A 56,944-nucleotide genomic window follows, 5' to 3' on the forward strand; every position below is an offset into this window, starting at 1 on the left:
CAGCTGCCCGCGAACGTGGCGGGGTTCACCGGTCGCGACAAGGCCCTCGCCCGGCTCGGCGACGACGCGGACGTCTGGGTGGTCACCGGTCCCCCTGGCGTCGGCAAGACCGCGCTCGCCGTGCGCTGGGGCCACCACAACGCCGACCGGTTCCCCGACGGCCAGCTGTACGTGGACCTGGGCGGCTTCTCCACCGGAGCGCCCCTGACGACCCGCGACGCGATGGGCAGGCTGCTGCGCTCGCTCGACACGCCCCCCGACCGGATACCGCACGACGTCGCCGAGCAGACCGCGCTGTACCGCTCGCTGATGACGGGCAGGCGCGTGCTCGTGGTGCTGGACAACGCCCGCGGCTCGGAGGACGTCCGGCCGCTGCTCCCCGGCCGCCCCGGCTGCGTCGTGATCGTGACGAGCCGCAACGACCTGCACGGCCTGGTCGGGCTGGACGACGCGCGGGCGCTGTCGCTGGGCGCCCTCGGCGACGACGACACGATCGGCCTGTTCCGGCACGTCCTGGGCGCCCACCGGGTCGAGGCCGAACTCGACGACGTGCGACGGCTGTCCGGGCTGTGCGGCAACCTCCCCCTGGCCGTCCGCCTCGCCGCCGCCACCCTCGCCGCCCAGCCCGACCGGCGGATCGGCGACCTGGCGGACCGGATGGAGAACGGCAACCGGCTCACCGCGCTGGCGGTCGGCACGGAGAGCGAGACCACCGTGCGCGCGGCGTTCGACCTGTCCTACGCCGCGCTGCCGCCGCGGGCGCGCGTCCTGTTCCGCAGGCTGGCGCTGGCGCCGGGCCCGGACTTCACCGCCCACGTCGCCAGGGCGCTGGCGGGCGACACCGCCGACGGGCTGCTCGCCGACCTGTGCGGCGCGCACCTGGTCGACCACTACGCGCCCGGCCGCTACCGGTTCCACGACCTGCTGCGCGCCTACGCCGTGGAACGCGCCGACGACGAGGGCGACCGGCACGACGCGCTCGACGCGGTCCTCCCCCACTACCTGCGGTGGACGCGGGCCGCGGTGAACACGGTGTTCCTGGTGGGCGGTCCCACCGCGACGGTCGACGGCACCGGGGCGGCACCCGAGTTCGAGGACGAGGCGTCGGCACTGGCCTGGCTGGACGCCGAGCACGCCAACCTGGTCGCCGCCGTGGACCTCGCGGCCGAGCACGGGCCCGCGCACGTCACGTGGCAGCTCGTCGACGCGCTGCACAACTACTTCTGGTCCCGGCGCAACGAACTGGACTGGACGGCGACCGCCGAGACCGCGCTCCGCGCCGCCGAGTCCGCGGAGGACGGACGCGCGCAGGCCACCGTGCACCGGACGCTGGGGCTCGCGCACTGGGCCCGCGGCGACGGCGAGTCCTCGATCCGCCACAGCAAGCGGGCGCTGGAGCTGTCACGGGCGACGGGCTACCTCCTCGGGGAGGCGAGGGCGCTGACGAGCCTCGGACTCGCGCACGGGGACCGGGGCGGTCCCGCCGAGGCGGCCGACTTCCAGGCCGCGGCACTGGCCATCGACCTGGCCAACGGCAACGACTACCGGGCCGCGGTGTCGCGGTGCAACCTCGGGTTCGCGCTGACCCACCTCGGCTACCCGGGGGACGCGGTCGAGCGGTTCGAAGCGTCCCTGGTGACCATGCGCGCGCTGGGCAAGCGGTACGCCGAGGCCAGCGTCCTCAACGGCCTCGGCGTCGCCCGGCTCGAACTCGGCGACGTCGACCTCGCGGCGGACCTGCTGGAGGAGTCGCTGCTGGCGGCCCGCGAGACCAGCCACCACCACTGCGAGGTCGGCTCGTTGACGGCCCTGGTGGACGTGCGCCGCGAGCAGTCCGACCACGAGGCCGCCGCGCGCTGCGCCGAGCAGGCGCTGGAACTGGCCCGCGACCGCGAGATGGCCGCGGAGGAGGGCACGGTGCTGACCGCCATGGCGGAACTCGCGCTGGCCGGGGGCGACCACGACGCCGCTCGACGGCACGCGACCGAGGCCCTGCGGATCCAGCAGGAGGCCGGGTACCCGTACGGCCGCGCGCGAGCGTTGCGCGCGCTCGGGTGGGCGCTCGGCGACGGGGCGGGCGGCCCCTACCTCGTGGAGGCTCAGGCCGTGTTCGACACGTTCGGCACCCCGCGGGCGGAGGAGCTGCGCGGGCTGGGACCGCGCAAGCCGTTCACCGGGACCTGAGGACCCGGCCGTCGGCGGGACCGCGGACGGGGGCGCACAGGGGATCGCCCACACCGTGCGGGTGTGTCCCCACGTCCGTACGGCGGTACGGCCGGGCACCGACCTGGCACCACCATGGTCGGCATGGACCCACCGCGCCGGAGCACCGGCCTGCTGCTCGCCGCGATCCTGCTCGCCGCGGGAGTGGCGGTCCCCGCCCTGGCCGCCACCGCGTTCAAGGTGTTGCAGATGAACCTCTGCAACAGCGGCGTCGCGGGCTGCTACCAGAACGGGCTCGCGGTCGGCGAGGCCGTGACGGTGATCCGCGACCGGCAGCCGGACGTGGTCTCGGTGAACGAGGTGTGCCTGTCCGACCTGCCCGGCCTCACCGCCGCGGTCGGCGCGGGCGCCCAGTACCGGTTCGCCTTCGTGCGCGACAGGTCCACCGGTTCCGACTACCAGTGCACGGCGGGCCGCGGCGCGTACGGCAGCGGGATCATCGTCAAGGAGGGCATCACCTCGGGCGGGACCGGCGTGTACTCGGCGCAGGACGGCGGCAACGAGATGCGGGCCTGGGCGTGCGCGCTGAGCGCGGTGCGCGGGTTCACCGCGTGCACCACCCACCTGAGCACCACCGCCACCACGGCGCTCGCGCAGTGCCGCGAACTCCTTCCCGCCACGGTCCTGTCCTTCGACCCCACCGGCTCGCCCACCACCGGGCACGTGGCGGTGGGCGACCTGAACCTGAGGTACCGCCCCGGTTCTCCCACCAACGCGCAGAACTGCGTCCCGGCGGGCTGGTTCCGCAAGGGCGACGGCGACGTGCAGCACGTCACCGCCCGCACCCTCACGTTCGTGTCGACCCAGACCTACGCGATGTCCCGCACCGACCACCCGGCGTTCGTCGTCAACTACACGTTCTGAGGCGCGACGGGGGGAACGGGCTCGCTCCGGCCGTCGTGGCTCAGCGGGTGCGGTGCGGGGTGGGCGAGGACGATCGGCGGCATGTCCCCGGCGAAGACCCCGACGTCGCGTCGGGGTCGAGGACGATCCCGTTCAACGCCCGCGCCGCGCCGCGGCCCGACGTCAGCCGGCGCGGCAGACCTCACCCGCGGGCGGGAGGACGCCGGTCGTCAGGAAGGTGTTCACCGCACCGCGGACGCACCGGCTCAGCAGGTAGGCGCCGTGGCCCGAGCCGTCCAGGGTGAGCAGGCGGGCGTTGTCGAGCTGGGCGGTCAGTTCCGTGCTCCAGCGGTAGGGGCCCGCGGTGTCCCCGGTGATGCCGATGACGAGCACCGGGGCGACGCCGGGTGCCCTCAGCCGGTGCGGCGGGACCGGTGCAGGCGCGGGCCAGTGCCGGCAGGGCGCGCCGGAGGTCAGTTCCAGCCCGTACACCGGTGCCGTCCGCGCCACCCCGGTGGCGTCGCCCCGCACCTGTGCCGCGGTGCGCGGGTCGGGTAGGTCCTGGCAGGTCGTGGCCGTGTTGCCGATGTCGATCGTCGGTCCCCGCGTCGTGGCCGCGAGGGTGCTCGCGTCTCCGGCCAGCACCCCGGCCAGCTCCTCGTCCAGCCTCTCCCTGCCGTTCTGGTCCGAGACGTCCCGCGTCAGCGCGGTCATCAGCCGCGCCTGGTTCACGACCTGGTCGCCGCCGCGGATCGGCCTGCTGTCGGTGTCCCGCACGAGCTGCTGGATCCACGCTCGGGCCGCGTCGGGCGGGATCGTCGCGAAAGGACACGCGGGGCGGTCGGCGCAGCCGGTGAGGTAGGCGGTCAGGGCCTGCTCCTTGGCCTCCGCCACCCCGGCCATCCAGGACCCGTAGGTCTGGTCCGGGTGGCCCGCGCTGTCCAGGACCACGCGGCCGACCCGCTTCGGGAACGTCTCGGCGTACCGGCCGCCCATGACGGTGCCGTAGGAGATGCCCAGGTAGTCCAGCCTCGGTTGCCCCAGCACCGCGCGCAGCACGTCCATGTCCCGCACGGTGCTGCCCGTGTCCACGTGGTCGAAGATCGGTCCGGACGCCTGCCTGCACGCGTGGGCCCACCGCCCGACGGCCGCCTCGTAGGCCTCCACCTCCGCCGGGGTGTCCGGCGAGCCGTCCACCTCCTCGACGGCCTCGGACGCCTCCGCCGGGCAGGTCAGCGGCGCCGAACCCCCGACTCCGCGCGGGTCCCAGCTGACCAGGTCGTACCCGGGGGGCGCGTGGCCGCGCACCTGCCCGCCGAACAGGAAGTCGATCCCGGACCGACCCGGCCCACCGGGGTTGACCAGCAGCGAGCCACGGCCCTCGCCCCGCAGCCGGGCCACGGCGAGTTCGACCGCGGCCCCGGCGGGCCGCGCCCAGTCGACCGGCACCGTGACGTTCGTGCACTCCGCGCCCGCGGGCCCGCACGGCTGCCAGTCGGGTTGTTGCCGGTAGAACCGCGCGTACGCGGGCGTGGTAGCCGGGTCCCGCGCCTCCTCGGGCGCCGATGGACGGCTCTGCGCCGCGGTCGCCACCCAGACGGTCGATGCCGCCGCGACCAGGACCGCGGCCAGCAGGTGGTGCTTCTTCGTCATCATCATCCGCTCCCTCGTTCCGCTCGCCCGGAAGCCTCTCGGGTGGCGGTGGAGCGCCACAGCCGGCTACCCGGCCGACCGGTGGTGGGGGTGCCCCTACCCGACCAATTGAGGAACGTTCGTTCTTGACTGATCGTTCCTCAAAACGCTACGGTCGTGCCATGGGCAGGACGAGGACGTTCGACGAGGACGAGGTGGTGCGCGCCGCCGCGACGCTGTTCGGCGGTCGCGCGTACGACGGGGTGTCGGTGGACGACCTCGTCACCCACCTCGGCGTGCACCGCAACAGCCTCTACAAGACGTTCGGCAGCAAGCGCGGCCTCTACCTGGTCGCCCTGCGCCGCCACCTCGCCCACGACGTCCGTCCCCTGGTCGACGCGCTCGGCTCGGCACCGGACGCCGCGAGCGCGCTGCGGCTCATCACGTCGGCAGACCTCGGACTTCTGCTGCTCGCGGCGGTCGAACGGGCACCGGCCGACACCGAGGTCGCCGCCGAGGTGGCCGCCGCGCTGGACGCCGTCGACCAGGCCGTCGCCGACGCGCTCGGCGTTCCCGCCGACCTGGCGGCCGCTCTCACGTCCGCCGCGCTGGGCATCCTCCTGCGCGGCAACCCCCACGGGGTCGGCACCGCGCTGGCCCACCGCCTCGATCCTCTCGGCTGACAAGGAGAACCACATGGCACTGGTCCACATCGAAGGCGACGACCTCGTCGTCGTGATCGAGGGTCTCGACAAGCTCTGGGCCCTCAAGAGCAGTCTGACGATCCCCCTGGGCAACGTCCGCGGCGCGACCGCCGACCCCGGCATCGCCGCCGAACCCAAGGGGATCCGCGCGCCGGGCGCCCACGTGCCCGGCGTCCTCACGGTGGGCACGTTCCACCTCGACGGCGAGAAGGTCTTCTGGGACGTCAAGGACCCGTCGAAGGCCGTCGTGGTCGAACTCGCCGACGAGCACTACGCCCGCCTGGTCATCCAGGTCGACGATCCCCGCGCGACCGTCGCGCTGGTCGAGAACGCCCTCATCGGGAAGGGGTGATCCGGTGTTCCCCCGCTCCGCCGCGGTCGTGGTGGCCCTGGCCGTCGCGACCGCCACCCCCGCCGGGGCGACGCCCGGCTTCGTGCCCGCGGCCGACCGCGAGGTGGTCTTCACCGTCGACGGGACCACGACGTACGGCACCCTGCACGTTCCCGCGCACCGCGCCGGGCAGCGGTTGCGCGCCGCACTGCTGCTGCCCGGCAGCGGACCCACCGACCGCGACGGCAACCAGCCTCCCGCGGCGTCCCCGAACACCCTGGCGCAGGTGGCCGACGCGCTCGCCGTCGACCGGGTGGCCACGCTGCGGTTCGACAAGTACGGCACCGGCCGCACCGGGCTCGGTGCCTACCGCGACCACCCGGACACCCTCGACCACCCGGCGTTCGTCCGCCAGGCGGCGGCTGCGTACGAGTCGTTGCGCGACCAACCGGAGACCAACCCGCACGCGCTGTCGGTCGTCGGGCACAGCGAGGGCGCGATGACCGCGCTGCTGCTCGGCGGCACCGTCCACCCGCGCCCGACCGGCCTGGCCCTGCTGCAACCGCAGGCGATCCGCTTCCTGGACCTGGTCGCGCTGCAACTGCACGCCCAGGTCGCCGAGGCGACCCGGCACGGCCTGCTCACGCCGGACCAGCAGCGCACGATCGACGCGGCGGTCGACGCCGCCGTCACGGCCCTGCGCGAACACCGACCGGTCGACACGACCGACCTGCCACCCGCGGTCGGCCGGCTCTTCCAGGCGTTCCAGGGGCCGAGCGCCCGGTTCGTGGACAGCGACGACGCCGTCTACCCGCCGGAGCACGCCGCGGCCCTGCGGCCGGGGAGCAGGGTGCTGCTCACCTGCGGCACGAACGACGTCCAGGTCCCCTGCTCGACGACGGACGCGCTGACCACCGCCCTGCGCCGCGCGCACGTCGGAGGACCGGGCCGGGTACCGCTGTCCGGGGTGGACCACCTGCTGCACGACACCGACCACCCGGACGCCCTCGCCCCAGCCGTGCTCGACGCCCTGCACCGGTTCGCCGGGCGCTGAGGGCACCCGGCGGGCCGCCTCCACCGGCGCGACACCGGTTCGTCGACGGTCGTCAGCTCCGCGCGGGCCAGTGGCCGTGCACGCGTTCCCGCTCGGGCACCGGCTGGTGCACGTTGCCCGCCGCGGGCTCCGCGGGCTTGCGGGTGAGGGCGGCCAGCCGGAACAGCGGACCGACCAGCCTGTCGTAGAGCAGCGGCAGGAGCCGGAAACCGGCGATGACGAGCGGATTCCCCGGCCCGACCGCCACCGAGACGTGCCTGCGGGGGCGGTCGGCCAACCGCACGATCGCCGCACCCACCCGCTCCGGCGACAGGACCGGCCACGGCGGCCGAGCGCTCCGGCCGGTGTAGTTGGCGGCCTGGTAGTAGATGGGGGTGTTGATGCTTCCGGGGCTCACGATGCAGACGTGCACGCCGGGTTCGTCCCGCGTCTCCTGCTGGAGGGTGCGGAGCACGGCGCGCTGCCCCCACTTCGACGCCGCGTAGGCCCCCATCTGCGGGACGGTGACCGAGCCCAGCAGGGAGTTGACCCCGATGAACGTGCCCGCGCGCTGGCGGCGCATGACCGGGAGGACCGCGCGGCTCAGGTGGACCGTGCCGTGCACCGCGGTGTCGACGACGGTGGTGAACACCTCCGCGGGCATCGTCTCGACGGTGCCGTAGCCCATGACCGTCGCGGTGTGCACGACGACGTCGACGCGCCCGTGCCGGTCCAGGGTCCGCGCCACGATCCGGTCGGCCGCCGCCGGATCGCGCACGTCCTCGACGAGGACGTCCACGGCACCGCTCCCCGCGTCCCGGCACGCCGCCTCCGCGGCGTCGAGCGCGCCCGCGCTGCGCGACACCAGCACCAGGTCGTCGTCACGAGCGGCGAACGCGACCGCGGCGGCCAGACCGATCCCGCTGCTGGCGCCGACGACGACCACGACCCGTCCGGTCACGGGTTGAGCACCACCTTGACGCAGCCGTCCCGCTTCTCCCGGAACATCTCGTAGCCGTTCGCGGCCTCGGCCAGGGGCAGGTGGTGCGTGACGAGGTCCAGCGCGCCGAGCGGGTCGGCCGGGTCGAGCAGCAGCGGCAGGATCTGATCGGTCCACCGGCGCACGTGGGCCTGCCCCATGCGGAGCTGGATCCCCCGGTCGAACATCTCCATCATCGGCATCGCGTCGACCTCGCCCCCGTACACGCCGGACACCGAGACCGTCCCACCCCGCCGCACGCCCTTCAGCGCGGCGTGCAGGGCGTCGAGCCGGTCGACGGCCATCTTGTCGGTCACCTTCTGCGCCAGGGCGTCCGGGAGGAGCCCCACTGCCTTCTGGGCCGCGGCGACGAGCCGACCACCGTGGGCCTCCATCCCGACGGCGTCGATGGTGGCTTCCGGACCGCGACCGTCGACCATCTCGATCAGCGTCGCGGCCACGTCGTCGACGTCGTCGAGGTTGACGGTTTCGGCGCCGTACCTCGCGGCCAGGGCGAGCCGCTCGGGCACCCGGTCGACCCCGATGACCCGGCCCGCGCCCAGGTGCGCGGCGATGCGCACGGCGAACTGCCCGACCGGGCCGAGGCCGAGCACCGCCACCGAGCCACCGGGCGGCACGTCGGCGTAGCGGACCGCCTGCCAGGCGGTCGGGAGGATGTCGGACAGGAACAGGAACCGCTCGTCCGGCGTGTCCGCGGGCACGATGACCGGTCCGAACTGGGCCTGCGGCACGCGGAGGTACTCGGCCTGCCCTCCGGGCACGGAGCCGTAGAGCGAGGTGTAGCCGAACAGGCTCGCGCCCTTGCCCTCACCGCGGACCTGGGTCGTCTCGCACTGCGCGAACAGTCCGCGACCGCACATCCAGCAGTGGCCGCACGAGATGTTGAACGGCACCACGACCCGGTCCCCCACCGACAGGTGGCCCGCGGCGTCGGGGCCCACCTCCTCGACGACGCCCATCGCCTCGTGGCCGAGCACGTCACCCGGTGCGAGGTACGGGCCCAGCACGCCGTAGAGGTGCAGGTCGGAACCGCAGATCGCGGTCGAGGTCACCCTGATGATCGCGTCGGTGGGCTCCTCGATGCGCGGATCGGGCACCTCGGTGACCTGAACGTTCTGATTTCCCTGCCATGTGAGTGCTTTGATGTCGACTCCTCGATCGGTGGTTCGACTGGGGCGTCGCAGAATTTTTCACGTTCGCGTACGACGATTCGTTCCAGGAGTCGAGTCAAGCACCACCTCGCGGAATCCGCATGACGGCTCGGCCGCGGAACGCGCTGGTGGGAATCGTCAAAAAAGCTCCCCCAGCGCGTTTGAACATCTGGTGGGCGACCGAAACACCCTTTCGCGGGAATTTCGAGCGGTGCCGGTGCCCGAACCGCACCCACGGGTCCGCACGGCCGTCGCCGTGGTCACCGGACCCGTGGGTCGACCGGGGGGCCGGAGGTCACGTGGCGTACTCGGTGGACGGTTCGGTGGCGTAGTTCTCCCAGATCGGCGCCATGGTCTCGCGCGTCATCGGCTGCCCGGACTCGACCATGGCCTTGAGGTCGCGGAAGTACTGCACGTACAGGTCCGGCGTGAAGGTGCTCAGCATGACCAGCGGGTCGTCGCCGATGTTGGCGAACGTGTGCGGCGCCCCCGGCGGGACCAGGACCCACGTGCCCGCGCCGACGTCGTGGTCGTCCTGCCCCACGGTGAACCGCGCGGTGCCCGAGAGCACGTAGAAGCCCTCGTCGTGCTGGGCGTGGCGGTGCTGCGGAGGGCCGGGGGTGTGCGGGGGGATCGTGATCTCGCCGATCCCCAGGCGGTGCTCGGTGTTGCCGCCGTCTTCGAGGATCCGGATCCGCGCGGGCCCGTTGGCGATGACTTCGCCGTCACCGGGGCCGACGACCGATACAGCGACCATGGAGGAGCCTCCCGAGTGAAGTGATTGCAGCTTGTGCAATCACTGTAGCACCGATGACTGCACATCGTGCAGTCGCTAGGCTCGGACCATGCCGCGATGGAAACCGGACGCAGCCGAACGCCTGCAAGCCGCCGCACTGGAACTGTTCGACGAGCAGGGGTTCGAGAGCACGACGGTCGCCGAGATCGCCCAGCGGGCGGGGCTCACCCAGCGGACGTTCTTCAACCACTTCACCGACAAGCGCGAGGTGCTGTTCATCCTCAGCTCGGAGATCCAGCGGGCGGTCGTCGGCGAGATCGCGGCCTGCGACGACGCCGTGCCGCCGCTCGACGCGGTCGTGCGCGCGCTGGAGGTCGTCGCCGACGGGCTGTTCGAGGAACGCCGCGCCGTGGCGACCCGCAGGCACGCCGTGATCGCCGCCAACCCGGAGTTGCAGGAGCGCGAACTCGGCAAGAACGCCGCGCTCACCGACGCCATCGCGGCCGAACTCCACGCACGGGGGTGCGACCCCGACACCGCGTTCCTCGCCGCGGGCACCGCCGTGCTCGCGCAGCAGGCGGCGTTCCAGCGGTGGACGCGGCCGGGCGAGACCCGGACGCTGCGCCACCTCCTGTCCGAGGCGGTGCGCTCCCTCGGCACGATCGTCAGCGAGGACCCGGTGACCTCCTAGCGCGATCGCGGGTGCCGCCCGATCAGCCGCCACCCGGACGGCGCCCGTCGACGTCCTTCCGCGTGGCGTCGCGACCGGCGACCAGTTCGGGGTGCGGCACGGTCGGGTCGGCGTAGACGTTGCCCGCCCGGTCCCGCCCCCGCGCCAGGAAGATCTGGTGGCGCTCGCCCACCTCCTCGTGGTTGAACCGCACCGCGGTGCTGATGTAGCGCATGGTGAACCCGGCCCGTCGGCGGTCGCCGCGGTTGGCCCCGCTGCCGTGCACGAGCGCCGCGCTGTGGACGCTGCACTCGTTGCGCCGCAACAGGATCGGCACGGCGCGGGACTCGTCCACGCACTCCGGGTCCAGTTCCTCGTCGAACACCCCGTCCGCGCCGCGCGTGGGCCGGTACCGCCGCTCGCCGGGTGCGTGGCTGCCCGGCACCACCCTCATGCAGCCGTTGCCCTCGTCCACCTCGTCGAGCGCGAGCCAGATCGTGACGGCCCCGGCGGACGGGGTGATCATGTTCCGCCAGTAGTAGGCGTCGTCGTGCCACGGCACGCTCCTGCCGTCACCGGCGGGCTTGCAGAGGAAGTGCGACGAGAACACCGCGATGTCCGGCCCGACGAGCTGCTGGACCAGGTCCAGCACACCGGGGTCCATGAGCCACTCGAACAGGCGCGGATCGGTGAAGTGCGGGACGTCCATGTCCTCCGGGCGCGTCCCGTCCGGCAGCTCGGCGAGCGTGCGCTCGAAGTGCTCCCGCAACGCCTCGTACTTCTTCGGCGGCAACAGCTCCGGCAGCGTCAGGTACCCGTTGTCGCGGTAGAACGACAGGTCCCGCTCGGACAGGTGCCTGCTGGTGGCGATGGTCATGTCCGCTCCTCCTGGAGCATCGGCTCGGCGGTGGCCGACACGTCACCGCCGGGCTGGCGTCGACGGCGCAACGCGTTCGTGCGCCTGGACTCCGAGCGTGCCACCGGTCGGCCCGATGACAAGGCCCTCAGCAGCTCCGGGGACTGGGAAATGGTGGATCCCTTGTGCCCTTACGGGATTCGTCCGCCCGGCAGTACCCTGCGATCACCGGCGCCTCGCCGCCGACACGCACGACGTGAACGGTGCCGACAACCAACCTCCATTCGCAGGACCGAGGTGGACCCGATGCCGCATCAGATCACCGATCGCAAGTTCGACATCCTCTTCGACTGGTTCGACCACACCAACGACAACTGGCTCACGCACGAGGACTTCGAGCAGATGGCGGAGTTGTTCACCGCCGTGGCCCGTCCGGACGACCACGAGAACCGCGGCGCCATGCGCGAGGCGTTCACCGCGTGGTGGGACCTGCTGCGCGACGCGGGCGTCACGGACGCCCAGGGGCGCGTGGGACGGCAGGGGTTCATCCAGGTCATGCGGTCCGGCGTGACCGAGCCGAAGAACTTCGAGCACGTGATCATGGGAATCGTGAACGCGCTCATGAGCGCTCTGGACACCGACCGCAGCAACGAGCTCAGCGCCAGGGAGTACGTCCGGATGTACGAGGCCCTCGGGATCAGCCCGGAGACCTCCGACGCCGCGTTCCGGCGCCTGGACCGCAACGGCAGCGGCAGCATCACCCACGCCGAGTTCCGCAGGGCCATCGAGGAGTTCTACCTCAGCACGGACCCCGAGGCTCCCGGCAACTGGCTGCTGGGCGACCCGCTGTCGGCAGAGTGAGGAGTTGAGCAGCCGCTTCGACACCCTGGCTCGGGTGTACGAGGAGATGTTCGCCCTGCCCTGGCGGCGGCACCTGGAGTCGTACACGGTGCTGGAACTGCTCGGGGACCTGTCCGGCAAGGCCGTCGCGGACCTGGGTTGCGGTGCGGGCGACTACTGCCGACTGCTCAAGCGGGCAGGGGCCGCCAGGGTGGTGGGCCACGACACCTCCGCCGGCATGATCGCCCACGCCGCGGCGCGCGAGGCGCGGGAGGGGCTGGGCGTCGAGTACACGACGACACCGCCGCGGGCGGGCGCGTTCGACGTCGTCCTCGGCGTGTACGTCCTGCCCTACGCCGAGGACTACCGCGCCCTCGCGCGGTTGTGCGCGGTCGCGGGTGACGCGCTGCGCGACGGCGGCCGGTTCGTCACCCTGCCGGTCAACCCGGACTACGACGGCGCACCGGACCACTACGCGCGCTACGGGTTCCGGCTGCACGAGGCCGAACCCCGCGCGGACGCGTCGAAGGTCGTCCTGGAGTTGGCGTTCGGCGCGCACCGCGACACCATCACGGCCCGCTGGTGGAGTCGGCGCACCCTGCACCGGGCCCTGGCCGAGGCCGGGTTCACGGACGTCGCCTGGCCCGGCTTCCGGGTCTCGCCCGACGGCGTCCGGGAGCACGGCACCGAGTTCTGGTCGGCGTACCTCGACCGCCCCCACGCCGCGATCGTCACCTGCCGGAAAGGAACGCCGAGCCGCCATGTCGACGCGAACGACGAAGACCGCGGCGGGCCGCGCGTCAGCACCTGACCACGTGTCCACGCGCGTGGTCCCCGACATCCTCGACGTGCCGGGTGCGCGGTGGGACCGGCTCGTGGGCCCGGACGGCTTCTACAGCACGCACCGCTGGCTGCACGGCCTGCGCCACGCCTTCGGCCCCGACCGGGTCCTGATCGCCGAGGGCCGCGGCGGGGAACTGCTGGGCGGGCTGCCCACCTGGTCGGGCGAGGCCGACGGGTCCGGCCTGTTCGACCTGTCGCGGGTGCTGCCGGGGGCGGGCGCGGACTGGTTGTGGCTGGGTGCCCGCCGGGCGACCCGCAACGAACTGGTCGCCTCGGCGCGGCCGGTGCTGCGCGCGCTGCTGGAGCACGCGCTCGCCCTGGCCCGCGAGGAGGGACGTGCCGGGCTGGTCATGCCCTACCTGCCCGCCCGGCACGCGCTGCTGCTGGCCGCCGCCCACCCGCGCGCCCAGGTCTTCCTCCACAGCGCGGACGTCGTGCTGCCGATCCCACCGGGTGGCCTGGACGTCCACCTGGCAACGCTGTCCCGGCGGGACCGGAACCGTCGCAGGCGGGAGGAGCGTGCCGTCCGGGAAGCCGGGGTCGAGGTCGCGTGGCTGCCGTTCACCCGCGACCTGGAGGCCGACGCCGTCCGGCTGGTCACCCAGAACCGGGCCCGGTACGGGGGTACGGCGGACGAGGGGTGGATGCGGCGGGTCTTCGAGGGCCAGCGGGCCGCGGGGCTGCTGGACGACGCCCACGCCGGTGTCGCGGCCAGGGACGGCCGCCCGCACGCGGTCATGATCTTCTACGGTCGCGGGGACCGGCTGCACGCCCGCTACTTCGGCTTCGACTACGCCCACGCCCGCCCGGCGGGCGAGTACTTCCTGCTGCTGCACCGGATGCCGCTGCGGCACGGGGCCGCGGCCGGGTTCCGCCACTGCCACCTGGGCATCTCGGCCTGGCACGGCAAGGTCCAGCGCGGCGCGGTGCTCTCCCCGCTCGCCGCGGTGGTCCTCTCCCCGAACGGCACGATCCCCGGCGCGGAGCACAACGCCGCCGCGCTCCGGACCTGGCGCGCGCTCGCACCGGGCCGCCCGGAGGCCTACGACCCGGACTGGGACCTGTGGGACCGGAGCCGCTGAGCGGACCCACCGCGAGGGGAAGGGGCACCACGTGCTGCACCTGGTCTACCGCATCAAACCGTCTCCGGCCGCCGAGCGGGACCCGCACGCCTTCTGGGCCTGGGTGCGGGACCGCGAGCGGTGGTTCTACGACGGGCTCGACACCGTCCTCGCCACCCGGTGGCGGGTGCGGACCATCGGCCAGGACGTGCACACCCTCGAACACACCGTCACCTTCGCCGACGAGGCCGCGTGGGGCCGCTACCGCCGTGCCGTCGCCGACCGCGGCAGCGACCCGGAGTGGGAGCGGCGCCGCGTCGAGCAGGGGCGCTGGTGGACCCTGCTCGACGCCGACCTGCTCAGCGACCCGCCGGTCCCCCTCGGCATCACCCGCGACACCCCCGAGGACGCGGCGGGGCCCGCCGACCGCGTCCGGCACCTCCTGGGCACGGGGCGCCGGGCCACGCTCGCCACCACGGACGGCACCACACCCTGGATCGACACGGTCGACGTCACCGTCCTGCGCGATCCCCTGCGGCTGCTGTGGCGCTCCCCGCGCGAGGCCCGCCACTCCCGCGACGTCGCCACCCACCCGGACGTCTCCGGGATCGTCCACGCGGACGGGTCGGCGGGCGGTGGGGTGCGGTTCACCGGCACGGCCCGCGACAGCGACCCGCTCGGCCGCCACGTCCTGCACGTCGCCCGCCTGTGGTGGTCGGACGACGAGCAGGACGTGGAGGTCGACCCGCGCGCCCTCGGCTGAGCGCTCGTCGGGTCACGCGCGGTCCTCGATCCGTTCGAGGACGGCGGTGGTGCTGCCCGCGGCGTCGAGCCCGTGCGCGCGCAGCCTGGTCGAGGCCCAGCCGGACCGGATCGCGGGCGACCGGGCGCACGCAGGCGGATGACGTCCGGCTCAGGGCCCGAGCACCAGCTTCTGGTACTGCTCCCGGTCCAGGTCGTACACCTCCAGCGTGACCTGGGTCGGGAGGCCGTCCACCGGCGCGAGGTGGTCGCGGACGATGCCGATGCCCACCCGCCCCACCTCCTGCTTGAGCCCCACCGGCCGCCCGGACAGCAGGCCGATCCGCACGTGGACCATCGCCGCGGGCGCCCCGTCCCCGATCACGGACTCCTCGATCCGCCGGAACCGGGTCTTGAACGCGGCCACGTCGGAGTCGACCAGCGGCGCGACGGTCCGGTGCAGCGCGAGGGCGAGGGCTCGGCGGTCCAGGGCCCCGCTCAGCTCGGCGGAGTACTCGACGGTGATCTGCGGCATGGGCTCACGCTACCGGCGCGGTGAGGACCGGGAGTTCGGTGCGGCCCCAACCGGAACCCGACCCCCGCACGGTCGAACGGCGCCCGAGCGGTGGACGTGCTCCCGGAGGGTAGATCGCCGCGGCACCGTGAACGCCTGACCAGTGCGTGCACGGCCGCGAAGGATCTTCGAGCGATCTGTCGAACGTGGCCGGGTTCGTTCGACGCAGAGATGACAGCACAGCAGGACTACCCAGGAGCACCCGATGCGCACCCTGATCAGCACCGCGTTCGTCTCGCTCGACGGGGTCGTGGAGGCCCCCGGCGGCGAGCCCGGCCACCGCAGCTCCGGCTGGACCTTCAAGGACATCGAGTTCGTGGAGGCCGCCTACGAGCTGAAGGCGCGCGAGCAGGACGAGGCCGCCGCCATGATGATGGGACGCGTCAGCTACGACGCCTTCTCGCCGGTGTGGCCGACCATGACCGAGGAGTTCCCGCGCTACAACGCGATGCCGAAGTACGTCGTCTCCACCACGCTGGAGGACAGCGACCTCGTCACGAACTGGGGCGACATCACGATCCTCCGCTCCCTCGACGACGTCGCCGCGCTCAAGGAGACCGACGGCGGGCCGATCCTGGTCCACGGCAGCGCGAAGCTCAACCGCGGCCTCGCCGACGCCGGTCTCGTCGACCGCTACCACCTGCTCGTCTTCCCCGTCCTGCTCGGCGCGGGCAAGCGCCTGTTCAGCACCACCGACCGGGACAAGCAGCGGCTCACGGTCGTCGAGAGCGAGACGTACCGCAACGGCGTCCAGAAGCTCGTCTACGAGGTCGACCGCTGACCGATCGACCACGGTCACCCCCGACGATCGTCGGGGGTGACCGTGGTCGATCGGCGGATCCGGCACCACCCCGCCGATCCCTAGCGTTCCGGCCCATGAGGACACTCGTGGCCGGACTGGTGCTGGCCCTCTCCCCCGCACCCGCGCCCGCGTCGATCGACAGCTACCTGGCCCTGGCCCTCGACGCGACCGGGCTGCCCGGCGTCTCGGTCGTCGTCACGCACGGCGACCGGGTCGTGCACGCCACCGGCGCCGGGCGCGACGGGCACGGCGACCCCGTCACCGCGAACACCGCGATGCGGGTCGCGTCGGTGAGCAAGTCGTTCACCGCCGCCGCCGTCCTGACGCTCGTCGAGGACGGCCGTGTCGGGCTGGACGACCAGGTGCACGACCGGCTCCCCCAGCTCCCGCCGCGCATCACCGTGCGCCACCTGCTCAACCAGACCTCCGGCATCTCCGACGCCTCCGTCGACATCGGACGGCTGACCGGGGCCCGCACGCTCGCCGAGTACGTCGACCTCCTGCCGCCCGTCGACGCCGCCGAACCCGGCACCCGGTACGCCTACTGCAACGTCAACTACGACGTCGCCGCCCGCCTGGTCGAGGTGGTCTCCGGCCAGTCCTACGAGGACTACCTGCGGCAGCACGTGTTCGAGCCGCTCGGCATGCGGGACAGCAAGGCGGGCGGCGACGCGCCGAACGGCTTCAACTCGCTGTACGGGATCTGGCTCGACCGGCCCGAGCTGGACGACGGCCCGGCCGTCGGCGGCGCGGGTTCGGTGATCACGACCGCGCACGACATGGGCCGCTGGCTCGTCGCCCAGAACGGCCACGGCCCGTTCGCCGCGGCGTCGCTCGACGCCATGCACTCGCCGTCGGACGTGCACGAGTACGGCATGGGCTGGCAGCCCGACGACAACGGCCTGCTCGTGCACAGCGGCAACCTGTGGACGTACAACGCGATCCAGGCCATCGACCCCGAGACCGGCTACGGCTACGCCGTGATGACCAACGGCGCCCCGCTCGTCGACGACACCGCCACGATCCTCGACGGGCTGATCGCGCTGAGCCGTGGCGGGACGCCCGCGGAGCCCGGCAGCTCCCGGCAGCTCGTCGAGTGGGTGCTCGCGGCGGTCGGGCTGCTCGCCGCGGCGCTCGGGGTGCTCGGGGTGGCGCGGGCGCGGCGCTGGGCGGAACGCGAGCACGGGCGGCGACGGTGGCTGACGGTCGCGCGGCTGCTGGTCGTGGCGTCGCCCGCCGTGCTGTTCGCGCTCTACCCGTGGTTCGTGTCGTTCATCAGCTCCGGCCGGACGGTGCTGTGGGCGCAGCTCGGCTACTTCGCGCTGCCGCTCACGATCACGCTCGCCGCCGCGGGGCTGTCCGGGCTCGCGGTGCTGACCGCTCGCGTCGTCCGGCTAGTGTCGGTCCGATGAGCCTCGGGGTCCTCGCCGTCCTCGGCCTGATCAGCGGGCTGAACATGGAGGGCGGCCTGCCGGTGTGGCGGGTGTGCGCGTTCGCGGTGCTGGCGCTGCTGGCGTACCTGCACGGCAGGCACGTCGACGCCCGCTTCGGCTGGCAGGTCCTCACCGGGGTCGGCGTCGTCGGCTGCTCGGTCGTGGCCGTGCTGGACCGCACCGAGGTGACGTCGGTGCTGCTCATCCTGGTGCTCACGGTCGTGCTGCCGCGGCTCGCGGGCCGGTACCGGCGGCAGCAGGCGCTGCTGATCGCGGCCGAGCGGGAACGGGTGCGGCAGCTGGAGCGGGAGCGGGAGCACGTCGCCGAGCGGGCGCGGCTCCAGGAGCGGGGCAGGCTGGCGGCGGAGCTGCACGACTCGCTCGGCCACGACCTGGCGCTGATCGCGCTGCGGGCAGGCGCGCTCGAACTGTCACCCGGCCTGTCCGGCGAGGACGCGGGCACGGCCGGCGCGGTGCGGGCATCGGCGGTGGCGGCGACCGACCGGCTGCGGCAGTCGATCGCGATGCTGCGCGAACGCGACGAGGTGCCGCCGGTCGCGGCCCTGGTGGCGAACGCGCGGGACGCGGGCATGACCGTGGCGGTCGACGGTCTGCAGGACCTGCCGGACGTGGTGGACCAGGCCGTGCGCCGGGTCGCGCGGGAGGCGCTGACGAACGCCGCCCGGCACGCGCCGGGCGAACCGGTGACGATGACGATGACGGTCGCGGAGCGGCTGGTGACGCTGGAGGTCGGGAATCCGTTGAGGGGTCCGGTCGGCAGGGGCAGTGGCCTGGAGGGGTTGGCGGAGCGGCTGCGGCTGCTGGGCGGCGAGCTGGTCGTGACGACCGAGAACGGGTCGTTCACGCTGCTGGCACGGGTGCCGCTGACGTGATCAGGGTGCTGCTGGCCGACGACGAGGCCATGATCAGGGCGGGGCTGTCGGCGGTGCTGGCGACGGATCCGGAGATCACCGTGGTGGCGGAGGCGGCCGACGGGCGCGCGGCGGTGGAGCTGACGCACGCCCACCAGCCGGACGTGGTGCTGATGGACATCCGCATGCCGCGCCTCGACGGCCTCGCCGCGGCCCGCGAACTGCGGGACGTCGTCCCGGTCGTGATGCTGACGACGTTCGACGAGGACGAGTACGTGGCCCAGGCCCTTGAGGACGGCGCGAGCGGCTTCCTGCTGAAGGCCGCGGACCCCCGTGAGCTGCTGATCGCGGTGCGGGCGGTCGCCGACGGCGCGGCGTACCTGTCACCGCGGGTCGCCCGCCGCGTCCTGGCCGGGTTGCGGACGGGCCTGACCAGGCCCGCGGCGGCGAAGCGCAGGGTGGCGGCGCTGACCCCGCGCGAGCGGGACGTGCTGGCGCTGGTCGGGCAGGGCCTGTCGAACCAGGAGATCGCGGGACGCCTGCACCTGGCGGAGGGCACGGTGAAGGCGCACCTGTCCGCGATCCTGCGCGGGCTGGACGTGCAGAACCGCGTGCAGGCGGCCATCACCGCGTACGAGGCCGGCATGACGGAGTGACCGTCGTCAGCCGGTCGCGAGCAGCGGCGCGGGCGCCCACCCGGCCGGCCGGCGCACCGTGCTCACACGACCTCCTCCGCGGTCACCAGCGCACCGGTCACCACCACCATCATCGCGACCGCGACCCGCACGTCGGCGACGAGTCCTGGAACCAGGACGGCGGCGACGGATCCCTTCGCGGGCACCGGGGAACTCCTCCGGCCAGCGGCCCGTCACGCGGCCTCGGCTCGGTCTCGATCCGGTTCGACCAGGAAGCCACAGGCCGGCGAGTGCGCCACCCTCAGGGCGCCGACGCCCAGCGGGCGCGGCCCAGGACTCTCGGCGAACGCCGCCACGGCCGCCTTGACCCGCGCGCAGCCGCGCGGAGCAGGAGTCGGTGGAGGTCGGCGGTCGTGGAGGTGTCCGTCACGGATCGTCTCCGTCGTCGATCGGTGGTGGGTCGTTCTGCTTCAGGCGCGCCGCCGCGACACCCGCGGCCGTCAGCCCCGCTGCGGTCAGGACGAGGACACCGGAGGCGCCGGTACCCGCCGCCAGCAGGCCCGCGACGCTGGGCACGAACACCTGGCCGACCCGGTTCCCGGTCAGGCGCAACGACATCGCCCGGCCCCGCAGGCCCGGCGGAGTGGATTCGGCGAGCCAGGACATGGTGAGCGGCTGGCCGACGCCGAGCCCGAGGCCGATCGCGAGGACGACCACCGCCAGCAGCCACACCGGCATCGGCACCGCCGCCGCGACGAGGCCGACGGCGGACAGCGCGATGCTGCCGACGAGCAGCGGGCGGCGGCCCAGCCACGCGGCCAGCCGCCCCAGGAACAGCCGCGACCCCATCGACGCCACGGCCCGCAGGGTGAGCAGCCCGCCGACGACACCGGAGGCGATCCCGCGTTCGGCGCCCAGCGCGGGCAGGTACACCAGGGTGATGTCGACGGCCGCGATCACCACGCAGCTCACCGTGAGCGCGCGGAGCAGACCGGGGCGGCGCAGCAGGTCGCGCAGCCCGGCGGGTTCACCGTCCGCGGCGGGAGGTCGGCGCACGGCCGGTGGGCGGAGCGCCAGCGTGACACCCAGCAGCACCACCGTGATCGCGACCGTCACGCCGAAGATCGTGCCGGTGTCCGGGATGGTCCGCGAGCCGCCGAACAGCAGGATCAGCCCCGGTCCCACGGCCTGCCCCAGCGACGCGGCGAACGTGTAGTAGCCGAACGCCGCGTCGTAGCGGTGCGGCGCGGTCACGTTCGCGACCAGCGCCTGCTGCGCGACCACCGAGCACAGGTGCCCCGTGCCCAGCAGCACGCTGCCCACCAGCAACCCCACCACACCGCCGCCGACGAGCACGAACGCCCCGGCCGAGGCGCACACCAGCAGCGCGCCCGCCAGCAGCACCCGGCGTTCCCCGAACCGGTCCACGGCCTGCCCGGACGGGATGGCCAGCAGCAGCGGGGCCACCGCGAACGCCGCCGACAGCACCCCCAGCCACGCCGGGGGCACGTCCAGCTCCAGGGCGCGGTAGGTGGAGGTGGGGCGCAGCACGAACGTCACGAGCTGGACGAGGACGGTGTGCGCGAGCAGCAGGACCAGCATCCCGCGCCCGCCGCCGACGCCGTTCAGGGCAGCGCGCGAGGTGTCGCGACCGGGCCCACGCCCAGGCGCGACGCGGCCTTCGCCCCGAGGCTGGTGGAGATGTGCTGGTGCATCACGGCCGCCGCCGCGTCGGAGTCGCCCGCCACGACGTGCTCCACGAGCCGGTGGTGCTCGGCGGTCGTCCGCGCGCGCTCCTGCTCACCGCGCACGACCTCCAGGCCGAGCCTGCGGTAGCGGTCCGCCTTGTCCCACAGTCCGTCGAGGGTCGCGATGAGCAGGTCGTTGTGCGACGCCCGGTAGAGCGCGGCGTGGAACCGCCGGTGCGCGATCAGGTCCTCGACGCCGGGGTTGCCCGGCAGCGGTTCGAGGCCCTGGACCGCGGCGCGGATCTCCTGGATGTCGGACTTCGTGCGGCGCTGCGCGGCCAGCGCGACGGCCAGCGGGTCCAGCGACCGGCGCAGCTCCAGCAGGTCGCGCGCCTCTTCGGCGGTCAACTCGGTGACCCGCGCGTCGCGGTGCGCGTCCAGCTCGACCAGGCCCTCGGACTTCAGCCGCCGCAACCCCTCCCGCAGCGGCGTCGTGCTGATCCCGATGGTGCGCGCCAGCGTCGCCTGGTTGAGCACCTCCCCCGGCCCGAACTCGCCGGACAGGATCTTCTCGCGCAGGGTCGTGTACGCGAAGTCGCTCTTCGTCATGAAGGGCTCAGCGGGTTCCGCCATCCAGGACCTCCCTCAGGGCTAGGTTATAACCTACATGCTGCCCCAGTGAGCCTGGCCAGAGGGACTACCAGCGGGAAAATCCCTGACCGGAGGGAAGCCCGACCGGCAGGAGGCATAGGTTATAACCGGCAGCGTCACACGGAGCTGGTGGCCGACGAGTCCCGCGGCCGGGGTCGGCACCGGCTCGAAGCGGTGGGGCGGGCCCCGCACAGGGACCGCGCGGGGCGGGCCCCACCGCCGTTCAGGGGTTCGGCACTACGTCGTGAACACCACGTCCACCCAGTAGTTCAGGTCGCGGTAGGTCTTGTCCGGGAAGCTGCCGCCGACGTTGTACACCCCGTTCCCGCCGCTGCCGACGGAGGACGGCGCCGTGAGCGGACCACTGGTGCGGGCGGACGTGAAGTAGTCGTAGTCGTACGAGTACCGCCCGCCGGGACAGAGGTACGACGCGACGTACGTGCTGCCCGCGACGACCGTGACCGGCGTGGGCAGCTGCACCGTCTGCCAGCCGCTCGGCGTCTCGTTGGTGGCGGTGGCCGTGCCGAGCCGGGTGCCCGCGGACGACCACACGCTCACCGTGTGCGTGCCGAGGTTCTGCGGTCCTTTGTAGAACTTGACCGCGGTGATCCTCCCGTTGACCGCGGGGGTGAACTTGACGCCCAGCTCACCGGTGCTGGTGTCGGTCGTGGTGATGTTCCCCGGCGGGGTGGAACCCGACCAGAACGAGGCCGGGAACGTGTGCGGCGTGTAGACCGCGCTGAAGTTCCCCGCCACGACCGGGAACATCGCGTACGTGACGCCCTTGACGGTCTCCTGCGCGTGGGCGACCGCCGTGCCGTTCCTGGTGATGGCCGTGAGCGCGCCCTTGACCGACTGCACCGGCAGCATCCCGCGCAGCATCCCGTTGGTCCGACCGTCCACGGTGGCCGTGAAGGTCAGGTTGTTGCCGCTCCAGGCGATCTCCGAGAAGAACGAGTTGTTGCGGCCGTCGGTCCAGTCGAGGATCTGCTTCGCGGTGATCATCGGCACGCCGCGGGCCTTCGCCGAGGCGATCACCTTCGCGCCGAAGTCGTCCGCGAAGTAGTAGTGCGTGCCGAAGACGCCGTAGTAGCCCTCGACGCCGAGGGCGCGGTCGAGCATGGTGTCGATGCCCGCCGGGTAGGTCAGGCCGTTCTCGTCGACGAGCTGCGAGACGACCTGGTAGACGTCGATCATCGTGCCGTCGAGGTCGGCGAACCGCATCGGCAGGCCGGAGCCGGTGAACATGCCGGGCCGGTTCTGGACCCACCAGTGCGGTGCGTAGTAGTAGTTCAGGTCCATCCGGATGCCCTTGCCCAGCTCGACCTTCGGCTGGGTCGCCCAGTCGCTCCACGCGATGCAGTGCGTCCGGTTGCCCTGCTGCGGCGGCAGGCTCGGGAAGGCGGAGGCCCACGCCGCCAACTCGGAGGTGAACGTCGCCTCCAGCGAGGCGGGCGTCCAGTTCGCGCAGCCGGTGTTGACGTGGACGCCGAGGTCGAACCCCTGCGCCGCGTAGGCCGCCGCCTGCGCGTCGGTCATGGTCGTGCCGTCGACGAACATCCAGGACGTGGCCCGCAGGCACTCCCACCCGTCCAGCGCCGCACCCGCGGGCGTGTTGGTCTTGAGCAGCTCGAAGTAGTCCCGCGTCCCGGTGGCGGTGCCGTGGTCGTCGAGCGCCATGACGATGGCGGCCTTGAGCCCCTTGGGCAGGTACCACGTCCTCGGGATCGGCTTCTTGGCGTGGTTGATCGACGCGAGGACGTTCACCAGCAGGCGCTGCTGCTCGTCCGCCTGGGGGATGGCCACCCTGCTGAAGTCGATCCAGTCCGGCTGGACGTCACCGGCCCTCGCGCCGAAGAACAGGTCCACCGGCCGCAGCGGCGGGTCCGCATCGCGCTCGTCGCCCGCCCAGGCCGGATTCCCCTGCCGGGTCTGGACGACCGAGCGCGCCAGGTCGTAGGTGAACGCCACCGCGTGACCGCCGCCCGCCGTCTGGCGCACCGTGACGGCCGGGCTGGTGGTAGCGGTCGTGGCGGTGCTGCAGAGCGTGGCCACGGTCGTCGCGTTCGTCGCCGCGTAGCGGTCCGCGGTGCCGTGGTACTGGAGGGTCGCGGTCGGCAGCCCCGGCACCCGCGCGCTGTCGATCAGCAGGTAGCCGTTGTCCAGCGTGGTCCCCAGGTCGGTGAGCCCGAGCAGTCCGCTGAGCTTCTTGTCCGGCCGGGCCGCGACGAGGTTGCCACCGGCGTCGACCCAGTCGGTGAACATCGTGACCTGCGCCTGGGTCAGCGGGACGTCGCCGAGCACGGCCACGTCGTGCTGGCCGAGGACGGTGGCGTCGACCGCGGACAGGTCGACCGTCGTGAACGAGCCGATGCCCTCGGCGCGCAGGATCTCGCTGTAGTACCGGCTGTACGGCCGCGCGTCCGACTTGATCAGCAGGACGGGTCCGCCGAACCCCTGGTCCAGCGGCGCGGGCTGGAAGAGCACGTCGACCCAGTAGTTGGCGCTCGCGTGCGTCGAGTCGGGGAACCCGCTCGTCGGCCCGTACCGGAACACGCCGTTCGGCTCCGCCGGTGTCGACGCGGGCGCGTGCAGCAGCCCGCTGAGCCTGCCGGTGGCGAAGTAGCCGTAGTCGACGCTGTAGTGGCCCTGCGGCGCGAAGTACGAGGCGATGCAGGTCGTGCCCGCCTGGACCGGGACCGGGGTGGCGAACGTCGCCGTCTGCCACCCCGTCGCGGTCTCGTCCGTGAAGACCGCGCTCGCCAGCCGCACCCCGTTCGCCGTCCACACCGAGCCGGTGTGGGTGCCGTCGTTTCCGACGCCTTTGTAGAACCTCACCCCGGTGATGCGACCGGATCCGCCGACTCTGAAACGAACTCCCAACTCCAGCGGTTCGGCGTCCGCCTCGGAAATGATCGAGGGCGTGTCAGATGGTCTCCATATGCTGTAAGGCCCTTCGGTGGCGACCAGGTTTTCCACCTGGACAGCGGCCGCTGAGCCAATCATTTGATCAGCTGTCATGCACGACTCTACCTCCGCAAACACGCCCGCTGCCTGCATGGTTGCGCAACTGTCACCAATCAAGGATTCGAATGGGTGCCATTTAATTGACGATTTCCGCAAAAAGATGATCTCGCCCGCGGTGATTGGGCCGACCAGCATGTCGGAGGCTTTGAAAGGATTGCCGACGATCCCGTCCCTGCGGGTCGGCACAAATGGATGTCGGGTCCACCCGCTCCACCGGTTCAGCGGACGTCGGCGGTCGACCGCTCCTCGCGCGCGGGCTCCCGCGGCTGGAGGGTGGCGCCCTCCACGTCGAGCCGGGGCAGCCACCGCAGCCGGCGCGGTAGCCACCAGGCCCGTTCGCCGAGCAGGGCCATGGCCGCCGGGACGAGCACCATCCGGACCACGAACGCGTCGACGAGGATGCCCGCGGCCAGCGCGAACGCGATCGACATCATGGTCGCGTCCGCTCCGGGGAAGAACCCGGCGAAGACCGCGAACATGATGGCCGCCGCCGCGACCACGACCGGGGCCGCCTGCCGGAAGCCCGTGCGGATCGCCGCGGTGTTCGGTTCGCCGTCGCCGTGGGCCTCGTGCATCCGGGACACCAGGAAGACCTGGTAGTCCATGGCCAGGCCGAACAGGATGCCGACGACGAGGATCGGGGTGAGGCTGATCAGCGGGCCGGGGTCGTCGATGCCGAACAGGTCGCTGAACCAGCCCCACTGGAAGATCGCCACGGAGGAGCCGAGCGCGGAGCCGATGGTCAGCAGGAAGCCCAGCACGCCCACCAGGGGCACGAGCAGGGACCGGAACACCAGGACCAGCAGCACGAACGCCAGGCCGACGACGAGCGCCAGGTAGCCGGGCAGGGCGGCGTTGACGGTGGCGGCCACGTCGACGCCGACGGCGGTCTGCCCGGTGACGTAGGCGCGGGGGTCCTCGCCGCGCAACCGGTCGCGGATGTCGTCGACCAACCGCTCCGTGGCCGCGCTGGCCGGACCGGACCCCGGGATGACGGTGAGCAGCGCGGCGGTGCCGTCGGCGTTGGGCACCGGGTCGGTCACCACCGCGACGTCGGGCAGGGCGGCGAGGGAGGCCTTGGCGTCGGCGGCGGCCCGCGGGGCGCCCGCGCCGTCGAAGAACACGGTGAGGGGGCCGGTGAAGCCCGCCCCGAAGGCGTCGGCGAGCATCAGCTCGGCCCTGCCCTGGGTGGTGCTCCCGGTGGGCGTGGCGGCGAGGGTGGTCCGCAGCGAGAACAGCGGGATGCTCAGCGCGCCGAGCGCCGCGGTGGTCAGCACCAGCGCGACCACCCGCCTGCGGGTGACCCCGTCGACCCAGCCGCGGAAGAAGCCCCGGTCCCGGTGCGCGGGAGCCGGTTCGCCGGTCGGCGCGGCGCGCTCCCCGCGGGGGAGCGCCCGGCGGCCGAGCAGCGCCAGCACCGCGGGGACGAGCGTGGTGGCGATGAGCACCGCGATGACGACGGTGAAGGCCCCGGCGACACCCATCTGCGTGAGGAAGGGGATGCCGGTGACGAACAGGCCGACCAGTGCGATGACGACGGTGAGACCGGCGGTCACCACGGCGGCGCCCGCGGTGCCCACCGAGGTGGCGACGGCGGTGCCGACGTCGTGGCCGCGGCGCAGCTCGTGGCGGAACCGGCTGACGATGAACAGGGCGTAGTCGATGCCGACCGCCAGGCCCAGCATCGTGGCCAGCAGCGGCGTGGAGGAGGTCAGGTCGACGAAGCCGGTGGCGATCTGGATGCCGCAGACGCCGACCCCGACGCCTACCAGCGCGGTCAGCAGGTTCATCCCGGCGATCGTCAGCGCGCCGTAGGTGACGACCAGCACGACGAGGGCCGCGAGCACGCCGATGAGTTCGGCGGAGTGCGCCCCGCCCCCGCCGACCTGGACGGCGTCCCCGGACGCCTCGACGGTGAGCCCGCCGCTCCGCGCTCCGGCGACGGCGTCCGAGAGGGCGTCGTGCTGGGCCTTCGTGAGGTCGAAGGAGCTGACCTCGTAGGTGACGGTGCTGTAGGCGGTGGTCAGGTCCGGCGACAGGGCGGTGGGCGTCGGCTGGAGCGGGTTGGTCGCCGAGGCGACCCCGTCGAGGCCGCCCAGCCTGGTGACGAGGTCGCTGACGGCGGCGGTGTTGGCCCCGGTGGTCAGCGTCTGCCCCTCCTGGGCCTTGACGACGATCCGCGCGGTCGCGGTGCCACCGCCGCCTCCGCCGAACTCGCGCTCGATGAGGTCCATCGCCTCGACCGACTCCTGGCCGGGCAGCGAGAAGGTGTTCACCGTGGGGCCGGACAGCTGACCCGCGCCGACACCCGCGCCGATGAGCACCACCAGCCAGGTGAGGATGAACAGGGCCGGGCGCCGGTAGGCCGCGGCGCCGACGCGGAAGAGCAGGCGTGCCACGGTGATCAGCCCTCCGCGCGGTCGCGAAGGGACGGACGGGGGGCGGGGGTGCGGTCGGCGAGCGCCGGAACGTGGAGGCGGGACATGGTGTCCAGCCTGTCTCCCCCCACCGCGGACGGCATCGCTCGCCAGGTGGCTTTCCGGGCCCCGTCCGCTAGTCCTCGCGAGCTACGTCCCCGGCGTCGCGGGCACCGCCGCGGTCGCTCCGCGACGTGGACGTCCTGGTGCGCCGTCGTCCCCCTTCGACATCGCGTAGTCCTGGAGGACTAGTGGCGACGTCCGGGTGTCGATCCGGCGGCCGATGCGACGAGGGCGCGCGGAGAGCATCCTGGGGAGGTGTCGTCCACAGTGGAACCACCCGACCGGTCGTCCCGATGGCCCCCGCACGAGCAGGTCGGCACGACGACCCCGCTGAGAGCGGCCGTCCGCGACCTCTGGCCGCTGCTCGCGGTGGTCCTGCTGGGTCTGCTGGTGCTGCGCGATTCCGGGATCACCGCTCCGCCCTGGCTGGTCGTGCTGGTGGTGGTCGCCCCCCTGCTCCCCGCCCTCGGGCGGCACCGCCGTCCGGTGCCCGCCTTCCTCGGCACCGCCGCGTGCGCGGTCGCCGCCTTCGCCGCCCTCGGGCTCAGCGGTCACGAACTCGTCGTCCCGGTCCTGGCGCTCACCGTCTGCCTGGTGACCGTCGTGGACCGGGAACCGGACCGGGTGGTCGTCCCGGCGGTCGTGGCGTGCCTGCTGTTCGACGCCGCCACCGTGCTGACGCCCATGGCGCCCGCCCCTGGGGCCACCAGGCCGGTGTACGCCCTGGTGGCGCTCACCGGGGCCGCCGTGCTGCTGGGGCGCAACCGCCGGGCCCGGCGTGCCGTGCTGGCGGGGTTGCGGGAACGCGCGGAGACCGCCGAACGCACCAGGTACACGCTCGCCCAGGCCGCCGTGGCCGAGGAGCGGCGGCACATCGCCCGAGAGGTGCACGACATCGTCTCCCACAACATCGCCGTGATGACCAACCTGGCCGACGGGGCCGCCGTCGCGTTGCGCCGCAACGCCGAACCGCCCGGCGCGCTCACCGCGGTCGAGGCCATCGCGAGCACCGGGCGGGAGGCGATGGAGGAGATGCACGCCCTGCTCGGGGTGCTGCGGGACCCCGGTGAACGCGACGAGCCCACCCGGCCGCCCGCACCGGGGATCGACCAGCTGCCCACCCTGGTGGAGCAGGTCAGGGCCGCAGGCCTGGACGTCGCGCTGGTTCGGCACGGGAACTCCCGCTCCGTCGGCGGCGGCACCTCCCTGACGGCGTACCGCCTGGTCCAGGAGGCGCTGAGCAACAGCCTGCGCCACGCCCGCGACGCGCGGTCGGCCGTGGTGACGCTGCGGTGGTCGACCGATCAGCTCGTCCTCGACGTCGTCGACGACGGGGCGTCCCCCGGCGCGGCCCCGGCAGGCGGCGGGCACGGCCTCATCGGGATGCGAGAACGGGTGCTCGCCCACGGCGGCACGATCACCGCGGGGCCGGGTACCACCTCCGGGTGGCGGGTCACCGCACACCTTCCGCTGGCCACACCTCACGCGGGGAGCCCGACATGACCACGGTGGTGCTCGTCGACGACGAACCGCTCGTCCGGCTGGGCCTGGGCATGGTCCTGGACGGCAGCGACGACATCGAGGTGGTCGGCCAGGCGGGCGACGGCGAGGAGGCCGTGGCCCTCGTCGCGCGGTTGCGGCCCGACGTCGTGGTCATGGACATGCGGATGCCGGGGACCGACGGCGTGCGGGCGACGCGGCGGATCGTGGCGTCCGGACTGCCCAGCCGGGTCCTGGCCCTGACCACGTTCGACCTGGACGAGTACGCGTTCGCCGCGCTCCGGGCGGGCGCCAGCGGGTTCCTGCTCAAGACCTCCGACCCCCGGCTGCTGGTCGACGCGATCCGCACCATCGCCCGCGGTGACGCGGTGGTCGCGCCGCGGGTGACCCGGCGGCTGCTGGAGACCTTCGCCGAGCACCTGCCGACCGGCGACGCCCCCACCACCGACCCGAGGGTGGCCCGGTTGACCGACCGCGAACGGGAGGTCCTCGTCGAGATGGCCACCGGCAAGTCCAACGCCGAGATCGCCCGCGACCTCGTCGTCTCCGAGTACACCGTCAAGGCGCACGTCGCGCGGGTGCTGGGCAAGCTCGAACTCCGCGACCGGACCCAGGCCGCCGTCTTCGCGTTCCGGCAGGGCCTCGCCCGGTGATCCGCCCCTCGTCCCCCGGCCGCGGTGCGGCTCGGCCACCACCGCGGCCACCCGACCGTCGACGACGCCCACCCACCGGCGTGGAGCCCGCGGGCCGGGCCGTGGACCCGGTCCTGTCGGGTGCGGGCCGCTCGCGGCCGACACCCGACAGCCGGGTCAGACCGCGATCGGCCCGAAGATCCAGTTGCCCGTGGAGCTCTCCTCCGGGCTGCGGAAGAACTGCTCGTTGGCCGCGTGCAGCTCGTCGCGGCTGAGCCAGCCGTTGCCGTCCAGGTCGAGCTTGTCGAACGCGGTGCTGCTCGCGTCCTCGGACAGGCGGAACGCGCTGGCCGTCATGCGCACGTACTCGGTCCGGGTGATCCGGCCGTCGCCGTCGACGTCCATCAGGTCGTAGAAGGCGTCGGCGATCGGTGCGATGTGGGTCCGGTAGCCCTCGTCGGACGTGGTCACGAACCGGTCCATGCCCGAGGAGTACTCCCCGACGTCGACGCGCTCGTCCCCGTCGGCGTCCATCGGGAGCGTGACCGCCTCCCACAGCCTGTTGTAGCGCTCCCGGACGAGCCCGCTCTCGGACGAGCCCGGCGCGTACCCGAACGCGGTGACGAACCGGTCGGCGGAGGCCGTGTAATCCATCTTGTCGATGGTGCCGTCGTCGTCCACGTCCAGCAGTGCGAAGAGGTGTGCGAATTTTCGTCTTTGCAACTCGTTGAGCATGGGACGCGACCCTTTCATCTCGGGCATTGCCGTGACAGCATGAAACACTACTTTCCGTGATGCCGCCAGGGGAAGGTCGTTCTCATGGATTACCACGTCGTGGACGGGGCCAACGGTTTTGTGGCCTCCCACCTCATCGCCGCGCTCGTGGCGCGCGGCGATGAGGTGGTCGCTTTGGCGCGCGCCAGTGGGGAAGTCGTCCGGAGAAAGGTCGCGGACGCCCTGACCACACTGCACCTGGATCCCGACCTGGTGAGGAAAGTCCAGTTCACAGCCTTCTCGCTCGCTCGATCCGACCTGGGAGCATCAGCGCCTGATGTATTCCGGAAACCGTGCGCGTATTGGCACGGCGCCGCCCTCATCACGTTCTTCCCGCGCCGCGAGGCGGAACTGCACGCCGTCAACGTGGTCGGCTCGGCCAACACCGTGGCCGCGTTCACCGAGCACGCCCGACCCGGCTCCAGGTACGTCCACGTCGGCACCGCATACCAACACGGCACTACTCAGGGTAAAGCGATTGAGCAATGGCCTGACTATAGTCACCCGTCCGAGTTCAGAAATGACTACGAGCATTCCAAGAGAGTGGCCGAGGTCGAACTCTCGCAGTCCGGACTGGCGCGGAACGGTGACGTGCTGGTCACTCGACTAGGTGTCATGGTCGGACACTCCGGAACCGGCAGGGCGCTGTCCGACCTCGGGATCTACGACTTCATCAGGGTCATCGCGCTGTTCGCGAGGCGGAGCCCCGGCGAACGCGTCCGCTTCGTCTGCCACCCAGGGGCGGCGCTGCACCTGACCCCCGTCGACGGCACCGTGGACCGGATGCTGGCGCTGGCCGACGGTCCGCTCGACCGGCCGGTGCGTCACCTCGTGCCCTCGACCGCGGTACCGGTCACCGACCTGTTCGCCGCGATCTCCGCGCACCTGCCCGTCGAACTGGTCGCGGTCACCGCCGCCGACGTCGAGGCGGAGCCCTTCGGCAGGTTCGAGGCGATCGTCAACATGCGGTGCAAGTTCACCTCCCCCTACCTGAGGTACGAGTACGAGTTCGAGTCCCACCCGGACGCCGAGCCGCCACCCGTCACGCCTCGGATCCTCGACCTCCTCATCTCCTGGTACATCCGCGAAGGACTCCCCGAATGACGGACTTCGTCACCCGCTTCCGCGCCCGCCCGCGCTCCGACCGGAAGGTCACCTACCTCCCCGACGGACGCCCGCCGGTCGAACTGACCCACGCCGAACTCGACCGGAGGGCAAGGGCCGTGGCGCACTGGCTGACCGGGTCCGGGATGGCGGGCGAACCGGTGCTGCTGCTCTACCCCGCCGGGCTGGACTTCCTCGTCGCGTTCCTCGGCTGCCTCTACGCGCGGGCCGTGGCGGTGCCCGCGCCCCTCCCGCTGTCCGGGGCCTCGCGCGTGGACCGGGTGGGGCTCCTGGCCGAGGACTCGGGCGCGCGGATGGTGCTCACCGACGAGGCGCACGTGGCCGCGCTGGGCGGTCTGGCGGCGCGGACCTTCGACGAGACGGCCGACCCCGGTCCCCTGGAACCGCCGGAGGTGGACGCCGACACCGTCGCCTACCTCCAGTACACCTCCGGATCCACCAGCAGGCCGCGCGGCGTCGAGGTCACCCACGGCGGTCTGACGCACAACCTGGAGCTGTTCGGGAAGGTCAGCGGCGCGGTCCCCGTGCGGCGGCTCGGCGGCTGGCTGCCGCACCACCACGACATGGGACTGGTCGGTCTCCAGTTGCAGGCCCTGCACGCGGAGGCCGACCTGGTCCTGCTCTCGCCGGAGGCGGTGGTGGCCCGTCCGATCCGCTGGCTGCGCGCGATCAGCGACCACCGCGTGGACTGGACCGTGGCCCCCGACTTCGGCTACGCGTGGGCGACCCGCAGGGTCGGCGACGAGGAGCTCGGCGGACTCGACCTGTCCTGCCTGACGATGGCGGTCAGCGGAGCCGAACCGATCCGGATCGCCACGCTGGACGCGTTCGCGGACAGGTTCGCGCCGGTCGGGTTCCGGCGCACGGCGCTGAACCCCGGCTACGGGCTCGCCGAGTCCACCCTGGTGGTGACCTGCACGTCACGCGGCCTCGGGCCGACCGTCCTCTCGGTCACCCCGGCCTCGCTGGCGGCGGGCGAGGTCGTGCCCACCCCGGACGCCGACGGTGTGCCGCTGGTCGGGTGCGGCGAGCCCGACGCCATGGACGTCCGCGTCGTGGACCCGGCCACCGGCGTCGAGGTGGGTGACGGCACGGTCGGCGAGATCACGGTGTCCGGGCCCAGCCTCGCCGCGGGCTACCACGGCGACCCCGCCGCGACGCGCGCCGCGTTCGTCACCGGCCCGGACGGCCGGTGGCTGCGCACCGGCGACCTGGGGTTCCTGCTCGACGGGCAGCTGTACGTCACCGGGCGGCTCAAGGAACTCCTCATCGTCCGCGGCCGGAACCTGTACCCGCAGGACATCGAGCTCTCGGCGCGGGAGGCGCACCCGGACGCGGGCAGGGGCGCGGCCTTCGGCGTGCGGGACGCCGAGTCGGTGGAGCACGTCGTCCTGGTGCAGGAGATGCGCCGCGCCGCGCGGGGCGTCCCCTCCGAGTTCGCCGACGCCGTGCTCGACGCCGTGACCGAGCAGTTCGGCGTGTCCGCGAGCATCGTCGTCGTGCGGTCGAACGCGATCCGCCACACCACGAGCGGCAAGGTGCGTCGAGGGCACATGCGCGAGCTGTTCCTCACGGGCGGACTGCCGTCCCTGCACAGCGCCCTGTCCCCCGCGGTCACCGCCGTCGTCGCCTCGGAGGGGGTCCATGTCTGACGAGTCGTTGAGGGCGTGGCTGGTCGACGCCGTGGCGGGCTACCTGGGGCTGCCGCCGTCGCGGGTCGGCACCGGGGTGAAGCTGCGGTCGCTCGGCCTGGACTCCGTGCACGCCATGGGGCTGTGCGTCGACGTCGAGGAACGCTGGGGGATCCTCGTGGAACCCACGCTGGTGTGGGACTTCCCGACCATCGACGCCGTCGTGGCGCACCTGGGAGGGCGGATCGACCGGACGTGAGCGCCGGGTCTCGGGGAACCGTGCGCCGGGTCGGCGGCGGACGCGGGGCGTCCCCACCGGGCACCCGCACCGATCGCGGGAGGAGTGGTCGACGCCCTCCACCCCGCGCAGGCAGACCAGTGCCCCGTGGTGGAGCGCCGCCTGAACCGGGCGGCTGAGGTGGCGGGGAAGAACAAGACTGTTCTTCCCCGCCGTCGCCGTGCACGCTCGACGGCACTGATCACCGACCTCGGGGGGACCGCGTGGCCGTGTCCGGTGGTGGCATCGACCGTGAGATCGACGTCGAGCAGGAGTACCTGACGGCCCTGTACGTCCGCCTGGACGCCGTGCGCGAGGAGGCCGCCGAGCGGCTGGCGGCCCGACGGGCCGAGGGGGACCGGGACGCCGCCGCGGTCTGGCGGGCGGAGGTGGCACGGCTCGACGCGGCGGAGCAGGGGTTGTGCTTCGGGCGGCTGGACCTGCACGACGGACGGCGCGTCCACGTCGGCAGGCTCAGCCTGTTCCGGGACCAGGACGGCGAACCGCTGCTGGTGGACTGGCGCGCTCCGGCCGCCAGGGCGTTCTACACCGCGACGGCGGTCTCCCCGGACGGGGTGAGGCGACGGCGGCGCATCACGACGCGGGGCCGGACCGTCGTCGCGCTGGACGACGAGTTGCTGACCCCGGACGGTGCCCGCGACGACGACCTGGTCGGTGAGGCGGCGCTGCTGGCGGCGGTGACCGCCGAGCGGACCGGGCGGATGCGCGACGTCGTGACGACCCTCCAGTCCGAACAGGACCGGATCATCCGGCACGGGACCAGCGGGGTGCTGGTGGTGCAGGGCGGTCCCGGCACGGGGAAGACGGCCGTCGCGCTGCACCGGGTCGCGTACCTGCTCCACACCCGTCCGCACCTGCGCACCCGCGGTGTCCTGGTGGTGGGTCCCAGCCGGGTCTTCCTCGACTACATCGGCCAGGTCCTGCCGGGTCTCGGCGAGCACAGCGTGGTGACCGCGACCATCGCCGACCTGAGACCGGACGTCGAGGTCAGCCGGGTGGACCCGCCGGGGATCGTCGAGCACAAGGGCGAGGCGGTCATGGCCGAACGGCTGGCGGCGGCCGTGCGGTCGCGGATCCGGACACCGGACCACGTGGTCGACGTCGAGTTCGAGCAGCAGGTGCTGCGGCTCGACCCGCGCTGCTGCGACCGCGCCGCGCGGAAGGCCCAGCGGTCCGGGCTTCCGCACAACCAGGCCAGGTTGGTCTTCCAGCAGGCGGTCGTGGACGTCCTCGCCCAACGCCTGACCGAGTCGATGGAGGCCGTCGTGCTCACCGACACCGGCGAGGCGATCGACGGCGGCGACCCCGACGGCGGGCTCGGCGAGGCCGATCTGCGTGCGCTGGCCGCGGCGGGTGTCGTGATCGACCGGGACGATCGCGACGACGGGCCGAGGACCCTGTTGGACGAGGACGACCGGGCCGGTCTGCGGGACTCGCTGCTCGCCGACACCGGCGTCCGGGCCGCGCTCGACGCGCTGTGGCCGCCGCTGACCCCGGAGCGCGTCGTGTCGGACCTGCTCGACGAGCGGGCTGACGGCTGGAGCGCGGCGGACGTGCCTCTGCTGGACGAGGTCGCCGCCCTGATCGGCCAGGGCACCGCCCGCGCGACGTTCGGGCACGTGGTCGTCGACGAGGCGCAGGAACTGTCCGAGATGGCCTGGCGGATGCTGATGCGCCGGTGCCCCAGCAGGTCGATGACCATCGTCGGGGACCTCGCGCAGACCGGGAACCCGGCCGGCACCTCGTCGTGGGACCGCGTGCTGCGGCCACACGTGCGGGACCGGTGGCAGCTCGCCCGGCTCAGCGTCAACTACCGCACACCGGCGGAGGTCATGGCCGCCACCGCCGACCTGCTCGCGGCCCACCACCCCGGAACGCCGCCACCCCGGTCCGTCCGCTCGACCGGAGAACCACCGTGGCGCACCGGCACCGCGGACCTGGTCGCGACCATCGCCGACCTCGCCGCGGCGCACACCGACGGCCGACTCGCGATCATCTCCCCAGGGGTCCACATCGAGTCCCTGGCCGCCGCGCTGTCCCTCACCACCCCGCCGGACCTGACCGGCGAGGTGGTGCTGCTCACCCCCGACCAGGCCAAGGGCCTGGAGTTCGACTCGGTCCTGATCGCGGACCCCGCCGAGATCCTCGACTCCGCACCACGGGGCCACAACGACCTCTACGTCGCCATGACGAGGGCGACCCACCGGTTGGGCGTCGTGCACCCCGGCCGACCACCAGCCGAGCTGTCCGCGCTGCGGGAGCTCCACCCGGACGCGACCGGACAGGCCCTCGGCACGGCACCACCCATCGACTAGACGACCGGTCTAATTGAGTGCTACCGTCCGCCCATGCCGACCGCACCAGGGAGCACCGACACCCGCCGGGGCATTCTCGACGCCGCTCAGCGGATCATGGCGCACAAGGGGTACGCCGCGGTCGGCATCAACGAGGTGCTCGCCGAGGCGAAGGTGCCGAAAGGCTCCTTCTACCACTACTTCAGCTCGAAGGACGCCTTCGGCGAAGCCATGATGAAGAGCTACTTCCAGGAGTACCTCGCCGACATGGAGCGCGTCCTGGAGCAGGGTGGCCGGTCGGCCGCCGAGCGGCTGATGACCTACTGGCAGCAGTGGTACGACACGCAGAGCGTGGACGAGTGCCACGGCCGGTGCCTGGCCGTGAAGCTGGGGGCCGAGGTGTCGGACCTGTCGGAGGCCATGCGCCTCGCGCTCAAGGAGGGCACGACGGCGATCGTCGACCGCCTGGAGCGGACGATCGACCAGGGGCTGCGGGACGGCTCCCTCACGATCACCGGGCAGGCCCGCGCGACGGCGGAAGTCCTGTACAACACCTGGCTCGGCGCCAGCGTGATGGCCAAGATCCACCGCAGCGGCGCACCGCTGGACACCACCATGGCGGCCACCCGCCTGCTGCTGGGCCAGTAGAGCGCCGCGTCGTCCACCACCGGTCCCAGGCGTGTGCCCACATCAAGACGACCGGTCTGCTGAAGGAGTACCAGTGAAGGTTCTCGTAGTCCTCACGTCCCACGACGAGCTCGGCGACACCGGGCGCAAGACGGGCTTCTGGCTCGAAGAGCTGGCGGCCCCCTACTACCGCTTCACCGACGCGGGCTGGCAGGTCGTGCTCGCCTCCCCCGAGGGCGGGCGGCCGCCGCTCGACCCGGTGAGCAACGAACCGAACTCCCAGACCGACGACACGCGCCGCTTCGAAGCCGACCCCGAGGCCACCGCGGCCCTGGCGACCACCGCACGGCTGGACTCCGTCACGGCCGACGACTTCGACGCGGTGTTCTACCCCGGTGGGCACGGGCCCCTGTGGGACCTCGCCGAGGACGCGGACTCCGCTCGGCTGATCGAGAACACCCTGCGTTCGGGCAAACCGGTCGCGCTCGTGTGCCACGCGCCCGGCGTGCTGCGCCACACCACCAACGAGGACGGCACCCCCTTGGTGCGGGGCAGGGACGTCACCGGCTTCGCCAACACCGAGGAGGCCGGGGTGCAGCTCACCGACGTCGTCCCCTTCCTCGTGGAGGACGAACTGGTGGGGCTGGGCGGGAACTACTCCAAGACCGACGACTGGCAGCCCCACGTCGTCCGCGACGGACTGCTGATCACCGGCCAGAACCCGGCCTCCTCCGCCCCCGCCGCCGACGCCCTCATCGCACTGCTCGACGAGCGCTGAGGGACCCCGCGCGGGTCCGTCCCGTCACGGGCCGGACCCGCGCGGGTCCGTCCTCGCCGGAGCGGGTGTCCGGGCCGTCCTCGGCGGTGTTCGCGGTCCTCGGATGAACGCGATCACGGAACGGTGGTGGCGGACACGGAGATCCGGACGAGCCCCCCGGTCCCCCACCACAAGCCGAGTCGGTGCTCGGCGAGGTCGTAGTTGACCGTGACCTCGCCGGTGGCGCGGTTCTCCCAGCTGTTGTGCACGGGGGCGCCGTGCGCCCGCACGTAGGCGTCGACCGGTTCGCGGTGCCCGACGAGGTCGAGCCCGGAGATCACGCGGTCGGCGCCCCGGCAGAGCGCGACGTCGACGGTGACCTTCTTCACCAGCCCGTCGAGCAGCGCGACGTCGACGCCGCCGGGACCCGGGACCACGGGATCCAGAGCACTCCGCCGGACGGTCGCGCCGGGGAAGAGCCTGAGCAGCTCCGCGTACGGCGCGGAGCCCTCGGACGAGCCCAGGGCGGCGTACACCGTCGAGATGGCACCGGTCAGGGACGTCCCGGGGACAGGAGGCAGGTCGGTCGGGACTTCCTCGACCCTCCGGGGTGCCGGCCGTGGGTCCGACCCGCCGAAGGCGGCCACCCGGTCCCAGACCCAGTCGGCCATCGACGCGGCGACGGGTACGTCGGGATGTCCGGGTCGACGCTCGACCAACTCCCCGAACGAGACGACGACCAGGTACGCCCCGGCGTCGTCGGTCATCACCTGCTCCCAGGCCTCGTTCTCCGGCCAGTCCGGGTGCGCCGCCGGGTCGGCCCCGATCTCGGCGCTCGTGTCGACGATCTCGGCTGCCGACATCAGGCGGAACGGCGCGGCCAGCCCCCAGGCAGCGCCGGATCCGGGCCGCTGGCCGTCGTGCCAGGCCACCAGGTCCTCCGCGACCATGGAGCCGACCTCGTCGCCGTGAGGCACCTCGGAGAGCGAGACCCCTGGCCGCAGCGCGGCCCGCAGGTCGGCGGGCGCCACCTCGTCCAACGCCGCCAACGCGGAGGCCAGGTCGGTGCCGGTCACCTGGTCGCGGAGCTGCCGCCACCCCAGCTCGATCACCCCGGTGCGGCGGACGTCCTCCAGCGTGATGTCCTGGGCGTGAGCGTTCTCGACGATCCTCAGCATCGTCCGAGCCGTCCCCACCAGGTTGTGCAGCAGGTCCTCGGTCGGGTTCTCCCGCAGCAGGCGCAGACCGAGCTGTTCGGCATCGGTGAACCGGTACCGCACCAGGTAGGACCAGCCGAGCACCAGGGCGATCCAGGGGTTCGCCGCACCGGCCCGCACGGCCTCCTCGGCCGAGGGGACGAACCTGTCGAGCGGTGCGAAGCTCCCCAGGAGGTACGCGGCGCGCTTCCCGAGCGCGTTGCCGAGCGCGTCCGGCGCCGTCCGGGAGCACAGTGCCACCGCCTCGTCGAGGTGGCGCCACCCGTCCTCGTGCTCCCCGTGGAGCGCCAGGGCGAACCCCAGCTCCATCCAGTCGTCCCACTCCCCGTGATCCTCGGCCAGCACGGTGCGCGCCCACCGCAGCGCCTCGGGGTGATCGTGCTCAGCCAGCGCCAGGTGCCGGAGGGCACGAGCCGCGTTGGTGAACTGGCCGTCGCGGCGACCGGCCACCTGGAGGAAGAGGCGCCGCGCCTCGTCCGCCTCGCCGCGGACCTCCCGGTGGTTGCCGAGCAGCAGCGACGCGCTGCTCCGCTCCGGCTGGGCCGCGAGCACCCGCGACGCCAGCACGGCGACCTCGGGGTGCGACGGTTGTGCCGCGAACAGCTCCCAGGCCAGGTCCAGGTCCCGCTCCACGGCGTCGCCGTCGTCGGAGGCCGTGCGGCCGACGTCCCTCACCGCATGCCTCGCCGGACCCGGTACGCCCGCAGCTGCTCGAAGGTGCCGTCGTCGACGCCGTACTCCAGCACCGGCGCCACCTGGTCGAACCAGGACGTCGTGGACGGGGTGACGCCGCCGACCGCGGCCAGCACCGCGTCGGTGGTGACCGGCACCAGCTCACCCCTGTCCATCGACTCGATCATCGCCTGCTGGAGCACGGTGGTCGTCAGGTGAGTGAGGTCGGCACCGGAGAGCCCCTCGGTCACCGCCGCGACGGCGACCGCATCGACACCGTCGGCCGGTCTGCCCTCCAGCACACCCCGGACGATCGCCGCCCTGGCGGTCGCGTCCGGCGGCAGCACCAGCACCGTCTTGTCGATCCGACCCGGTCGACGCAGCGCGGAGTCGATGTCCCACGGCCGGTTCGTCGCGGCCAGGAAGTAGACCCCGTCGTTCACGCCTGCCACGCCGTCGAGCTCCTCCAAGAGCTGGGTCACGAGCATCCGCATCGACTGCGATCCGCCACCACCGGAGGTGCGCCGCCCGCCGAGCGCGTCGAACTCGTCGAAGAAGATCACGCACGGCGCTGCCGCGCGTGCGTTGCGGAACACGCTCTGGACGGCCTTCTCGCTCTCCCCGATCCACTTGCTGAGCAGGTCCGCGAGGGTCACGTGGATGAAGGACGCTCCGAGATCGCCCGCGATCGCCCTGGCGATGAACGTCTTCCCGCAGCCGGGCGGGCCGTACATCAGCAGCGACCCGCCCGGCTTCTGCCCGAACGCCGCCGCCAACTCGGGATTGCGCAGCGGAGCCAGGAACACGGTGTCCAGGTGCCGCTTGACCTCGGCGAGACCCGCGACGTCGGCCAGCGTCACCGCCGGGCGCTCGGCGTCCCACGCCGACGCGGCGGCACCGCCGTCCCGGCGGTCCTCGTCGACCGGCGTCGGGACCGGTCCACCGGGGCGCCCCGTCGGCGCGGACAGCGCGCTCTCGGCGGGCGGCGGCGGGTTCGAGGCGCGCAACCGCGCCGCCAGCAGCCGGGCGCGGAGCAGGCGGACCCGCGCGGGATCGCCGCCGAGGGCCTCCAGCGCGTCCAGTTCGACGGCGGCCCGGCCCGGATCCCGCTCCAGCAGCAGCGTGACGAAGTCCTCGCGCAGCGCCGGGTTGCCGGGGTCGGCCTCCACCTCGCGCGCGATCACCTCGACGAAGCCGTCGCCCGGATCGGCGCCGTTCACCGCGCGGCCCCGTCGACCCAGCCCTTGAGCAGACCCAGGTTCGCCAGCGGGATGTAGTGGCCGAGCCGCGGGTGGTCCAGCGTCACGCCGAAGACGCCTGCCTCGCCGAACGAGGCGACGTAGTCGATCGCTCCCGGCACCGGGACGCCGAACAACGGCACCGCACCGCCCTCCGCGTCGGTCAGCCCGAGGGCGCGGGCGGCGTCACCTGCCCGTGCGGCACTGCTGTAGAGGCAGATCATCGGCCCCTGCTCGGCCGCCGCGGCGTAGGGACGGGGCTGCTCGGCCGAGCCACGCGCGATGAAGAACCAGTGCTCCAGCGCGGTCACCTGCCGCCACAGCGCGATCTGCGCCGCGGTGTCCCCGGCGGGCGCTGCCCTGACCGCCTCGTCGAGGCGGTCCAGCTCGGCGACGGTCTCGGGGTTGTTGTCCATGGCCACTCGGTTCTCTCGTCTGCTCGGCTGTCCGCGCGGCGGTCGCGGCCCCGAGGGCAAGCATGCCTCCGAGCACGGCGAACAGGCGGTTGGACATGTCGTCGTGGCCCTGTTTCTCCTCACATCGGCCAGGTCGCCCCCGCGCAGCGGCGCCCGTACGATCCCCGCACATGACAGCGCGTCGTTTCACCGGCACGGTCCGCGAGGAGGGGCGGGGTCGGGTGGTCGTGCCCGTCCCGTTCGACCCCGACCAGGTCTGGGGTGTGAAAGCGCGGCACCACATCACCGGCACCGTCGACGACGTGCGCGTCCGCGGCGTCGTCGAGGCTTCCGGCACCGACCGCTGGGTCGTCCTCACCCCCGCCTGGCTGCGCGACCACGCCCTCGCCCCCGGCGACCGCGTCGCGGTGGTGCTGGCCCCGGAAGGCCCGCAACGCGCCGACCTCGCCGAGGACATCGCGTCCGCGCTCGACGCCGCACCTGCGGCGGCCGCGCACTTCGACTCCCTCGCCCAGTTCTACCGCCGCGCCTACCTGCGCTGGATCGACGGCACCGCGCGCCGCCCGGAGCTGCGCGCGGCGCGGATCGCCGAAGTGGTCGACCTCTTGGCGGCCGGGATCAAGCAGCGCCCCAAAACCTGACCGCTCAGCCCGCCGGGCAACCGCCCCTCACCGCGACACCGCGGAGCCGAGCCCCGTTCCGGGACGACGGCCGCGTTCACCGACGCCCGCTCCCGCCGGTGCGCGGGTGCAACGCACCTCCAGACCGGGACGTGGGGCCGTCCGGTAGTCCGTTCCACGCTCCGTCCCGCTCGACACGACGGTCAGCGCTGCCGGCGGGCCCCGGAACGCCCGGCGACAGCCGGTTCGGGCGTCGCGATCGCCACCGGCGCGAACGCGCCCGCGGGGGACGACCGCGGCGGTCCTGGCCGAGTGCCCCGCACGACGCGGAACGTCCACCGGGGCACCTCGGAGACCGTCGTCCAGGCCGGGAGCATCGGTTCGGTGGTCTTCACCGGGGACCGGAAGGTGGCGATCGCCATCGTGGCCGCCGCGGTGGTGGTCGCGGCGGCCGTCGTCCTCAGCGGCGGGGATGCCGAACCCGCTGTCTCCGCGCCCCCGCCGACGACCACGGGTTCCCCGGTGCCCACCGAGCCGCTCCTCGTCACGCCGGAGAGGAACACCCACATGTGCGAGGGCGACTGGACCACGCCCAAGGCACCGCACCAGCTCAGCCCGCCGCCTGCCGGTGCGACGCGGTGGACCGAGTGGGGCCTGGTGTCCGACGGGGCCGCCACGGAGCACAACCACGTCACGGTGACCGTGCACGGCGCTGCCGGTCCCTACAGCGTGGTGCTCACCGGTATGTCGGTGACCGTCGACCGTGCCGCCCCGATGACCGGGACCCGGCTGACGAAGCGGTGCGGTGGACCCGAGCACGTGCGCCTGGTCGAGGTCGACCTCGACGAGCCGGAGCCCCGGCCGACCGGGCTCGACCTGACGCCGACGATGCGGACGTGGGCCGAGGAGAACGCCCAACCCGCCGAACCGGTGCGGTTCCCCTACGAGGTGAGCCCGCTGGACAGCGAGACGTTCGCGGTACGGGCGCACACCACCACGTGCGACTGCGCGTGGCGGCTGGAGATCCACTGGGCCGGCGGCGGACGCCGCGGCACCACCGTGGTCGACGACGACGGGCGTCCGTTCCGGGTCACCGCCTCCCCCGCGGGCACCACCACGTGCAGCGTGGTCACCGACCCCCCGCTCTGCGAGGCGCACTAGTGCACGTGATCGTCAAGGCCACGATCGCGGCGAGCGCGTTGGTGCTCGCCGCGATCGGCATTCGGATCGCGCAGGACGCCTCGACCACGGCGCCCCCTCCGCCGACCGCCGCGGCACCACCGTCGACCACCTCCGCCACCACGCCCGCGCGGCGGCCGTGCGGCACGGTGCTGACCGAGGACGCGAGCAGCCTCCCGCTCGACCAGACCACCCTCACCCTGGTCCGGTCGATCCACGACGCCGCCTGCCGGCACGACCACGACGACCTCGTCCTGCTCATGGAGCCCCGGTTCGGTGGCGGCACGGCGCACGAGGCCATCGCGGGGACGCTCGCGGCGACACCGGAGGGGGCCGCGTTCGACACCCTGGCCGCCGTGCTCGGAACGGCGGCCGAGGGCGGCCAGGGCGGGATCACCTACTGCACACCACGGGGTGACTTCGCGTCGTTCGACCGGGGCACGATCACCCGGCCCGGCGGCTGGAGCGACTTCGGGATGGCCAGGGGCGAGAACGCGCCCTGCCGCTGAGGCACCAGCCCACCGGCACCGGCGCGCGACGGCGACCTCCGACCGGGTCGCGGTGGTGCCCGTCGCCCGCTGTCACGCCCGCGTGGACGGGATGTCCAGCCGCGGCAGCACCAGCGGGTCCTCACCGGGGTCCCGGTCGGCGGGGCGATGCCGGTCGGCGGCGTCCACCCGGTCGCGGCCACGCGGTCGGGATCCCCGGCAGGCGCCCCGGCCCGGAAGTCGACGATCGACCTCGGCGACGGACATAGCGGAGCGGTCCACGTCAGCGCGTCCGCGACCGAGCGCTGCGGCTGGTCCCGCACGTCTCGACCGGGTCGGTCGCGGGCGCCGGAGCACAGGCCACGGGCGCGGACGAGCGCGGTCGTCTCGTCGCGGACCGCCCTGCTCGTCCCCGTGGCCGGGCTGCGCCGCTCTGGCACGGGAACCTCCACCGGGCTACCTCAGGTCGCGCGGTCGGGCGACGGGGGCAGGGGCTGGAGGGACTTCCACGTGAGTTCGGGGAGCGGGCCGCTGGTGATGTCGAGGTCTCCCCTGGCGCGGGCGTAGAACTCGTTGCGCAGCCGCATGGCGTTGCGGTAGGCGTTCAGGAACGCGGACGGGTCGGGGTTTTCCTCGCGGAGGATGTGCTCCAACTGCCACACCTGCTCGCTCCACGCCCGTGCGGCGGAGATCGTCGCGGGCTCGCCGAGGAGCAGGACGGTCTCCCACCGGGCGGCGCGGTCGGTCTCCCCCTCGGCGAGGGCGGTGAACGCGGTGTCGAGGTCGACGGGCTGCCCCGTGGCCAGCAGCCCCTTGGTCTCCGCGATCCGACGGCACAGCCGGACCATGTGCTTGACCGCGCCCGCGTACTCCGAGTACGCGAGGAGGCGCTTGTCGTCCCAGCGGGCGGACTGCGTCCGCCGCCAGCGGGCTCGCTCGATGGTGGAGGTGAAGAGGAACGTGGCGGCTGATCCGAGCAGGACACCGGCGATGGTCAACACCTGCGCAACGATCGGGTTCACAGGTCGCAGCCTGCCACCTCCCAGGACGCCCCACACCCCGTTCGGAGAAGCGGGCAGGGTGTCCGGGGGGATTCGTCCCAGCCCTCCCGAGCGGACCGCGGTTCAGGCCCGCGCCTCGCGGACGTCCTTGCCGCGCTCGGCGAACGCCTTGAAGTCCTCCATGTGCCGCAACGACTGCTTGCGGAAGGAGCCGGGCATCACGAGCCCCACCAGCCGCATCGCCAAGCCGCTGAACCGGTACTCGTTCTCGTTCACCCAGAGCGTCGTCCCCTGGCCGGTTTCGGTCAGGCGGTCGCTCACGGCGCTCCACATTCCCTTGCCGACGATCTCGCGCTCGAAGTGGACGACGGCGTCCCCCGCGATCCCGTGCAGGTCCACCGGTTCCCGGCGCGTGACGGTCTCGGTGCACTCGAACTCCTGCCGCCCCGTCCGCAGCACGACCCGCGACGTGGTGCCGACCTGCCCGTGCTCCCCGCTCAGCGGCTCGTGCAGCACCAGGCCCCGCAGCCACTTCGGCAGGTGCTCCGGGTCTGCGAGCAGCTGAGCCACCTTCTCCCGAGGCAGGGCGATCTCCATGGAGACGGTGTACTTCACGGCGGCACGCTCCTGTTCTCGGGTGAACGGACGCACACCAACAGCCTCGTTCTACCTGAATCGGCCCTGCTTCATCGTCGCACCGGCCGAAGCGCCGCGCATCTTGGTCCGGTAACTGGAACTCACCACCCCGACTCCTTTCGACCGGATCGCCGAACCGAACCGTAGCCGCGCGTTTCGGGACGGGTCCCAGGACGGGAACCGCAGGACGGGACAAGGGAGCGACACGCCGGAGAACCGGTGCGGTCCACCGTGGTGGACCTGGTCGGCACCGGTTCAGCGCCGGTTCAGCGCGGTGCGCGATCTTCCCGTCGACCCGTGCGACGAACAGGAGGAACGACCCATGACGCTGTACCGAAGGAGATGGCTCGCCGGTGCGGGTGCCCTCAGCGCCGCGACCGCGCTGGTCGTGGCCGGTGTGGCGATCGCGCAGCCGCCGACCGGGGCGGGCACGAACGTCTCGACGTGCAACAACCCGGTGCTGAACAAGACTCTCGCCGAGTGGGGCTCGCTGCGCGGGGCGAGCGCGGTCCGCGAGGCCGTCGCCGACCACCGGTCGGCGAGGTTCGCCTACGCGCAGAGGAACAACTCCGTGCTGAACCCCTCGTTCTACCTGCCGCAGCAGCAGGTCACGAGCGGTGAGGTGTGGACCTTCTCCTACGACGTGGCGGCCGAGCAGAGCGGGCGTGCCCGCGTCGAGGTCGACTGGTACTCCACGCCCGAGGGCGACAACAGCGGGTACCTCGGGAACGTCCCCGGCACGTGGGTGTCGTTCGCGGCCGGTGGGTGGACCCGCGTCGCGGGCGAGTTCACCGTTCCGCCCGGTGCGGTGCGGGCGAACGTGGTCACCGACCACGAGTACACCGCCACCGGCGCGAGCTTCCGGGCGACCGCGTGCGACTACCGCGTGGGCTCCACCACGACCACCACGACGACGACCACCACGCCCCCGTCCAACGACCAGGCGCAGGCGGCCGTTCGGCACGGATGGGGCGCACCGCTGCCGAGCTCCGACGAGTTCAGCGGCACCGGTGCCGTCGACCCGGCGAAGTGGTCCGTGCCCAGCGGCACCGTCGGCGGGACGGCGGGCTGCTGGGAGGGGCACAACGGCAACGGCAGGCGCTGCGCGAAGAACGCCGCGGTGTCGGGCGGGATCATGAGGATGACCGGTGAGGCGAACGGCGACACGGGCTGGCTCAAGCACCGGCTCGACCGGCAGTACGGCCGCTGGGAGATCCGCTCGCGCTCGCAGAACACCGGCACCTCGGGCGGTCGGTACCACGTGCTGCACCTGATCTGGCCGACCTCCGAGCGGTGGCCCCAGGACGGCGAGTACGACTGGGTCGAGTACACCGATCCCGACGCCCAGTGCCTGTCGGCGTTCCTGCACTACCCGCACCCCTCGAACGTCGGCGTCCAGCAGGAGTACCGCGAACGCTGTCCGGTGGACATGCGCCAGTGGCACAACTTCGCCTTCGAGTGGACCGCGTCCGGCTTGGTCGGCTACGTGGACGGCGTCGAGTGGTTCCGCGTCTCCGGCGGTGGCGGCCCGAACGGGCGGCAGAACATCCAGACCATGCCGTCGGGGCACCTCAACATCCAACTCGACAACTTCACCGGCGACAGCGGCCTGCGCGCGGCGGTGTTCGAGGTCGACTGGGTCCGCGTCTACAACTGACCCGCCCACGGCGGAGGAGGCGCGGCGGTGGTCCCGCCGCACCCACCGGGTGCGGCGGGACGCTACCGGGCGGTCACCGCGACCGGGCGGTCCAGGGCGGGGTCGTTCCGCAGCATCCGCTCGTACAGGCGGTGCAGGTCAGGTCCGGGGCCGGTGCCCGTCGCGACGCCCGACGCCCGCCGCGCGTGGTGGAAGGCCCGGAACGCGTCGGTGGGCCGTCCCGCGCGGTACAGGGCCACCATCAGCAGCCCGTGCAGCCGCTCGTGCCACGGGTGGGCGGCGACGAGGACGCGCAGCTCCGGAACCAGCTCCGCGTCCCGTCCGGCCCGCACCTCCAGGTCCAGGCGCTCCTCCAGCACCGCCAGGCGCTCCTCGGTCAACGCCTGCTTGATCGAGGCGACGCCGGGCGCGTTCACGTCCTCCAGCGGCTCGCCCCGCCACAGGTCCAGCGCTCGGCGCAGTGCCGCCGCCCGTCCTTCGCCGCGGGACCGCGCGACGAGCGCGCGAAACCGGTGGAGGTCGATCAGCGCCGGGTCCACCTCCAACACGTAGCCCGCGGTGTGGTGCGCCAGGCGAACGCCCGGATCGATCGACAGGATCCGCCGCAGACCCGACACGGCCTGCTGCACGACGTTGCGCGCCGTCCGCGGCATCCGGTCGTCGTCCCACAGCGCGTCGACGAACCGCTCGAACACCACCACACGGCCGACGTCCTTCAGCAGCAGTGCCAGCACGCACCGCTGCTGCGCCTTGGGGACCGCGACCTCCAGGCCCCGGTGCCACACCGCGACCGGCCCCAGCAGACCGAATTCCACACGCACCCCCGGTCATCCCTCCACCACCGACCCCTCGGCGCCCGTCTTCGCCACGGCGGCTCCAGCGGGTCTAGCCGGAACCTCCTGGTCGCCCCTTCCTCAGGATTTCCGCCAACTCCCTGGCCGTGTCGTCGGAAATCACGTCCTGCGCGGTGACCACGCTCTTGACCGCGGCGCGGAACGCCCGGCTGAACTCGGTGTAGTTGGCGGTCCTCGGGCGCAGCCCGGCGTCCCGCAACGCCCCGCGCACCTGGCCGAGGTGCTCTCCCCTTGCTCGGTCGTACACCGAGTCCCTGGTCGGTGCGAAGCCACCGATCTCGGCCAGGATCTGCTGGCTCTGCGCGCTGGTGAGGAACTCGACGAGGGCCTGCGCGGCCTTCGGCTCGTCCGTGTGCGCCGAGATCGCCAGGTTCTGACCGCCGAGCACGCTCGGCGTGGGCGGGATCGCGGCGCGGAAGGTGACGCCCGCCGCGTCCAACTCGTCCCGCCGGTCGGTCAGCTGCTCGCGGGCGACCGCCCAGTTCCGCATGAACGCGGTGCGCCCCTTGGCGAACTGCTCGACGGCGTCGGGGGCGGTGGTGTCCTCGGGTAGCGGGTCGTCCAGGGCGACACCGGGTGTCCTCGTCTCCGCGTTGAGCTTGCGCATGCCCTCGTAGTCGTTCTTCGTGAAGCGCACGCGGCTCTTGTCGGGGGTCAGCGTGACGTCGCCGTCCTCGGTCACGACCTCACCGCCCGCCGCCCGGATGGCCTCCAGCGCCTCGACCATGAACATCTCGCCGGAGAACTGGGCGGTGTTCGCCGCTTCCAACCCACCTCGCGCCTCGGCCGCGGGGATGCCGGAGTGGCCGTCCCAGCTGGTCGGCGGGGTGATGCCCGGGATGTCGGTGCGGTGGTAGATCAGACCGACGTCGGTGTTGAGCGGTAGCGCCCACAGCTCGTCGCCCACCTCGCAGGTGCGCCGCGCAGGGGCCATGAAGTCGTCCAGGTCGTCGCCGGAGTTCGACCGGTCCACCGCACGGAGGTAGCCGTTGTCGATGAACTCCGTCATCCACACCACGTCGAGGACGTAGATGTCGGCCTCGTGCTCACCGTCCTGCCTCGCGTCGCTGGTGATGCGTTCGTGCTGCTCGTCGGTCTCACCGGCCGCGGTCACGATCCTGGCCCTGTGTCGCGGGCGGGATTCGTTCCACTGCTCGACCAGGGTGTTGCGCGGGTCGCCGGGGCTCAGGTCCGACGCCGTCATGATGACGAGTTCGCCGGTCTCCAGCGGGGACGGCAGCAGGACGCAGCTGCCCAGGCCGAGGACCAGGACCGTGCTGACGACGCCGACCGCCTTCAGCGGGCGGACCAGTGCCTTCAGAACTCGCTCCGCCACCGAGGGGAACGGTCCCGACCACTGCCAGAACTCCTTCGCCGCACGGGGCAGGGCGGTGATCAGCACGCTCGACACGACCAGCATCACCCCGGTCGCGGCGAGGTGGGGGATGCCGTCGACCCGCCACCACTCGTCCGCGTCCGCGGCCAAGCGCGCGGACGTCGAGGTGACCACGAGGGTAACCAGGACGAACAGGACGATGAGCGGAACTCGACAACCGGGCCGTCGGCCCACCGGATCAGTCATGCCTTCCTCCGGTCGAAGCGGTCGCCCCCCGTCGAACGCGAGTCGCGGGACGAAGCGACGCCCTGGCCGGAACGGGCCGTCGGCGCACGTCGCCCGGCCACCGCCGCGGACGTCACCACGCGCTCGCGGGCAGGTCCCACCACGTCCTCCTCGTCGGGAACGATCCGCACGCAGCATGGCGGTAGAGGTCCGGGAGGGTTCCCGCGAAAGCCTGGAGAGCTGCTTGTTCGACTGGATACGATGCGGAGAAGGTCACACGGGGAGAGCGAATCGTGCAGACGGAGCAGCTCGTCGCCAACAGGTACCGGCTGGAGGAGCAGATCGGCTCCGGGAGCGGCGGAGTCGTGTGGCGGGCCACGGACGAACGCCTCGGCAGGCCGGTCGCGCTGAAGCGAGCGCTGTCCGGGGACGGGGACCCGCAGCGGTTCCGGCAGTTGGAGCGCGAGGCGAAGCTGCTCGCCCAGCTGAACCACCGGCACGTCGTGACGATCCACGACGTGCTCGACGACAACGGCGAGTGCTGGCTGGTCATGGAGTACGTGCCCGCGCGGAGCATGGCCGAGCTGGACGTGGTCGCACCTCGGCAGGCCGCGAAGCTGGGCGCGCAGATCGCCGACGCGCTCGCGGCGGTGCACGCGAAGGGGATCCTGCACCGCGACATCAAGCCCGGCAACGTCCTCATGATCTCCGACGACGAGGTGAAGATCGCCGACTTCGGCATCTCCCGCGGCGCCACGGGTGAGCAGACCGTGACCTGCCCCGGTCTGCTCACGGGGTCACCGGGGTACGTGGCGCCGGAGGTGGCCAACGGTGCCGCGCCGACGGCGGCGTCCGACGTGTTCTCGCTGGCGTCCACGCTGTTCGCCGTGGTGGAGGGCGAGTCACCGGTCGGCGCGACGAACGACGACGTGCAGCGGCGCCTCCGCCGGGCCGCCAACGGGGCCATCGCCTCGCCGCGCAGGAGCGGCCCGCTCGCGCCGGTGCTGGAACGGATGCTGCGGGTCGACGCGGACCAGCGTCCCACCGCGGCCGAGGCGCACGAGATCCTCGCCGACGTCGCGGGCGTGGAGGCGACGCGGCGCGCACCCCGCCCGAGGTCCCCTCGGCGCCGCGGACTCCTCGTGACCGCCGGGGTGCTGGTCGCGGTCGCGGCGGTGGTGGCGAGCTGGATCGCGTTCTCCGGTGGACCCAGGACACCGACGGGGCCGGTGCTGGCCGACCCGAGGACCGCCGATCCGTGCGCGCTGCTGCGCGACGCGTCCCAGGCCCTGGAACCGTTCGGGAACCCCAACCTGGTGTCGGACAACTCCGGGTTCAACCAGTGCAACGTCATCGTCAAGAAGCGCGGGAGGGAGGCGAACGTCGTAGCGTTGATCGACAACACTCCCAGCGATCAGCCCCTCGTGCAGGAACAGGACAGGGGGCGGTACCGGCTCGTGACCGAACCGGCGGGTGAGGGGTCCTGCAAGCGCAGGTTGCTGTTACCCGACCGCTACGAGATCAAGATCGAGGTGACCAGGGCCAACGGGATCGAGGCCAACGCGTGCGACATGGCCGACGCCACCGTCCGGAGCGTCGACGCGGTGATCACCGAAGGACCGGTTCCCACGCGCCGAGCCGAGAACCCGGCGTTGCGGCCGGACTCGCTCAGCCGGACGAACGCGTGCAGGGCCAAGGACTCGCCGTCGTTCCCCGATCGGTCCGGGATCGACCGCGCGAATCCGGAGGTCGGCTTCGGCCGCTGGAAGTGCACCTGGACCAGTACCGCCGACGGGACCGTTTACCTGCTGCGCTTCACCCGTGCGGAGCTGTTGGGCAAGTCCGGTGCGACGATTTCGATGATCGACAACCGGCCTTCCGCGACCAGCTACCCCGGAGACAAGCCCAGCGACGACAAGTGCGAGATCGAGGTGTACAACCTCACCTACGTGGACTCCTACGGCCACGAGAAGAACGAGGTGCTGGAAGCCACTGTCATCGGCAAGCACCTGCCCCCGGACGAGCGGTGCGGGCTCGCGACCCGGTTGGCCACCGCCTTCTTCCCGTCACGGTGACGCGGGAACCCTCCCGCGGGTCTCGGACAGGCTGACGGACGCGCTGCTCACCCGAGGTGCCAGGAGGCTGACATGCCAGAGGAACGGCCGAACGAGCTCCCGGCGAACCACCACAGCCTCGCCCTCGGCGTCTCCGTCGGCGTCGCGCCCGGCATGCTGCACGTGCTGGCGGCGACCGGCGGCATCACCCTCGGCCCCAAGGAGGGGCGGACCGTCCTCTTCGGACGGAGCAGGCCGGACGTGCACGTCTGCGTCGGCGAGGACGACCTGCGCGTCAGCAGGGAGCACGGGGCGCTCACCTGTCGCGGTGACCGGTGGTGGATCAGCACGCTGGGCCGCCTCCCGTTGCGGCTGCCCGAATCCCGCCTGCTGTTCCGGCAGGACGACCCGATCCCGTTGCGAACGGGGTACACCCCGCTGTTCGTCCGCGGCTCCCACGAACGACTGCACCTGCTCGAAGTGCACGTGCAACCCGAGGAGGGCGACCGACCACCGACCGACCACCACGCGCCGACCCGGCCTCCGCGCACGTGGCACCTCAGTCCCGTGGAGAAGCGCGTGGTCGTCGTGCTCGCCCAGCGGTACCTGCTGCACGAGCTGCACCCGATCCCCCTGTCCTGGCGCCAGGTCGCGGAACACCTCAACGAGATCCGGCCGGACGACGACTGGAACCACAAGAGGGTCGAGCGCGTCGTCGCCGAGGTGCGGAACCGGTTGAGCAGGAACGGTGTTTCCGGCCTGACCCGCGAGGAGGTCGGCGAGCCCATCGGGAACACGCTGAACCACAACCTCATCCGCGAGCTGATGGAGAGCACCACCCTCGTCCCACCGGACCTGCGCGTCCTCGACCACGACGGCTGACACCACCGCGGTGCCACGTCCCGGTTCGGCGCGGAGGAGCACGAACGGGTCTTCCCGGTCGGCGGACGCGGTGGTCGAACCCCACGATCCGCCGCCGGAAGACCCGCACCGCGGTCGCGCGCCTAACTGCCGAGCGCGTACCCGTGGTTGGCGGCGTACCAACCGGCACCGCAGTCGGCGACCGAGGTCTCGTGGACGCGGACACTGCGTCCGTACACCACCTTCTGCGGCACCAGGTCACGCCGGCAGTAGGCGATCGCCATCACCGTGCTCAGGGCGCCCGCACTGCTCGTGCACCGCGCCCCCACCCTCGGGGTGTCGATGAAGTAGCTGGAGCAGTTGGTGATCGCGCCGGCAGGAGACGCGCTGAACACGGTCACCCCCGCGATGGCGAGGGCTACTGCGAACGCCGCCGTTGTCTTGCGCATGCTCACTCCGATCGACGGGGGTCAGGTCGTGCACACCGCCGATCGTGACGACGTCCGCGGGGAGCGGTCCCGCGGTCTCGTTGTAGGGGCCGCGGACGAGGGGGTGAACGGCACCAGCCCGTCCACTTCGAACACGTCGTCACCGGCGTGGTGACGGGGTGCGCCGCGGTCTGGTGGCCGCCGCGAACCCAGGGTTGCGGAACCGGGTGCGCGCTGATCGAATCCATCACCCACCTCGTCCTCCACGCGGACGGGCCCCAGGGCGATGGCCGTCGCCGGAGAGATGCCCAGGACCGACCGTCACCCGATCGAACACACCCCCGAGGAGCACCCGACCATGCGCGGAGCTGTCATCCACGCCCCCGGCGACGTCCGCCTGGAGGACCGTCCCGACCCCGCCGTCCAGTCCCCCACCGACGCCATCGTCCGCCTGTCCGCCACCTGCGTGTGCGGGTCGGACCTGTGGCCCTACCGCGGCGTCGAAACCGTGTCCGGGCCCACGCCGATGGGCCACGAGTACGTCGGGATCGTCGAGGAGGTCGGCGGCGAGGTCACCGGGATCAGACCCGGCCAGTTCGTGGTCGGCTCGTTCTTCGCCTCCGACAACACCTGCGAGATCTGCCGGGCCGGGTTCCAGACCTCCTGCGTGCACCGCCAGGCGGTCGGCGTGGACGGCGCCCAGGCCGAGTACCTGCGGGTCCCGCTCGCCGACGGCACGCTCGTCGCCACCCCCGAGGTGCCCTCGGACGACCTGCTGCCGAGCCTGCTCGCGGCCTCCGACGTGCTGGGCACCGGGTGGTTCGGCGCCGTGGCCGCGGACGTGGGTCCCGGCAAGACCGTGGCCGTCGTCGGCGACGGCGCCGTGGGCCTGCTCGGGGTGCTCGCCGCCCGTGAGCTGGGCGCGGAACGGATCATCGCCATGAGCCGCCACGAATCCCGGCAGGAGCTCGCCACCGCGTTCGGCGCCACCGACATCGTCACCGAACGCGGCGACGACGGCGTCGCGCGGATCAAGGACCTCACCGACGGCCTCGGCGCCCACAGCGTGATCGAGGCCGTCGGCACCCAGGAGTCCATGACGCAGGCCATCCGCTCCACCCGGCCCGGCGGCTCCACGGGTTACGTCGGCGTCGCGCACGACGTCACCCTCCCCGGCGAGGAACTGTTCTTCAGCCACGTCCGCCTCCTGGGCGGCCCGGCCCCCGTCCGCCGCTTCCTCCCCGACCTCATCGACCGCATCTGGACCGGCGCCATCGACCCCGGCAGGGTCTTCGACCTCGCACTGCCCCTCGACCAGGTCGCCGAGGGCTACCGGGCCATGGACGAACGCCGCGCCATCAAGACCCTCCTCCGCCCCTGACCCCTGGCGCGGACGGCGCTACCAGCCCGGAACCCCGCCGCTGGGCCCGCGGTTCACCCGGCGGGCGTGCCGTCGGCGACCTCTCCGGAGGCCGACCCGGTGGACGAGAGCAGCGTGAGGTTGAGGCGGATCCGCTCGACCGGCTCGACCTCCAGGTCGGCCACCGTCGGCACGGTCAGCACCCCGGTCAGCTCCCCGCGCGGGATGCTGGCCAGCGGCTGCACCCGCGTGCTCGACAACGGCCGCGAGGGCAGCGGCTCCTCCTGGGAGACGTTGCGGCGGAACCACAGCTCGTCGACGTCCGTGGTGGACAGCTCGGCCCCCTCGGGGGCGGTGGGCCTGCCCGTGACCAGGAGCATCCGGTCGGCGGGCGCGGACAGCGTCATCCGCCACGCCAGGGTGCCGCCCTCGGTGATCGCGTCGGTGACCGGGGTGGCGGTGAAGGTCGGCTCCGGGTCGTCGTTCGGCACGGTCAGCCTGTCGGCGTACCGGCCGACGACCGCGCCCCGCACGGGTTTGACCAGCACCGTGCGCCGCGCGTCCAGGTTCCAGCGGGTGTTGCCGGTGATCCGCACCAGGACCTCCAGCTCGCGCTGTCCCGGCTCGATCGCCACCAGCTGCTCGGTGTACGCGGCGTCGCCCTCGTTCTGGACGAACACCCGCACCGCGCCCGCGCCGCTCCCGGTGACCGAGACCGGGAACCGGACGGTCCGCACGCCCGAGTCGCCCTCCTCGGCGGTCAGCGCGCCCAGGTCGACGCGCGGCAGCGCGACCGGCCGCGGGGCGGGCAGGCCGGGAGCGTAACCGTGGGCGTCCACGAGCCACGCCTGCCCGGAACCACCGTGCGGGACCAGTTCCAGCTCGGCGACGCGGCCCAGGTCGATCCCCTGCGCGGGCAGCGGCACGCGCACCTCCTGCGCCCAGCGGGCGGAGATCCGGTCGGTGGCGGGCAGCCCGTCCAGCGCCACCGACCCCAGCGCCGCGCGGCGCCCGGCCGCGTCGGTCACGGCCACGTCGAAGCGGGTGGTCGGGCTGTTCGGCGGCACGGCCAGCCTCAGCGCCAGCTGCCGCGCCCCCTCCAGCGACACCGGCGTGCCGGGTCGCGCGGTCGCGGCCTGCCCGTCGGCCGTCCACCCCAGCGCCACGGCGAACCGGCCGGACTCGGGCACGATGCGGTTGAACCGGACGAAGTGCGGCGACGGGCGGCCTGCGGCCGGGTCGACGCACGCCGCGGCCGGGTCCGCCGAGACCTGCGCGCACACCCGTGCCGAACCCGCGGCCGAGGTCGCCTCGTCGGGCACGACGAACGGGGAGCGCGCGCCGCCGACGGCGTGGGCGAGCACGCGCGCCGGGTCGGCCGAGGGCGCTCGGACGCCCGAACCGTCCAGCAGCGGCAGCACCCGCCGGTCTCCGGCGACGAACAGGCGTGCCGCCGCGGCGATGTAGGTCGCGCCCGCGGTCTGCTGCTGCTCGGCGGTGAGCCGGGTGGGCGTCCCCGGCGAGCACACCGGGTCCTCGGGTGGGGAGAGGAAGTCGTCGGACGCCGGGGCCTCCGCCTGGCCGGGCGTCCACTCGCTGTTGAAGAAGTTGTGGTTGGCGCCGACGAAGTACAGCGCGCTGTGCAGCGCGGCCCCCCGGCTCACACCGCGGGTGGCGTCCACGTACAGCTGGCCCTGGAGGTCGGACACGTCGCCGTCGCAGCCGGGCAGGATCGTCACCGACGGCACGTCCGGCGCCGGGTTGTGCGCGAAGACCGTCGGGCCGATCAGCAGTTGGCCCTTGATCGTCCAGAGCACCGGGCCGTCGTGGCCGCTGCCCGGCGGCGGCGGGGAAAGGCTGTCGACCGCGGCCCGGTTGACGCCCTCGCCGCCGCGGGAGTGCCCGACCAGCAACACCTGACGCAGGTCGGCGACCGGTGCGGCGCGGACCACCTCGGGCGCGGAACCGCGACCGGCCCCCGCCCAGTCCGCCCACCGCGCCAGGTGCGCGCGCACCAGCGCCGACCGGGCGCCCGCGCCCAGTTCCACGTCCAACCCGTCCTGGGCGTTGACCGAGTTGGCGGACACGGACACCGTCACGTAGCCCTGCGAGGCCAGCAGCCGCTGCGCCCCCAGGTAGCCGCGGTAGCTCGGCACCGGCTCGGCGGGCTCCGGACAGGGCCACGTCAACAGCATCTGGGTGCCGTCGTAGCAGGTGATGTGCCTGCCGTGCAGGAACAGCGCCACGGGGCGACGGCCCGTCGCACCGACCGGCGCGACGACCACGGCCCTCATCTCCAACGGCACCGCGTAACCGGGCGCGGTGATGGGGTCGAGCTCGTACTCCCCGGTGGACGTGGCGAACGGGCCGGGCGTGCCGGGGTCGGTGCTCCCCGCGGGCAGGAGCGCGGGCGGCGGCGCGACCGAACCGGCCGACGGGAGAACGGGCTCCTCGACGTCCAGGCGCCTGCCCGACAGCCGCACCTGGAGCGCGTCGACGCCCTCGACGTCCGCCGCGTCCAGGGTGTAGGTGCGCAGGTCCGCCGACGGTCGCGGCACCCCCAGCAGCCGGTCGCCGTCCCAGAACTCGACCGCCGCGCCACCCGGCGGGACCGGGGCGGTCGCCGTCCACACCAGCCCCGTAGCGGTGATCGCCCACCCCGGCCGCGGCGGCGCGTCGGGCGCTCGTCGGACCTGGGCCGTCGCCGTGACCGGCGCGACGAGGGTCGCCGCCACCAGGACGGGCAGCAGCAGTTTCGCCCAGCGCATGTGGTCCCCCCGGATCGACTGGCGGTCGACCAGTTCTAGCGCTGCCGGACACCGCGGCACAAGCGTTCTCGAAACACTTTCGCACCTTTGGCCGAAACACCTACCGGCCTGAAAACCACCGCACCGGTGGTGCGGACCCTCGCCACCGGTACGCGTAGGATCACGGTATGCGCAGGTCAGGGCTCGTGGAACATGCTCGTGATCTGGGGGTTCACGATCACGTGTGCTGGCGGTACGACGACGTGCTCGAATTCCAGGCCCGCGCGCGGGAGTTCTTGCGCGAAGGCCTGGAGCAGGGCAGTCGCATCCTCTACACCGCTCCCGGCCCGGTGGACGCCCTGGTGGAGAGCTTGCGGGGGATCGACGGGATCGACCGGGCGTTGCGGGACGGCGCCGCCCACGTGGCGTCGGTGGACGCGGTGTACTCCGCAGGCGGGGTGGTCGACCCCGTGGCCCAGGTGCGGACGTACGCCAACGCCACCGAGGCAGCCCTGGCGGACGGGTTCTCCGGACTGCGGGTGGCCGCGGACGTGACTCCCCTGGTGCGCTCCGCGCGGCAGTTCGACGCCTTCGCCCGCTACGAGCACCTCGCGGACCGCTACATGGCCGATCACGCGTTCTCGGCGTTGTGCGCCTACTCCGCCGCGGACGTCGACGACCGGGCGTTCGCGCACGTCGCGAGCTTGCACCCGAACACCAACACCGACACGTCCGGTTTCCGGCTGCACGCCCTCGGCGGAGGCCTCACCGCCCTGGGTGGCGAGGTGGACTCCTCCACCGAGCTGTTCACCGCGGCCCTGGACCGCGTCGACCTACGTCCTCAGAACGGAGAACTGGTGCTCGACGCCACAGCGCTGACGTTCCTCGACCACAACAGCTTGCTGCGCCTGGTCGATCGTCTCTCCGACCGCGGCTCCCCGGTGGTGCTGCGCACCTCCTGGCCCGGTTTGAGCCGACTCGTGAAGCTCCTCGACCTGCACTCCGTGCGAGTCGAGGAAGTCGCGTGACGCTCCAGGCGACGCCGCCCCGCGGTGGATTCATCCACCCGGCCCTGTTCTACGGCTCCGACGACGACTACCTGAGCACACTCGTGCCCTTCATCACCGACGGCGTGGCGAACGGCGAACCCGTCGCCGTGGCGGTGCCCGGCGCGCGGCTGGAGCTGCTGCGCGAGGCGTTGGGCACGGCCGCGGACGACGTGCGGATGCTGGACATGGAGGAGGTGGGCCGCAACCCCGGCACGATCATCCCGACCGTGCTGCGGCGGTTCGCCGACACCCACCGCGACCGGCACGTGCGCATCATCGGCGAACCGATCTGGGCGGGCCGCACCGCCACCGAGTACCCGGCCTGCGCCCAGCACGAAGCGTTGATCAACCTGGCGTTCGCCGGGCGTGACGTCACCATCGTCTGCCCCTACGACACCTCGACGCTCGACGACCGGGCGCTGGCCGACGCCCTGGCCACGCA

The 56,944-nt window shown here is 72.9% G+C and carries 53 protein-coding genes (2 of these 53 only partly in view); 31 read left to right on the forward strand and 22 right to left on the reverse strand.

The window, feature by feature from the left end:
- Nucleotides 1-2,184 carry the 3' portion of an AfsR/SARP family transcriptional regulator gene (locus AC156L_RS05970; RefSeq protein ID WP_330876263.1) on the forward strand. The gene continues 759 nt to the left of window position 1, outside the view, so only the last 2,184 of its 2,943 coding nucleotides appear in the window; its start codon lies beyond the left edge, outside the window; its stop codon occupies nt 2,182-2,184.
- Nucleotides 2,185-2,307: 123 nt separating this feature from the next.
- Nucleotides 2,308-3,087, forward strand: coding sequence for an endonuclease/exonuclease/phosphatase family protein (locus AC156L_RS05975; RefSeq protein ID WP_330876264.1), 780 nt, complete (start codon nt 2,308-2,310; stop codon nt 3,085-3,087).
- Between the two features lie 162 nt (nt 3,088-3,249).
- On the opposite strand, the gene AC156L_RS05980 is transcribed toward AC156L_RS05975, so the two are convergent.
- Nucleotides 3,250-4,719, reverse strand: a complete 1,470-nt coding sequence (locus AC156L_RS05980; protein ID WP_330876265.1) for an alpha/beta hydrolase — start codon at nt 4,717-4,719, stop codon at nt 3,250-3,252.
- Between the two features lie 161 nt (nt 4,720-4,880).
- On the opposite strand from AC156L_RS05980, the gene AC156L_RS05985 reads away from it, so the two are divergent.
- The 3 genes from AC156L_RS05985 to AC156L_RS05995 are packed head-to-tail and all read left to right on the forward strand — an operon-like array spanning nt 4,881 to nt 6,787.
- The gene (locus tag AC156L_RS05985; RefSeq protein WP_330876266.1) at nt 4,881-5,381 is read left to right on the forward strand and encodes a TetR/AcrR family transcriptional regulator; all 501 of its coding nucleotides are present in this window, start codon (nt 4,881-4,883) and stop codon (nt 5,379-5,381) included.
- Between the two features lie 13 nt (nt 5,382-5,394).
- Nucleotides 5,395-5,754 (forward strand): hypothetical protein, encoded by a 360-nt coding sequence (locus tag AC156L_RS05990; protein WP_330876267.1) that lies wholly within the window; start codon nt 5,395-5,397, stop codon nt 5,752-5,754.
- A 4-nt stretch (nt 5,755-5,758) separates the two neighbouring features.
- Nucleotides 5,759-6,787 (forward strand): alpha/beta hydrolase, encoded by a 1,029-nt coding sequence (locus AC156L_RS05995; RefSeq protein ID WP_484406661.1) that lies wholly within the window; start codon nt 5,759-5,761, stop codon nt 6,785-6,787.
- A 52-nt stretch (nt 6,788-6,839) separates the two neighbouring features.
- Here the strand turns inward: AC156L_RS05995 and AC156L_RS06000 are convergent, their stop codons facing one another.
- The 3 genes from AC156L_RS06000 to AC156L_RS06010 all read right to left on the reverse strand — a co-directional run bounded on the left by AC156L_RS06000 (nt 6,840) and on the right by AC156L_RS06010 (nt 9,674).
- Entirely contained in the window at nt 6,840-7,727 is an 888-nt protein-coding gene (locus AC156L_RS06000) for an SDR family NAD(P)-dependent oxidoreductase (protein ID WP_330876269.1), read from the reverse strand.
- Nucleotides 7,724-8,911 carry a zinc-dependent alcohol dehydrogenase gene (locus AC156L_RS06005; protein WP_330876536.1) on the reverse strand — a complete coding sequence of 396 codons (1,188 nt, stop codon included), beginning with the start codon at nt 8,909-8,911 and terminating at the stop codon, nt 7,724-7,726. Before AC156L_RS06005 ends, AC156L_RS06000 begins: the two co-directional genes overlap by 4 nt.
- Before the next feature lie 301 nt (nt 8,912-9,212).
- Entirely contained in the window at nt 9,213-9,674 is a 462-nt protein-coding gene (locus tag AC156L_RS06010; protein ID WP_330876270.1) for a cupin domain-containing protein, read from the reverse strand.
- Between the two features lie 88 nt (nt 9,675-9,762).
- Here AC156L_RS06010 and AC156L_RS06015 point away from each other — a divergent pair, with 88 nt between their 5' ends.
- Nucleotides 9,763-10,344, forward strand: coding sequence for a TetR/AcrR family transcriptional regulator (locus AC156L_RS06015; RefSeq protein WP_330876271.1), 582 nt, complete (start codon nt 9,763-9,765; stop codon nt 10,342-10,344).
- A 22-nt stretch (nt 10,345-10,366) separates the two neighbouring features.
- Here the strand turns inward: AC156L_RS06015 and AC156L_RS06020 are convergent, their stop codons facing one another.
- Complete coding sequence (locus AC156L_RS06020; protein WP_330876272.1) at nt 10,367-11,200, reverse strand: phytanoyl-CoA dioxygenase family protein; 834 nt, start codon at nt 11,198-11,200, stop codon at nt 10,367-10,369.
- Between the two features lie 285 nt (nt 11,201-11,485).
- On the opposite strand from AC156L_RS06020, the gene AC156L_RS06025 reads away from it, so the two are divergent.
- Genes AC156L_RS06025 through AC156L_RS06040 form a run of 4 tightly spaced genes read left to right on the forward strand, consistent with a single transcriptional unit; the run spans nt 11,486 to nt 14,686 of the window.
- Nucleotides 11,486-12,040 (forward strand): EF-hand domain-containing protein, encoded by a 555-nt coding sequence (locus AC156L_RS06025; protein ID WP_330876273.1) that lies wholly within the window; start codon nt 11,486-11,488, stop codon nt 12,038-12,040.
- A 4-nt stretch (nt 12,041-12,044) separates the two neighbouring features.
- On the forward strand, nt 12,045-12,830 hold the full coding sequence (locus AC156L_RS06030) for a class I SAM-dependent methyltransferase (RefSeq protein ID WP_330876274.1): 786 nt from the start codon (nt 12,045-12,047) through the stop codon (nt 12,828-12,830).
- A gap of 4 nt (nt 12,831-12,834) precedes the next feature.
- Nucleotides 12,835-13,944 (forward strand): GNAT family N-acetyltransferase, encoded by a 1,110-nt coding sequence (locus AC156L_RS06035; protein ID WP_484406663.1) that lies wholly within the window; start codon nt 12,835-12,837, stop codon nt 13,942-13,944.
- Nucleotides 13,945-13,975: 31 nt separating this feature from the next.
- Nucleotides 13,976-14,686, forward strand: coding sequence for a pyridoxamine 5'-phosphate oxidase family protein (locus AC156L_RS06040; RefSeq protein ID WP_330876276.1), 711 nt, complete (start codon nt 13,976-13,978; stop codon nt 14,684-14,686).
- 150 nt (nt 14,687-14,836) lie between these two features.
- Here AC156L_RS06040 and AC156L_RS06045 read toward each other — a convergent pair whose 3' ends face one another.
- Nucleotides 14,837-15,199 carry a 5-carboxymethyl-2-hydroxymuconate Delta-isomerase gene (locus AC156L_RS06045; protein WP_330876277.1) on the reverse strand — a complete coding sequence of 121 codons (363 nt, stop codon included), beginning with the start codon at nt 15,197-15,199 and terminating at the stop codon, nt 14,837-14,839.
- 244 nt (nt 15,200-15,443) lie between these two features.
- On the opposite strand from AC156L_RS06045, the gene AC156L_RS06050 reads away from it, so the two are divergent.
- The 4 genes from AC156L_RS06050 to AC156L_RS06065 all read left to right on the forward strand — a co-directional run bounded on the left by AC156L_RS06050 (nt 15,444) and on the right by AC156L_RS06065 (nt 19,001).
- On the forward strand, nt 15,444-16,019 hold the full coding sequence (locus AC156L_RS06050; RefSeq protein WP_330876278.1) for a dihydrofolate reductase family protein: 576 nt from the start codon (nt 15,444-15,446) through the stop codon (nt 16,017-16,019).
- Between the two features lie 95 nt (nt 16,020-16,114).
- Nucleotides 16,115-17,452 carry a serine hydrolase domain-containing protein gene (locus AC156L_RS06055; RefSeq protein WP_330876279.1) on the forward strand — a complete coding sequence of 446 codons (1,338 nt, stop codon included), beginning with the start codon at nt 16,115-16,117 and terminating at the stop codon, nt 17,450-17,452.
- Nucleotides 17,449-18,366 (forward strand): sensor histidine kinase, encoded by a 918-nt coding sequence (locus tag AC156L_RS06060; RefSeq protein ID WP_330876280.1) that lies wholly within the window; start codon nt 17,449-17,451, stop codon nt 18,364-18,366. The genes AC156L_RS06055 and AC156L_RS06060 overlap by 4 nt, the downstream gene beginning before the upstream one ends.
- A complete protein-coding gene (locus AC156L_RS06065) occupies nt 18,363-19,001 on the forward strand; it encodes a response regulator transcription factor (protein ID WP_330876281.1) in 639 nt (212 codons plus the stop codon). The genes AC156L_RS06060 and AC156L_RS06065 overlap by 4 nt, the downstream gene beginning before the upstream one ends.
- A 62-nt stretch (nt 19,002-19,063) precedes the next feature.
- On the opposite strand, the gene AC156L_RS06070 is transcribed toward AC156L_RS06065, so the two are convergent.
- The 5 genes from AC156L_RS06070 to AC156L_RS06090 form a co-directional block, all read right to left on the reverse strand.
- On the reverse strand, nt 19,064-19,186 hold the full coding sequence (locus tag AC156L_RS06070) for a hypothetical protein (protein ID WP_484406665.1): 123 nt from the start codon (nt 19,184-19,186) through the stop codon (nt 19,064-19,066).
- A 220-nt stretch (nt 19,187-19,406) separates the two neighbouring features.
- Nucleotides 19,407-20,582 carry an MFS transporter gene (locus AC156L_RS06075; RefSeq protein ID WP_330876283.1) on the reverse strand — a complete coding sequence of 392 codons (1,176 nt, stop codon included), beginning with the start codon at nt 20,580-20,582 and terminating at the stop codon, nt 19,407-19,409.
- 23 nt (nt 20,583-20,605) lie between these two features.
- A complete protein-coding gene (locus tag AC156L_RS06080) occupies nt 20,606-21,301 on the reverse strand; it encodes a GntR family transcriptional regulator (RefSeq protein ID WP_330876284.1) in 696 nt (231 codons plus the stop codon).
- Nucleotides 21,302-21,556: 255 nt separating this feature from the next.
- On the reverse strand, nt 21,557-24,481 hold the full coding sequence (locus AC156L_RS06085) for a DUF4082 domain-containing protein (RefSeq protein WP_330876537.1): 2,925 nt from the start codon (nt 24,479-24,481) through the stop codon (nt 21,557-21,559).
- 83 nt (nt 24,482-24,564) lie between these two features.
- Nucleotides 24,565-26,745 carry an MMPL family transporter gene (locus AC156L_RS06090; RefSeq protein ID WP_330876285.1) on the reverse strand — a complete coding sequence of 727 codons (2,181 nt, stop codon included), beginning with the start codon at nt 26,743-26,745 and terminating at the stop codon, nt 24,565-24,567.
- A 336-nt stretch (nt 26,746-27,081) separates the two neighbouring features.
- Here AC156L_RS06090 and AC156L_RS06095 point away from each other — a divergent pair, with 336 nt between their 5' ends.
- Both AC156L_RS06095 and AC156L_RS06100 read left to right on the forward strand, forming a co-directional pair.
- A complete protein-coding gene (locus tag AC156L_RS06095; RefSeq protein WP_330876286.1) occupies nt 27,082-28,329 on the forward strand; it encodes a sensor histidine kinase in 1,248 nt (415 codons plus the stop codon).
- The gene (locus AC156L_RS06100; protein WP_330876287.1) at nt 28,326-28,979 is read left to right on the forward strand and encodes a response regulator transcription factor; all 654 of its coding nucleotides are present in this window, start codon (nt 28,326-28,328) and stop codon (nt 28,977-28,979) included. The genes AC156L_RS06095 and AC156L_RS06100 overlap by 4 nt, the downstream gene beginning before the upstream one ends.
- Before the next feature lie 156 nt (nt 28,980-29,135).
- Here AC156L_RS06100 and AC156L_RS06105 read toward each other — a convergent pair whose 3' ends face one another.
- Entirely contained in the window at nt 29,136-29,693 is a 558-nt protein-coding gene (locus AC156L_RS06105) for an EF-hand domain-containing protein (protein ID WP_330876288.1), read from the reverse strand.
- A gap of 99 nt (nt 29,694-29,792) precedes the next feature.
- Between AC156L_RS06105 and AC156L_RS06110 the strand changes: the two genes are divergently transcribed.
- The 6 genes from AC156L_RS06110 to AC156L_RS06135 all read left to right on the forward strand — a co-directional run bounded on the left by AC156L_RS06110 (nt 29,793) and on the right by AC156L_RS06135 (nt 36,485).
- A complete protein-coding gene (locus tag AC156L_RS06110; protein WP_484406667.1) occupies nt 29,793-30,836 on the forward strand; it encodes an SDR family oxidoreductase in 1,044 nt (347 codons plus the stop codon).
- Nucleotides 30,833-32,509 (forward strand): fatty acyl-AMP ligase, encoded by a 1,677-nt coding sequence (locus AC156L_RS06115; protein WP_330876290.1) that lies wholly within the window; start codon nt 30,833-30,835, stop codon nt 32,507-32,509. The genes AC156L_RS06110 and AC156L_RS06115 overlap by 4 nt, the downstream gene beginning before the upstream one ends.
- Nucleotides 32,502-32,747 (forward strand): acyl carrier protein, encoded by a 246-nt coding sequence (locus AC156L_RS06120; RefSeq protein WP_330876291.1) that lies wholly within the window; start codon nt 32,502-32,504, stop codon nt 32,745-32,747. The genes AC156L_RS06115 and AC156L_RS06120 overlap by 8 nt, the downstream gene beginning before the upstream one ends.
- 242 nt (nt 32,748-32,989) lie before the next feature.
- Entirely contained in the window at nt 32,990-35,101 is a 2,112-nt protein-coding gene (locus AC156L_RS06125) for a HelD family protein (RefSeq protein ID WP_330876292.1), read from the forward strand.
- Nucleotides 35,102-35,134: 33 nt separating this feature from the next.
- On the forward strand, nt 35,135-35,728 hold the full coding sequence (locus AC156L_RS06130; RefSeq protein ID WP_330876293.1) for a TetR/AcrR family transcriptional regulator: 594 nt from the start codon (nt 35,135-35,137) through the stop codon (nt 35,726-35,728).
- Between the two features lie 73 nt (nt 35,729-35,801).
- Nucleotides 35,802-36,485 (forward strand): type 1 glutamine amidotransferase domain-containing protein, encoded by a 684-nt coding sequence (locus AC156L_RS06135; RefSeq protein ID WP_330876294.1) that lies wholly within the window; start codon nt 35,802-35,804, stop codon nt 36,483-36,485.
- Nucleotides 36,486-36,598: 113 nt separating this feature from the next.
- Here the strand turns inward: AC156L_RS06135 and AC156L_RS06140 are convergent, their stop codons facing one another.
- From AC156L_RS06140 to AC156L_RS06150, 3 genes are read right to left on the reverse strand one after another with little or no spacing between them, the layout of a single operon-like run.
- On the reverse strand, nt 36,599-38,356 hold the full coding sequence (locus tag AC156L_RS06140) for a tetratricopeptide repeat protein (RefSeq protein ID WP_330876295.1): 1,758 nt from the start codon (nt 38,354-38,356) through the stop codon (nt 36,599-36,601).
- Nucleotides 38,353-39,573 (reverse strand): ATP-binding protein, encoded by a 1,221-nt coding sequence (locus AC156L_RS06145; protein WP_330876296.1) that lies wholly within the window; start codon nt 39,571-39,573, stop codon nt 38,353-38,355. Before AC156L_RS06145 ends, AC156L_RS06140 begins: the two co-directional genes overlap by 4 nt.
- Nucleotides 39,570-40,007: a hypothetical protein gene (locus tag AC156L_RS06150; protein ID WP_330876297.1), complete on the reverse strand. Its 438-nt coding sequence runs from the start codon at nt 40,005-40,007 to the stop codon at nt 39,570-39,572. The genes AC156L_RS06145 and AC156L_RS06150 overlap by 4 nt, the downstream gene beginning before the upstream one ends.
- A gap of 170 nt (nt 40,008-40,177) precedes the next feature.
- Here AC156L_RS06150 and AC156L_RS06155 point away from each other — a divergent pair, with 170 nt between their 5' ends.
- From AC156L_RS06155 to AC156L_RS06165, 3 genes are all read left to right on the forward strand, one after another.
- Nucleotides 40,178-40,648, forward strand: coding sequence for a YdeI/OmpD-associated family protein (locus tag AC156L_RS06155; RefSeq protein ID WP_330876298.1), 471 nt, complete (start codon nt 40,178-40,180; stop codon nt 40,646-40,648).
- Nucleotides 40,649-40,939: 291 nt separating this feature from the next.
- Entirely contained in the window at nt 40,940-41,788 is an 849-nt protein-coding gene (locus tag AC156L_RS06160; RefSeq protein ID WP_330876299.1) for a hypothetical protein, read from the forward strand.
- Nucleotides 41,788-42,315 (forward strand): hypothetical protein, encoded by a 528-nt coding sequence (locus tag AC156L_RS06165; RefSeq protein WP_330876300.1) that lies wholly within the window; start codon nt 41,788-41,790, stop codon nt 42,313-42,315. Before AC156L_RS06160 ends, AC156L_RS06165 begins: the two co-directional genes overlap by 1 nt.
- A gap of 72 nt (nt 42,316-42,387) precedes the next feature.
- Here the strand turns inward: AC156L_RS06165 and AC156L_RS06170 are convergent, their stop codons facing one another.
- The 3 genes from AC156L_RS06170 to AC156L_RS06180 form a co-directional block, all read right to left on the reverse strand.
- Complete coding sequence (locus AC156L_RS06170) at nt 42,388-42,576, reverse strand: hypothetical protein (protein ID WP_330876301.1); 189 nt, start codon at nt 42,574-42,576, stop codon at nt 42,388-42,390.
- A 179-nt stretch (nt 42,577-42,755) separates the two neighbouring features.
- Nucleotides 42,756-43,316 carry a hypothetical protein gene (locus tag AC156L_RS06175; RefSeq protein ID WP_330876302.1) on the reverse strand — a complete coding sequence of 187 codons (561 nt, stop codon included), beginning with the start codon at nt 43,314-43,316 and terminating at the stop codon, nt 42,756-42,758.
- Between the two features lie 102 nt (nt 43,317-43,418).
- Nucleotides 43,419-43,910: an SRPBCC family protein gene (locus AC156L_RS06180; protein WP_330876303.1), complete on the reverse strand. Its 492-nt coding sequence runs from the start codon at nt 43,908-43,910 to the stop codon at nt 43,419-43,421.
- A 343-nt stretch (nt 43,911-44,253) separates the two neighbouring features.
- Here AC156L_RS06180 and AC156L_RS06185 point away from each other — a divergent pair, with 343 nt between their 5' ends.
- The gene (locus AC156L_RS06185; protein ID WP_330876304.1) at nt 44,254-45,588 is read left to right on the forward strand and encodes a glycoside hydrolase family 16 protein; all 1,335 of its coding nucleotides are present in this window, start codon (nt 44,254-44,256) and stop codon (nt 45,586-45,588) included.
- 62 nt (nt 45,589-45,650) lie between these two features.
- On the opposite strand, the gene AC156L_RS06190 is transcribed toward AC156L_RS06185, so the two are convergent.
- Nucleotides 45,651-46,409 carry an AfsR/SARP family transcriptional regulator gene (locus AC156L_RS06190; RefSeq protein ID WP_330876305.1) on the reverse strand — a complete coding sequence of 253 codons (759 nt, stop codon included), beginning with the start codon at nt 46,407-46,409 and terminating at the stop codon, nt 45,651-45,653.
- A gap of 64 nt (nt 46,410-46,473) precedes the next feature.
- Nucleotides 46,474-48,024: an extracellular solute-binding protein gene (locus AC156L_RS06195; RefSeq protein ID WP_330876306.1), complete on the reverse strand. Its 1,551-nt coding sequence runs from the start codon at nt 48,022-48,024 to the stop codon at nt 46,474-46,476.
- Between the two features lie 272 nt (nt 48,025-48,296).
- Here AC156L_RS06195 and AC156L_RS06200 point away from each other — a divergent pair, with 272 nt between their 5' ends.
- Nucleotides 48,297-50,078: a serine/threonine-protein kinase gene (locus tag AC156L_RS06200; RefSeq protein ID WP_330876307.1), complete on the forward strand. Its 1,782-nt coding sequence runs from the start codon at nt 48,297-48,299 to the stop codon at nt 50,076-50,078.
- 72 nt (nt 50,079-50,150) lie between these two features.
- A complete protein-coding gene (locus AC156L_RS06205) occupies nt 50,151-50,939 on the forward strand; it encodes an FHA domain-containing protein (protein WP_330876308.1) in 789 nt (262 codons plus the stop codon).
- A 122-nt stretch (nt 50,940-51,061) separates the two neighbouring features.
- On the opposite strand, the gene AC156L_RS06210 is transcribed toward AC156L_RS06205, so the two are convergent.
- Nucleotides 51,062-51,367 carry a hypothetical protein gene (locus tag AC156L_RS06210; RefSeq protein WP_330876309.1) on the reverse strand — a complete coding sequence of 102 codons (306 nt, stop codon included), beginning with the start codon at nt 51,365-51,367 and terminating at the stop codon, nt 51,062-51,064.
- Nucleotides 51,368-51,704: 337 nt separating this feature from the next.
- On the opposite strand from AC156L_RS06210, the gene AC156L_RS06215 reads away from it, so the two are divergent.
- Nucleotides 51,705-52,727, forward strand: a complete 1,023-nt coding sequence (locus AC156L_RS06215) for a zinc-dependent alcohol dehydrogenase family protein (protein WP_330876310.1) — start codon at nt 51,705-51,707, stop codon at nt 52,725-52,727.
- Nucleotides 52,728-52,780: 53 nt separating this feature from the next.
- Here AC156L_RS06215 and AC156L_RS06220 read toward each other — a convergent pair whose 3' ends face one another.
- The gene (locus AC156L_RS06220; protein WP_330876311.1) at nt 52,781-55,474 is read right to left on the reverse strand and encodes a hypothetical protein; all 2,694 of its coding nucleotides are present in this window, start codon (nt 55,472-55,474) and stop codon (nt 52,781-52,783) included.
- A 167-nt stretch (nt 55,475-55,641) separates the two neighbouring features.
- Between AC156L_RS06220 and AC156L_RS06225 the strand changes: the two genes are divergently transcribed.
- The gene (locus AC156L_RS06225) at nt 55,642-56,481 is read left to right on the forward strand and encodes an MEDS domain-containing protein (protein ID WP_330876312.1); all 840 of its coding nucleotides are present in this window, start codon (nt 55,642-55,644) and stop codon (nt 56,479-56,481) included.
- Nucleotides 56,478-56,944, forward strand: partial view of a sensor histidine kinase gene (locus tag AC156L_RS06230; RefSeq protein ID WP_330876313.1) — the beginning only. 481 nt of this gene lie beyond the right edge of the window; only the first 467 of its 948 coding nucleotides appear in the window; its start codon is at nt 56,478-56,480; its stop codon lies off the right edge, out of view. Before AC156L_RS06225 ends, AC156L_RS06230 begins: the two co-directional genes overlap by 4 nt.

Source organism: Umezawaea sp. (genome assembly GCF_057122925.1).

Excerpts from the sequence above, each read along its gene's own strand:
- AC156L_RS05975 (WP_330876264.1), top strand. The coding sequence starts at position 2,308 with ATGGACCCACCGCGCCGGAGCACCGGCCTGCTGCTCGCCGCGATCCTG.
- AC156L_RS05980 (WP_330876265.1), bottom strand. The coding sequence starts at position 4,719 with ATGACGAAGAAGCACCACCTGCTGGCCGCGGTCCTGGTCGCGGCGGCA.
- AC156L_RS05985 (WP_330876266.1), top strand. The coding sequence starts at position 4,881 with ATGGGCAGGACGAGGACGTTCGACGAGGACGAGGTGGTGCGCGCCGCC.
- AC156L_RS05990 (WP_330876267.1), top strand. The coding sequence starts at position 5,395 with ATGGCACTGGTCCACATCGAAGGCGACGACCTCGTCGTCGTGATCGAG.
- AC156L_RS06010 (WP_330876270.1), bottom strand. The coding sequence starts at position 9,674 with ATGGTCGCTGTATCGGTCGTCGGCCCCGGTGACGGCGAAGTCATCGCC.
- AC156L_RS06015 (WP_330876271.1), top strand. The coding sequence starts at position 9,763 with ATGCCGCGATGGAAACCGGACGCAGCCGAACGCCTGCAAGCCGCCGCA.
- AC156L_RS06020 (WP_330876272.1), bottom strand. The coding sequence starts at position 11,200 with ATGACCATCGCCACCAGCAGGCACCTGTCCGAGCGGGACCTGTCGTTC.
- AC156L_RS06025 (WP_330876273.1), top strand. The coding sequence starts at position 11,486 with ATGCCGCATCAGATCACCGATCGCAAGTTCGACATCCTCTTCGACTGG.
- AC156L_RS06045 (WP_330876277.1), bottom strand. The coding sequence starts at position 15,199 with ATGCCGCAGATCACCGTCGAGTACTCCGCCGAGCTGAGCGGGGCCCTG.
- AC156L_RS06050 (WP_330876278.1), top strand. The coding sequence starts at position 15,444 with ATGCGCACCCTGATCAGCACCGCGTTCGTCTCGCTCGACGGGGTCGTG.
- AC156L_RS06055 (WP_330876279.1), top strand. The coding sequence starts at position 16,115 with ATGAGGACACTCGTGGCCGGACTGGTGCTGGCCCTCTCCCCCGCACCC.
- AC156L_RS06060 (WP_330876280.1), top strand. The coding sequence starts at position 17,449 with ATGAGCCTCGGGGTCCTCGCCGTCCTCGGCCTGATCAGCGGGCTGAAC.
- AC156L_RS06075 (WP_330876283.1), bottom strand. The coding sequence starts at position 20,582 with ATGCTGGTCCTGCTGCTCGCGCACACCGTCCTCGTCCAGCTCGTGACG.
- AC156L_RS06080 (WP_330876284.1), bottom strand. The coding sequence starts at position 21,301 with ATGGCGGAACCCGCTGAGCCCTTCATGACGAAGAGCGACTTCGCGTAC.
- AC156L_RS06085 (WP_330876537.1), bottom strand. The coding sequence starts at position 24,481 with ATGCTGGTCGGCCCAATCACCGCGGGCGAGATCATCTTTTTGCGGAAA.
- AC156L_RS06100 (WP_330876287.1), top strand. The coding sequence starts at position 28,326 with ATGACCACGGTGGTGCTCGTCGACGACGAACCGCTCGTCCGGCTGGGC.
- AC156L_RS06105 (WP_330876288.1), bottom strand. The coding sequence starts at position 29,693 with ATGCTCAACGAGTTGCAAAGACGAAAATTCGCACACCTCTTCGCACTG.
- AC156L_RS06115 (WP_330876290.1), top strand. The coding sequence starts at position 30,833 with ATGACGGACTTCGTCACCCGCTTCCGCGCCCGCCCGCGCTCCGACCGG.
- AC156L_RS06120 (WP_330876291.1), top strand. The coding sequence starts at position 32,502 with ATGTCTGACGAGTCGTTGAGGGCGTGGCTGGTCGACGCCGTGGCGGGC.
- AC156L_RS06130 (WP_330876293.1), top strand. The coding sequence starts at position 35,135 with ATGCCGACCGCACCAGGGAGCACCGACACCCGCCGGGGCATTCTCGAC.
- AC156L_RS06150 (WP_330876297.1), bottom strand. The coding sequence starts at position 40,007 with ATGGACAACAACCCCGAGACCGTCGCCGAGCTGGACCGCCTCGACGAG.
- AC156L_RS06155 (WP_330876298.1), top strand. The coding sequence starts at position 40,178 with ATGACAGCGCGTCGTTTCACCGGCACGGTCCGCGAGGAGGGGCGGGGT.
- AC156L_RS06185 (WP_330876304.1), top strand. The coding sequence starts at position 44,254 with ATGACGCTGTACCGAAGGAGATGGCTCGCCGGTGCGGGTGCCCTCAGC.
- AC156L_RS06195 (WP_330876306.1), bottom strand. The coding sequence starts at position 48,024 with ATGACTGATCCGGTGGGCCGACGGCCCGGTTGTCGAGTTCCGCTCATC.
- AC156L_RS06205 (WP_330876308.1), top strand. The coding sequence starts at position 50,151 with ATGCCAGAGGAACGGCCGAACGAGCTCCCGGCGAACCACCACAGCCTC.
- AC156L_RS06210 (WP_330876309.1), bottom strand. The coding sequence starts at position 51,367 with ATGCGCAAGACAACGGCGGCGTTCGCAGTAGCCCTCGCCATCGCGGGG.
- AC156L_RS06215 (WP_330876310.1), top strand. The coding sequence starts at position 51,705 with ATGCGCGGAGCTGTCATCCACGCCCCCGGCGACGTCCGCCTGGAGGAC.
- AC156L_RS06220 (WP_330876311.1), bottom strand. The coding sequence starts at position 55,474 with ATGCGCTGGGCGAAACTGCTGCTGCCCGTCCTGGTGGCGGCGACCCTC.
- AC156L_RS06225 (WP_330876312.1), top strand. The coding sequence starts at position 55,642 with ATGCGCAGGTCAGGGCTCGTGGAACATGCTCGTGATCTGGGGGTTCAC.